This window comes from Pseudomonas sp. JL27(2026) (assembly GCF_056933555.1).
This window is the reverse complement of the sequence record NZ_CM167794.1, coordinates 4,411,656-4,469,326: the sequence shown is the minus strand read 5'-3', so window position 1 is coordinate 4,469,326 and position 57,671 is coordinate 4,411,656. Positions and strand designations below refer to the sequence as shown.

At 59.6% G+C, this 57,671-nt stretch carries 50 protein-coding genes and 1 pseudogene (2 of these 51 cut by a window edge); 31 read left to right on the top strand and 20 right to left on the bottom strand.

The genetic code is table 11. The annotated features are described in order from the left end of the window. From AC1Z1G_RS20335 to gap, 6 genes are all read right to left on the bottom strand, one after another. Positions 1-67: the beginning of a YbaN family protein gene (locus tag AC1Z1G_RS20335; protein ID WP_483622124.1), read on the bottom strand. The gene continues 329 nt to the left of window position 1, outside the view; 67 of the gene's 396 nt are visible here — the first part of the coding sequence; its start codon is at positions 65-67; its stop codon lies off the left edge, out of view. Positions 68-209: 142 nt separating this feature from the next. After that, a complete protein-coding gene (locus AC1Z1G_RS20330) occupies positions 210-818 on the bottom strand; it encodes a biliverdin-producing heme oxygenase (protein WP_483622122.1) in 609 nt (202 codons plus the stop codon). 112 nt (positions 819-930) lie between these two features. Beyond that, positions 931-3,537, bottom strand: a complete 2,607-nt coding sequence (locus AC1Z1G_RS20325; protein WP_483622121.1) for a TonB-dependent receptor — start codon at positions 3,535-3,537, stop codon at positions 931-933. A gap of 120 nt (positions 3,538-3,657) precedes the next feature. Continuing rightward, the gene (locus AC1Z1G_RS20320; protein WP_483622119.1) at positions 3,658-4,623 is read right to left on the bottom strand and encodes a FecR family protein; all 966 of its coding nucleotides are present in this window, start codon (positions 4,621-4,623) and stop codon (positions 3,658-3,660) included. A gap of 88 nt (positions 4,624-4,711) precedes the next feature. Continuing rightward, positions 4,712-5,239 (bottom strand): RNA polymerase sigma factor, encoded by a 528-nt coding sequence (locus AC1Z1G_RS20315; protein ID WP_483622117.1) that lies wholly within the window; start codon positions 5,237-5,239, stop codon positions 4,712-4,714. Positions 5,240-5,469: 230 nt separating this feature from the next. Then, on the bottom strand, positions 5,470-6,471 hold the full coding sequence (gene gap, locus AC1Z1G_RS20310; protein ID WP_483622116.1) for a type I glyceraldehyde-3-phosphate dehydrogenase: 1,002 nt from the start codon (positions 6,469-6,471) through the stop codon (positions 5,470-5,472). 220 nt (positions 6,472-6,691) lie between these two features. On the opposite strand from gap, the gene edd reads away from it, so the two are divergent. The 11 genes from edd to AC1Z1G_RS20255 all read left to right on the top strand — a co-directional run bounded on the left by edd (position 6,692) and on the right by AC1Z1G_RS20255 (position 20,414). Continuing rightward, positions 6,692-8,518, top strand: a complete 1,827-nt coding sequence (edd, locus tag AC1Z1G_RS20305) for a phosphogluconate dehydratase (RefSeq protein WP_483622114.1) — start codon at positions 6,692-6,694, stop codon at positions 8,516-8,518. Next, a complete protein-coding gene (locus AC1Z1G_RS20300; protein ID WP_483622112.1) occupies positions 8,515-9,474 on the top strand; it encodes a glucokinase in 960 nt (319 codons plus the stop codon). Before edd ends, AC1Z1G_RS20300 begins: the two co-directional genes overlap by 4 nt. 175 nt (positions 9,475-9,649) lie before the next feature. Beyond that, on the top strand, positions 9,650-10,381 hold the full coding sequence (locus AC1Z1G_RS20295; protein WP_483622110.1) for a response regulator: 732 nt from the start codon (positions 9,650-9,652) through the stop codon (positions 10,379-10,381). A gap of 31 nt (positions 10,382-10,412) precedes the next feature. Then, positions 10,413-11,840, top strand: a complete 1,428-nt coding sequence (locus AC1Z1G_RS20290; RefSeq protein ID WP_483627933.1) for an ATP-binding protein — start codon at positions 10,413-10,415, stop codon at positions 11,838-11,840. Between the two features lie 244 nt (positions 11,841-12,084). After that, positions 12,085-13,344, top strand: coding sequence for a D-mannose isomerase (locus tag AC1Z1G_RS20285; RefSeq protein WP_483622108.1), 1,260 nt, complete (start codon positions 12,085-12,087; stop codon positions 13,342-13,344). Positions 13,345-13,460: 116 nt separating this feature from the next. Next, the gene (locus tag AC1Z1G_RS20280; protein ID WP_483622106.1) at positions 13,461-14,768 is read left to right on the top strand and encodes an ABC transporter substrate-binding protein; all 1,308 of its coding nucleotides are present in this window, start codon (positions 13,461-13,463) and stop codon (positions 14,766-14,768) included. A 155-nt stretch (positions 14,769-14,923) separates the two neighbouring features. Continuing rightward, the gene (locus AC1Z1G_RS20275; protein ID WP_347901616.1) at positions 14,924-15,832 is read left to right on the top strand and encodes a carbohydrate ABC transporter permease; all 909 of its coding nucleotides are present in this window, start codon (positions 14,924-14,926) and stop codon (positions 15,830-15,832) included. Continuing rightward, entirely contained in the window at positions 15,825-16,661 is an 837-nt protein-coding gene (locus AC1Z1G_RS20270; protein ID WP_483622103.1) for a carbohydrate ABC transporter permease, read from the top strand. The genes AC1Z1G_RS20275 and AC1Z1G_RS20270 overlap by 8 nt, the downstream gene beginning before the upstream one ends. A 3-nt stretch (positions 16,662-16,664) precedes the next feature. Then, a complete protein-coding gene (locus AC1Z1G_RS20265) occupies positions 16,665-17,825 on the top strand; it encodes an ABC transporter ATP-binding protein (protein ID WP_483622101.1) in 1,161 nt (386 codons plus the stop codon). A gap of 193 nt (positions 17,826-18,018) precedes the next feature. Further along, entirely contained in the window at positions 18,019-19,368 is a 1,350-nt protein-coding gene (locus AC1Z1G_RS20260) for a carbohydrate porin (RefSeq protein WP_483622099.1), read from the top strand. Positions 19,369-19,559: 191 nt separating this feature from the next. After that, positions 19,560-20,414 (top strand): D-hexose-6-phosphate mutarotase, encoded by an 855-nt coding sequence (locus AC1Z1G_RS20255; protein WP_483622097.1) that lies wholly within the window; start codon positions 19,560-19,562, stop codon positions 20,412-20,414. Positions 20,415-20,542: 128 nt separating this feature from the next. Here AC1Z1G_RS20255 and AC1Z1G_RS20250 read toward each other — a convergent pair whose 3' ends face one another. After that, on the bottom strand, positions 20,543-21,403 hold the full coding sequence (locus AC1Z1G_RS20250; protein ID WP_177318273.1) for a MurR/RpiR family transcriptional regulator: 861 nt from the start codon (positions 21,401-21,403) through the stop codon (positions 20,543-20,545). A gap of 206 nt (positions 21,404-21,609) precedes the next feature. Between AC1Z1G_RS20250 and zwf the strand changes: the two genes are divergently transcribed. The 4 genes from zwf to AC1Z1G_RS20230 all read left to right on the top strand — a co-directional run bounded on the left by zwf (position 21,610) and on the right by AC1Z1G_RS20230 (position 25,416). After that, on the top strand, positions 21,610-23,079 hold the full coding sequence (gene zwf, locus AC1Z1G_RS20245; RefSeq protein WP_483622095.1) for a glucose-6-phosphate dehydrogenase: 1,470 nt from the start codon (positions 21,610-21,612) through the stop codon (positions 23,077-23,079). Beyond that, positions 23,066-23,779, top strand: coding sequence for a 6-phosphogluconolactonase (gene pgl, locus AC1Z1G_RS20240; protein ID WP_483622093.1), 714 nt, complete (start codon positions 23,066-23,068; stop codon positions 23,777-23,779). Before zwf ends, pgl begins: the two co-directional genes overlap by 14 nt. Before the next feature lie 17 nt (positions 23,780-23,796). Beyond that, positions 23,797-24,462 carry a bifunctional 4-hydroxy-2-oxoglutarate aldolase/2-dehydro-3-deoxy-phosphogluconate aldolase gene (locus AC1Z1G_RS20235; RefSeq protein ID WP_347901609.1) on the top strand — a complete coding sequence of 222 codons (666 nt, stop codon included), beginning with the start codon at positions 23,797-23,799 and terminating at the stop codon, positions 24,460-24,462. A gap of 228 nt (positions 24,463-24,690) precedes the next feature. Then, positions 24,691-25,416 carry an intradiol ring-cleavage dioxygenase gene (locus AC1Z1G_RS20230; RefSeq protein ID WP_483622091.1) on the top strand — a complete coding sequence of 242 codons (726 nt, stop codon included), beginning with the start codon at positions 24,691-24,693 and terminating at the stop codon, positions 25,414-25,416. Between the two features lie 38 nt (positions 25,417-25,454). Here the strand turns inward: AC1Z1G_RS20230 and AC1Z1G_RS20225 are convergent, their stop codons facing one another. Both AC1Z1G_RS20225 and AC1Z1G_RS20220 read right to left on the bottom strand, forming a co-directional pair. After that, positions 25,455-26,636 carry an aminotransferase class V-fold PLP-dependent enzyme gene (locus AC1Z1G_RS20225; protein ID WP_483622089.1) on the bottom strand — a complete coding sequence of 394 codons (1,182 nt, stop codon included), beginning with the start codon at positions 26,634-26,636 and terminating at the stop codon, positions 25,455-25,457. A 15-nt stretch (positions 26,637-26,651) separates the two neighbouring features. Continuing rightward, positions 26,652-26,888 (bottom strand): DUF3820 family protein, encoded by a 237-nt coding sequence (locus AC1Z1G_RS20220; protein WP_274108324.1) that lies wholly within the window; start codon positions 26,886-26,888, stop codon positions 26,652-26,654. A 201-nt stretch (positions 26,889-27,089) separates the two neighbouring features. On the opposite strand from AC1Z1G_RS20220, the gene AC1Z1G_RS20215 reads away from it, so the two are divergent. The 4 genes from AC1Z1G_RS20215 to AC1Z1G_RS20200 all read left to right on the top strand — a co-directional run bounded on the left by AC1Z1G_RS20215 (position 27,090) and on the right by AC1Z1G_RS20200 (position 30,764). Beyond that, positions 27,090-27,557 (top strand): ferritin-like domain-containing protein, encoded by a 468-nt coding sequence (locus tag AC1Z1G_RS20215; protein ID WP_483622088.1) that lies wholly within the window; start codon positions 27,090-27,092, stop codon positions 27,555-27,557. 157 nt (positions 27,558-27,714) lie between these two features. Beyond that, a complete protein-coding gene (locus AC1Z1G_RS20210; RefSeq protein ID WP_483622086.1) occupies positions 27,715-29,703 on the top strand; it encodes an FUSC family protein in 1,989 nt (662 codons plus the stop codon). Next, positions 29,690-29,896, top strand: coding sequence for a DUF1656 domain-containing protein (locus AC1Z1G_RS20205; protein ID WP_483622084.1), 207 nt, complete (start codon positions 29,690-29,692; stop codon positions 29,894-29,896). The genes AC1Z1G_RS20210 and AC1Z1G_RS20205 overlap by 14 nt, the downstream gene beginning before the upstream one ends. 10 nt (positions 29,897-29,906) lie before the next feature. Continuing rightward, a complete protein-coding gene (locus AC1Z1G_RS20200) occupies positions 29,907-30,764 on the top strand; it encodes an efflux RND transporter periplasmic adaptor subunit (protein ID WP_483622082.1) in 858 nt (285 codons plus the stop codon). Between the two features lie 49 nt (positions 30,765-30,813). Here AC1Z1G_RS20200 and AC1Z1G_RS20195 read toward each other — a convergent pair whose 3' ends face one another. Both AC1Z1G_RS20195 and AC1Z1G_RS20190 read right to left on the bottom strand, forming a co-directional pair. Then, positions 30,814-31,284 (bottom strand): MaoC family dehydratase, encoded by a 471-nt coding sequence (locus AC1Z1G_RS20195; protein WP_071553717.1) that lies wholly within the window; start codon positions 31,282-31,284, stop codon positions 30,814-30,816. A gap of 26 nt (positions 31,285-31,310) precedes the next feature. Then, entirely contained in the window at positions 31,311-32,258 is a 948-nt protein-coding gene (locus tag AC1Z1G_RS20190) for a lysophospholipase (protein ID WP_483622080.1), read from the bottom strand. A 214-nt stretch (positions 32,259-32,472) separates the two neighbouring features. Between AC1Z1G_RS20190 and fadD2 the strand changes: the two genes are divergently transcribed. The 3 genes from fadD2 to AC1Z1G_RS20175 all read left to right on the top strand — a co-directional run bounded on the left by fadD2 (position 32,473) and on the right by AC1Z1G_RS20175 (position 37,653). Further along, positions 32,473-34,161, top strand: coding sequence for a long-chain-fatty-acid--CoA ligase FadD2 (gene fadD2, locus AC1Z1G_RS20185; protein WP_483622078.1), 1,689 nt, complete (start codon positions 32,473-32,475; stop codon positions 34,159-34,161). 353 nt (positions 34,162-34,514) lie between these two features. After that, positions 34,515-36,206 carry a long-chain-fatty-acid--CoA ligase FadD1 gene (gene fadD1 / locus AC1Z1G_RS20180; protein ID WP_483622077.1) on the top strand — a complete coding sequence of 564 codons (1,692 nt, stop codon included), beginning with the start codon at positions 34,515-34,517 and terminating at the stop codon, positions 36,204-36,206. 115 nt (positions 36,207-36,321) lie between these two features. Further along, positions 36,322-37,653 carry an IS4 family transposase gene (locus tag AC1Z1G_RS20175; protein ID WP_483622075.1) on the top strand — a complete coding sequence of 444 codons (1,332 nt, stop codon included), beginning with the start codon at positions 36,322-36,324 and terminating at the stop codon, positions 37,651-37,653. A gap of 206 nt (positions 37,654-37,859) precedes the next feature. On the opposite strand, the gene AC1Z1G_RS20170 is transcribed toward AC1Z1G_RS20175, so the two are convergent. After that, on the bottom strand, positions 37,860-38,237 hold the full coding sequence (locus tag AC1Z1G_RS20170; protein ID WP_483622073.1) for a hypothetical protein: 378 nt from the start codon (positions 38,235-38,237) through the stop codon (positions 37,860-37,862). Between the two features lie 200 nt (positions 38,238-38,437). On the opposite strand from AC1Z1G_RS20170, the gene AC1Z1G_RS20165 reads away from it, so the two are divergent. The 3 genes from AC1Z1G_RS20165 (at position 38,438) to def (ending at position 40,293) form a co-directional block, all read left to right on the top strand. After that, positions 38,438-38,629 (top strand): CsbD family protein, encoded by a 192-nt coding sequence (locus AC1Z1G_RS20165; RefSeq protein ID WP_483622072.1) that lies wholly within the window; start codon positions 38,438-38,440, stop codon positions 38,627-38,629. A 177-nt stretch (positions 38,630-38,806) separates the two neighbouring features. Further along, on the top strand, positions 38,807-39,751 hold the full coding sequence (locus tag AC1Z1G_RS20160; RefSeq protein WP_483622070.1) for a YihY/virulence factor BrkB family protein: 945 nt from the start codon (positions 38,807-38,809) through the stop codon (positions 39,749-39,751). A 2-nt stretch (positions 39,752-39,753) separates the two neighbouring features. Beyond that, positions 39,754-40,293: a peptide deformylase gene (def, locus tag AC1Z1G_RS20155; RefSeq protein WP_483622068.1), complete on the top strand. Its 540-nt coding sequence runs from the start codon at positions 39,754-39,756 to the stop codon at positions 40,291-40,293. A gap of 14 nt (positions 40,294-40,307) precedes the next feature. Here def and AC1Z1G_RS20150 read toward each other — a convergent pair whose 3' ends face one another. Together AC1Z1G_RS20150 and gstA are read right to left on the bottom strand one after the other, a co-directional pair. Further along, positions 40,308-40,742: a GNAT family N-acetyltransferase gene (locus tag AC1Z1G_RS20150; RefSeq protein WP_483622066.1), complete on the bottom strand. Its 435-nt coding sequence runs from the start codon at positions 40,740-40,742 to the stop codon at positions 40,308-40,310. Between the two features lie 318 nt (positions 40,743-41,060). Beyond that, positions 41,061-41,663 (bottom strand): glutathione transferase GstA, encoded by a 603-nt coding sequence (gene gstA, locus AC1Z1G_RS20145; protein WP_483622064.1) that lies wholly within the window; start codon positions 41,661-41,663, stop codon positions 41,061-41,063. Positions 41,664-41,760: 97 nt separating this feature from the next. Between gstA and AC1Z1G_RS20140 the strand changes: the two genes are divergently transcribed. The 3 genes and pseudogenes from AC1Z1G_RS20140 to AC1Z1G_RS20130 all read left to right on the top strand — a co-directional run bounded on the left by AC1Z1G_RS20140 (position 41,761) and on the right by AC1Z1G_RS20130 (position 44,385). Then, positions 41,761-42,666, top strand: coding sequence for a LysR family transcriptional regulator (locus tag AC1Z1G_RS20140; protein WP_483622062.1), 906 nt, complete (start codon positions 41,761-41,763; stop codon positions 42,664-42,666). 399 nt (positions 42,667-43,065) lie between these two features. Further along, positions 43,066-43,848 (top strand): annotated as a pseudogene (locus AC1Z1G_RS20135) (PAS domain-containing protein); the annotation flags it as partial. Positions 43,849-43,890: 42 nt separating this feature from the next. Next, positions 43,891-44,385, top strand: coding sequence for a methyl-accepting chemotaxis protein (locus tag AC1Z1G_RS20130; protein WP_483627931.1), 495 nt, complete (start codon positions 43,891-43,893; stop codon positions 44,383-44,385). Positions 44,386-44,531: 146 nt separating this feature from the next. On the opposite strand, the gene AC1Z1G_RS20125 is transcribed toward AC1Z1G_RS20130, so the two are convergent. From AC1Z1G_RS20125 to AC1Z1G_RS20110, 4 genes are all read right to left on the bottom strand, one after another. Next, positions 44,532-45,041: a hypothetical protein gene (locus tag AC1Z1G_RS20125; RefSeq protein ID WP_483622060.1), complete on the bottom strand. Its 510-nt coding sequence runs from the start codon at positions 45,039-45,041 to the stop codon at positions 44,532-44,534. Positions 45,042-45,216: 175 nt separating this feature from the next. Continuing rightward, the gene (locus tag AC1Z1G_RS20120) at positions 45,217-49,461 is read right to left on the bottom strand and encodes a dermonecrotic toxin domain-containing protein (RefSeq protein ID WP_483622058.1); all 4,245 of its coding nucleotides are present in this window, start codon (positions 49,459-49,461) and stop codon (positions 45,217-45,219) included. 347 nt (positions 49,462-49,808) lie between these two features. Continuing rightward, positions 49,809-51,713, bottom strand: a complete 1,905-nt coding sequence (locus AC1Z1G_RS20115; RefSeq protein WP_483622057.1) for an IucA/IucC family protein — start codon at positions 51,711-51,713, stop codon at positions 49,809-49,811. Between the two features lie 217 nt (positions 51,714-51,930). Then, the gene (locus AC1Z1G_RS20110) at positions 51,931-52,362 is read right to left on the bottom strand and encodes a PACE efflux transporter (protein WP_483622055.1); all 432 of its coding nucleotides are present in this window, start codon (positions 52,360-52,362) and stop codon (positions 51,931-51,933) included. Between the two features lie 130 nt (positions 52,363-52,492). On the opposite strand from AC1Z1G_RS20110, the gene AC1Z1G_RS20105 reads away from it, so the two are divergent. After that, positions 52,493-53,377: a LysR family transcriptional regulator gene (locus AC1Z1G_RS20105; protein ID WP_483622053.1), complete on the top strand. Its 885-nt coding sequence runs from the start codon at positions 52,493-52,495 to the stop codon at positions 53,375-53,377. 39 nt (positions 53,378-53,416) lie between these two features. Here AC1Z1G_RS20105 and gntR read toward each other — a convergent pair whose 3' ends face one another. Then, positions 53,417-54,448, bottom strand: coding sequence for an HTH-type transcriptional regulator GntR (gene gntR / locus AC1Z1G_RS20100; RefSeq protein WP_483622051.1), 1,032 nt, complete (start codon positions 54,446-54,448; stop codon positions 53,417-53,419). Between the two features lie 215 nt (positions 54,449-54,663). Between gntR and AC1Z1G_RS20095 the strand changes: the two genes are divergently transcribed. Together AC1Z1G_RS20095 and AC1Z1G_RS20090 are read left to right on the top strand one after the other, a co-directional pair. Further along, the gene (locus tag AC1Z1G_RS20095; protein WP_483622049.1) at positions 54,664-55,188 is read left to right on the top strand and encodes a gluconokinase; all 525 of its coding nucleotides are present in this window, start codon (positions 54,664-54,666) and stop codon (positions 55,186-55,188) included. Between the two features lie 92 nt (positions 55,189-55,280). After that, positions 55,281-56,633, top strand: a complete 1,353-nt coding sequence (locus AC1Z1G_RS20090; protein WP_483622047.1) for a GntP family permease — start codon at positions 55,281-55,283, stop codon at positions 56,631-56,633. 148 nt (positions 56,634-56,781) lie between these two features. Here AC1Z1G_RS20090 and alaC read toward each other — a convergent pair whose 3' ends face one another. Continuing rightward, a protein-coding gene (gene alaC, locus AC1Z1G_RS20085; protein WP_483622045.1) for an alanine transaminase crosses the window boundary here: on the bottom strand, positions 56,782-57,671 show its 3' portion. The gene runs 328 nt beyond the window's last position; only the last 890 of its 1,218 coding nucleotides appear in the window; its start codon lies off the right edge, out of view; the stop codon is at positions 56,782-56,784.

The window sequence follows — 57,671 nt, the reverse complement described above, 5'->3', positions numbered from 1 at the left end:
CCAGGCTGGCGTAGGCGAGCAGGCCGAAGAGAATGCGGGCTACTTTCGATGAGGTTGGGACGGGCATGGGTTGGGAAATGACTGCGCGGCTTGATCGGGAGATTACAGGCTTGCCCGGTCCCTGTGGGAGCGGGCTTGCTCGCGAAGGCGGTGTGTGAGGCAACATCTTTGTTGGATGTTACATCGCCTTCGCGAGCAGATCGTGTGAATCAGGCGAGTTCAGGCGCGGTGGCGTAAGCCTGTTCCAGCAGCACGGTGAAGCGGTTGAACGCGTCAATCGCGCCTTTTTCTACAGCCGCTTCTTCTTCGGCGCTGAATGCCAGGCCGTCGAGGGTTTTGACAAAGCTTTTCCAGCCTTCAGCGCGACCACCGGCAGGCTCGCCGAGGTGGCGGGCACCGAATGTTTCGCTCAGGCCCAGGCCCACTGCGCGCTTGATCAGGAACGCCGCGCCCAGTTTCGAGCCCTCGGATACGAAGATCCAGCCCAGTGCTTCAGCCTTGCTCGGATTGCTCACCGCGCCTGCAACGGGGGCCGGGACGTCGGTCTCAAGGTCCGCCAGGTCAGCCTTGGCAGCCTCGGCGCGGCAGCGTTCCGGCAGGTCCGGGACGATGGCGGTCAGCTCGGCGTCGGTGTACAGCGAGACCAGTTCCGACTGGAACAGGTACTGGGCCACGACGAAACGGGCGAAGTTGGCCTGGGTTTCGAACGGTGCATGGGCCTTGACCAGCGTGTCGAGCTTGGCGTGCGGTTCGTGGGTGATCTGGTTCAGGCGTTGGGAACGCAGGGTCGGGCGCTGGGCGGTGTCGGCGGTGGTCATGACGATGTCCTTGAGAATGAGATGCACTTTGTAACTAGACGAACTAGAAGACGCGGCACAGTAAAAAATCCTCACTGCGCTCTGAATAAAAGAACGCAGTGAGGCATCGGTCTTAGATGTCCCAGACCAGGTTGATGGCGAAGTTACGACCTGGCTCGGTCAGGCGGTCCAGGTTCGCCGGGCTCAGCACAGCGGCTTCGCCGACGCTGTCGTAGCCACGCACGTTGTCCCACTGCCAGTATTTTTTGTCGGTCAGGTTGTACACGCCCGCGCTGACGGTGACGTCATCGGTGACCTTGTAGAACCCGCTCAGGTCGAGAATGCCGTAGCCCGGCGTCTTGAACTGGCTGCTGGCGCCATCCGGCGACTTGAAGGTGCTGCTGTCGACGCGGTCTTTTTTCTTGACCAGTGTCCAGCTGAGCATGGCCCCGTAGTTGTCCTGGTCGTAACCCAGGCCCAGCACGCCGGTCAGCGGGTTGACGGCATTGAGCGGTTCGCCGGTGTCGTTGTTGCGACCGTAGGCATAGGCCAGCGAACCCTGGGTGTAGAGACCTTGCGGCGCGCCAAAGGTGTCGAGGTTCAGGCGCCCCTTGAACTCGACGCCCTTGATGGTGGCGTGCTTGATGTTGTTGCTCTGGAATGTCAGCTCGTTGTAACCGGGCGACACGGCGTCTTCGTTGATGAAGTCGCGGTACTTGTTATAGAACACCGCCACATCGAAGTTGCCGGACTCGAAATTGCCGCGCAGGCCGGTCTCGTAGCTCTTGCTTTTTTCCGGTTCCAGGTTCGGGTTCGGCTCCACGCGATAACCGGTGGTGCTGTTCTCGAAGCGGCCGTACAGCGCCTTGGCGCTCGGGGTGCGGAAGCCTTCGGCGTACTGGCCGTACCAGGTGTAGTTTTCGCTCAGGGCGTAGGTCAGGCCGAACTTGGGCGAGACGCGGTGCCAGGTCTTGTTCTCGTCCCTGACCGCGCCTTTGCCGTCGGGGGCCACGGTGTTGAGGAATTCCTGGGTGATGTGCGGCTTGAGCTGGGTGTAGTCGTAGCGCAGGCCCGGCAGGAAGGTCCAGTTGTTCCAGCTGATCTGGTCCTGGGCGAACAGGCTGTAGGTATTGAGGGTCGGGTCCGGGAAGTCGCTGGATTTTTTCAGTACGTCGGCGGGGCTGATGGCGCCGATTTGTCGGCAACTGCCGAACACGGTCAGGCATGTTCCGCTGCCGCTGCGCGAGCCGGTGACTTTCTCTTGCTTGATGGTGGTGCCGTACGTCAGCAGGTGGTCGGTTTCACCGAGGCTGAAGGCCTTGTCCAGCTGTGCGTCGAATACCCACTGCCGCTCTTCATAGAGCGTATCGCGTGAGCGCATCACATTGCGGCCTGGAGAGCGGGGACTGCGTGGAACGTAGTAGTTTTCCAGGGTGCTCTGATCGGTCTTGGCGATTTGGTAGTTCAGGCTCCATTTGAGGTGATCGACCAGCAAGCTATCGAGGGCGAAATGGTTTTGCAGGCCGAAACGCTCGCGGGTGACGGTGTCATTACCGGTGCGCGAACGGTACATGCCCATCGGCTGGCCGTTGTTGAACGGGCCACCGACGGCGCTTCGCTGGTTGGTGTCGCGGTCGTCCTTGTACTTCTCGTAGGTCAGGCCCAGGCGCGCGTCGTCGGCGTAGTTCCAGCCCAGTTTGGCCAGCACGTTGGTGGTGCGCACGTCTTCCGGGTTGGCGGCGGTACGGTCCAGGCCGGTACCGTGGTTGTTGCCGTACGAGTCGGTTTCATGGCCGTCGCGCTGGCTCAGGTGCAGCAAACCGTCGAACTGCTCGACGCGGCCCGCGACGGTGGCGGATTTGAGCCAGCTGTTGTCGGCGGAGCTGTAGCCGGTTTTCAGGCGGGCGCCGACGTCCTGACCAGGCTTGATGATGTCGTCCGGGTCGAGGGTGAAGTAGCTGACCGCGCCACCGATGGCGTTGCTGCCGTACAGCACCGAGGCCGGGCCGCGAAGGATCTCCACGCGTTTGACGATTTCCGGGTCGACGTAATTGCGCTGGGTCTTGGCGTAAGGCCCGTTGAAGAACCCGTTGGGAATTTCGACGCCGTCGACCTGGGTCAGGATCCGGTCACCGTCGATGCCGCGAATGTTGTAGCCGCTGATGCCGCCACGGGTACCGGTGCCGCCGACCGAAACACCCGGTTCGTAGCGCACCAGTTCCTTGATGTTGTTGACGTTGCTGCGGTCCAGTTCCTGCCGGTCGTGCACGGTGACGGTGCTCGGCACGCTGTTCACGTCCTGCTCCTGGCGGGTGGCGCTGATGGTCACCTGTTGCAGGGCGAGGGTGCCGCCGACGGTGCGTTTTTCCAGGACGATATTGTTGGTGCCCAGTTTGCGGTAGCTCAGGTTGGTCCCCACCAACAGACGGTCCAGGGCTTTCTCCGGGCTCAACGCGCCGTGCACGCCTGGCGAGGCAACGCCTTGGCCCAGTTCCGCCGGCAGGCCGACTTGCCAGCCTGTGACACGGGTGAAGTCATTCAGGGCGGACACCAGCGGTTGCTGGGTGATGGCGAAAGTGTAGTCACCCATGTTGCGGGTCGTTTGCTGGGCTGGGGTGGCGGCCATGACCGGTGCGGCATGTGTACCCGCCAGCACGATGGCGGCGGTCAGCAAGGACAGGGTGCAGTTTTGCACGCGGGCCGAAGGTGAGAAGGACCGGCTGTTGAGGCGAGAGGACATCGATAGTGCTCCGTGTCGCGCGAATCTTATAGGTGCAGATTGGCATCAGAGATGCGAATCAGTTGCATTGGCTGTAACGAGACGTACGGCGAATGACTATCGAGTAAAAATAGTTCTCATTTAGTTCAGGATCACCAGCGCCGGGAATTCCTGGAGGCGCGCCGAGGTGATGTGGGCCAGTGAGCGCACGACGTCCAGTGGCTGATCGAGACGGTAATTGCCAGTGACGGCAACGTCGGCCAGGCGCTCGTTGTTGTTGATGATCCAGCCTGGGTAGTAACGCCCCAGTTCAGCCAGTACCTGGCTCAACGGGCAGTTCTCGAACACCAGTCGACCCTGGACCCAGGCCAGGTCGGTGTTGGCATCGAGCCTGGCCGGCTGGTCGAAACCGTTGGGGCCGATGCGGATGCTTTCCCCGGCGGACAACCGCACGCGGGCGTCGTCGTGGGTGGCGCGCAAGTCGACATCGCCACGCTGCACCCGCACCTGCGCCACGCCGTCGAGGTAGCGCACGGCAAACGCGGTGTCGCGCACGCTGGCCTTGACCGGGCCAGCATCGATTTCCAGCGGCAGGCCACGATTGCCCGGCACTTCGAAAAACGCCTCGCCCTGAAAGAGTCGGGCAACGCGCTGCTGGTCATTGATGGTGCTGGAAAACGCCGAGTTGGTGTTGAGCAGGACCTTGGAGCCGTCCTCCAGTTGCAGGCGCTGGCGCTCACCCACCACGGTCAGGTGATCGGCCTGGATGCGCATCGGCAGGTTGCTGAAGCTCAACAATCCGATCACCAGTACCGCGGCCGTGGCCAGGGGTTTCCAGTGAGGACGCAGGCGTGCGAGGGCGGGTTTGCTGGAGGTTTTTACGCTCAGTTGTTGGGCGCATTGTGCAAGCTGCGGGCTGTCCCAGATCGCCTGGGCCTTGGCGAAGGCGTCGGCGTGCAGCGGGTCGGCGGCGAGCCAGTCAAGGAACTGCCGGGTGTGATCTTCGCTCGGATCTTCCAGCACGATCAGCCAGTCCAGTGCCTGATCCATGGCGCTGGCGGGGTCCCGCGCCGGGGTGGGCGGTTGGGAGTGGTGGATGTCCGTCACGGTTGTACCTCGGCTGTGTCTGCTGGAAAGCAGTTTCCGGTTTCAAGCTTTAAGCTGCAAGTTTGGTGGCCCACTTGTAGCTTGCCGCTTACAGCCTGGCGCTGCTGTTATTCCGTTCGACGACGCCGACGCAGATCGCCATGATCAGCTTCAGGTCTTTTTGCACGGTGCTCAGGGAAACGCCGAGTTTTTCGGCGATCTCCAGATAGCTATGACCGTGCAGGCGGCTGAGGATGAAGATCTGCTGTTGGCGCGGGCTGAGTTGGTTGAGGCTTATGTTCAAGCGTTCGAGCAACTGTTCGGCATGGGCGGCGTCCTCGGCACTGCTGAGCGGCGCGGCGATACCCTGCACGACGTCCAGGGGAACGTCTTCAAGCATCGTTCGGGACTGAATGCGCCGGGCGCGCAGGTGGTCCAGCGCCAGGTTGCGGGCGGTTTGGAAAACGAAAGGTTCCAGGTGATCGATCGCCCGTTCACTCAACGCACGGGTAACCCGCAGGTAGGTTTCCTGCAACAGGTCTTCGGCGGTGCTGTGGTTGTTGACCATGCGCTCCAGAGTGCGCAGCAGCGACACCCGTTGAGCGAGGAAGACGTGATTGAACTGCGACTGACTCACAATAGGACCTGATCCATTTCAAGCGAATGATAATGCTTATCATCTGCCGGAAAGGTCAAGCGCTTCGTGCAAGAATTACTTTCGCCCTTGCAGGTACGTCGGGTAATCGGGGGCCGGTAAGCGTGCGATTGAGGCATCAAGGGGCTGCCAGCAAGCTCTCCACCGGCACGCCGAGGCGCTGCGAGAGCAGCATCCCTGAAGTGCCAGTGGCGATCCGCTCATGCCGGGCCTTACTCGGCGTTGCACAGGGCCAGGCAGTTATCGAGCATGCGGTTGGAAAAGCCCCATTCGTTGTCGTACCAGGCCAGCACCTTGAGCAGCTTGCCGCTGACTTTGGTGTGGTTGGCGTCGAAGATCGACGACAGCGGGTTGTGGTTGAAGTCACTGGAAACCAGCGGCAGGGTGTTGTAGCCCAGGACCTTGGAGTGCTGGCTCGCGTGCTTGAGCAGCGCGTTGACTTCTTCGGCGGTGGTTTCGCGTTTGAGCTGCACGGTCAGGTCCACCAGCGACACGTTGATCACCGGTACGCGAACGGCCATGCCGGTCAGTTTGCCCGCCAGTTCCGGCAGCACCAGGCCGACCGCTTCAGCCGCGCCGGTCTTGCTCGGGATCATGTTCTGGGTAGCCGAACGGGCGCGGTACGGATCGCTGTGATAAACGTCGGTCAGGTTCTGATCGTTGGTGTAGGCGTGGATGGTGGTCATCAGGCCGCTTTCGATGCCCAGTTCGCGATGCAGTACCTGAGCCACCGGGGCCAGGCAGTTGGTGGTGCACGACGCGTTGGAAATGATCTGGTGCGATGAGCGCAGGATGTCGTGGTTGACCCCGTACACGATGGTGGCATCGGCGCCTTTGGCCGGTGCCGAGATAATCACTTTGCGTGCGCCGGCCGTAATATGGGCGGCGGCTTTGGTGCGGTCGGTGAACAGGCCGGTGCATTCGAACACCACGTCGATCTTCTCGGCGGCCCATGGCAACTCTGCGGGGTTGCGAATGGAGCTGACCGAAATACGGTCGCCGTTGACGGTCAGGCTTTCCCGATCATGCTGCACGTCGGCATCGAACGTGCCGTGCACGGTATCGTACTTGAGCAGGTGGGCGTTCATCGAACTGTCGCCCAGATCGTTGATGGCGACGATCTGCAAATCCTGACGATAGCCTTGGGTATACAGTGCGCGCAGGACGTTACGGCCAATACGGCCAAAACCATTGATTGCGATACGAAGAGTCATTTAACAGCGCCGCCGTCGTTTTGTTGTTGGAATTACAAGATTATTCGCATAAAAATAGAAAACAAGCCTTTTTAGTGGCAGTATTTTGTTTTATCTACAACGAGTGACCTGAATCAACTGGTCCGAGTGGTCAAGAAAACCGTCTGTCATTCCAACAACAACGGCTTTTGATCAGCATAGACAATCAGGTCGCCACATCCGTTAGCCTGGAGTTCTACACATGCATCCCCGCGTTCTTGAGGTCACCGAACGGCTTATCACTCGTAGTCGCGCTACGCGTGAGGCCTACCTTGCATTGATTCGCGGCGCCGCCAGTGACGGCCCGATGCGCGGCAAGCTGCAATGTGCCAACTTCGCCCATGGCGTGGCCGGATGTGGCAGTGAGGACAAGAACAGCCTGCGGATGATGAACGCGGCCAACGTGGCGATTGTTTCGTCCTATAACGACATGCTCTCGGCGCACCAGCCCTACGAAGTGTTCCCGCAACAGATCAAGGAAGCCCTGCGCGAAATCGGTTCGGTCGGTCAGTTCGCCGGTGGCACTCCCGCCATGTGCGATGGCGTGACCCAGGGCGAGCCGGGCATGGAACTGAGCCTGCCGAGCCGCGAAGTGATTGCGCTGTCGACGGCAGTGGCGTTGTCCCACAATATGTTCGACGGCGCGCTGATGCTGGGCATCTGCGACAAGATCGTGCCGGGCCTGATGATGGGCGCGCTACGCTTCGGTCACCTGCCGACGATTTTCGTGCCGGGCGGGCCGATGGTCTCGGGCATTTCCAACAAACAGAAAGCCGACGTGCGCCAGCGTTACGCCGAAGGCAAGGCCACCCGTGAAGAGCTGCTGGAATCGGAGATGAAGTCCTATCACAGCCCCGGCACCTGCACGTTCTACGGCACCGCCAACACCAACCAGTTGCTGATGGAAGTCATGGGCCTGCACTTGCCCGGCGCCTCGTTCGTCAACCCGAACACCCCGTTGCGCGATGCACTGACCCGCGAAGCGGCGCACCAGGTCACCCGCCTGACCAAGCAGAGCGGCAGCTTCATGCCCATCGGCGAAATCGTCGACGAGCGTTCGCTGGTCAACTCGATTGTTGCGTTGCACGCCACGGGCGGTTCGACCAACCACACCCTGCACATGCCGGCCATCGCCATGGCGGCGGGCATTCAATTGACCTGGCAGGACATGGCCGACCTCTCCGAGGTGGTGCCGACCCTGAGCCACGTCTACCCGAACGGTAAAGCCGACATCAACCACTTCCAGGCAGCGGGCGGCATGTCGTTCCTGATCCGCGAATTGCTGGAAGCCGGTTTGCTCCATGAAAACGTCAACACGGTTCTCGGTCACGGCCTGAGCCGTTACACCCAGGAACCGTTCCTCGATAACGGCAAACTGGTGTGGCGCGAAGGCCCGATCGAAAGCCTCGATGAAAACATCCTGCGTCCTGTCGCACGGGCGTTCTCGCCGGAAGGTGGCCTGCGAGTGATGGAAGGCAACCTGGGGCGTGGCGTGATGAAAGTCTCGGCTGTGGCACCGGAACATCAAGTGGTCGAAGCGCCAGCGATGGTGTTCCAGGATCAGCAAGACCTGGCGGACGCCTTCAAGGCCGGGCTGCTGGAAAAAGACTTTGTCGCGGTAATGCGCTTCCAGGGGCCGCGCTCCAACGGCATGCCGGAACTGCACAAGATGACCCCGTTCCTGGGCGTGTTGCAGGATCGCGGCTTCAAGGTTGCGCTGGTCACCGACGGGCGCATGTCCGGCGCGTCGGGGAAAATCCCGGCGGCGATTCACGTCAGCCCCGAAGCCTTTGTCGGCGGTGCTTTGGCACGGGTGCAAGAGGGCGATATCATCCGCGTCGATGGCGCCAAGGGCACCTTGCAACTGATGGTCGATGACGATGAGTTTGCTGCCCGCGAACCCGCCAAGGGGTTGCTGGGCAACAACGTTGGCAGCGGTCGCGAACTGTTTGGTTTCATGCGCATGGCGTTCAGCTCGGCAGAGCAGGGCGCCAGCGCCTTTACCTCTGCCCTGGAGACGCTTAAGTGAAACTGGCCCTGGTCGGTGATATTGGCGGGACCAACGCGCGGTTTGCGTTGTGGAAGGACCAGCAACTGGCGTCGATCCAGGTGCTGGCGACGGCGGACCACGCCAGCCCGGAAGAGGCGATTGGCGTCTACCTGGCGGAGCTTGGGCTCAAGCCCGGCTCGATTGGCGCGGTGTGCCTGTCGGTGGCCGGCCCCGTCAGTGGCGATGAATTCAAATTCACCAACAACCACTGGCGGCTGAGTCGCAAGGAGTTCTGCCAGACCTTGCAGGTCGATCAGTTGTTGTTGGTCAACGACTTCTCGGCCATGGCCCTGGGCATGACCCGTTTGCAACCGGACGAGTTTCGGGTGGTGTGCGAAGGCACACCGGAACCGATGCGCCCGGCAGTGGTGATCGGCCCTGGCACAGGCTTGGGCGTGGGCACCTTGCTGGACCTTGGCGAAGGCCGTTGGGCCGCGTTGCCGGGCGAGGGCGGGCATGTCGACCTGCCGCTGAGCAGCCCGCGTGAAACCCGGCTCTGGCAGCACATCTACAACGAAATCGGCCACGTCAGCGCTGAAACCGCACTCAGCGGCAGTGGTTTGCTGCGGGTCTACCGGGCGATCTGCGCGGTGGACGGGCACACACCTGTGCTCGACACCCCGGAGGCGATTACTGCCGCTGGCCTTGCCGGTGATCCGATTGCCCTGCAAGTGCTGGAGCAGTTCTGCTGCTGGCTCGGTCGCGTGGCCGGCAACAACGTATTGACCACCGGTGGGCGTGGCGGGGTGTACATCGTCGGTGGGGTGATTCCGCGTTTTGCCGATTTCTTCCTGCAAAGCGGTTTCGCCCGATGCTTCGCCGACAAGGGTTGCATGAGCGAGTACTTCAATGGCATTCCGGTGTGGCTGGTCACTGCGCCGTATTCCGGTTTGACCGGCGCGGGTGTGGCGCTCGACCAGTCCATTCCAGCCTGAAGTGCTTACCTGTGGGAGAGGGCTTGCTCGCGAAGGCGGACTGTCAGTCAACGACGATGTCGGACGTGATGGCCTCTTCGCGAGCAAGCCCGCTCCCACAGTGTTTCTGCGGTGTTTGCAGATTCGGTACTTAAGGCATAATCCGCCCCATCCATAACAACAAGGACGCCGCCCTGTGAGCTCAGTCAACAAGTCGATTTTGTTGGTCGATGACGATCAAGAGATACGCGAGTTGCTGGACACCTACCTCAGCCGCGCCGGCTTCCAGGTGCGCACTACGCCCGATGGCGCAGGGTTTCGTCAGGCGCTGAACGAGGCGCCCAGCGACCTGGTGATCCTCGACGTGATGCTGCCGGACGAAGACGGCTTCAGCCTGTGCCGCTGGGTTCGCCAGCACCCGCGTCAGGCCCAGGTGCCGATCATCATGCTCACCGCCAGCTCCGACGAGGCCGACCGGGTCATTGGCCTGGAACTGGGCGCCGACGACTACCTTGGCAAACCCTTCAGCCCGCGCGAATTGCAGGCACGGATCAAGGCTTTGCTGCGCCGTGCACAGTTCGGTCAGGAGCGCTCCGGCGGCGAAGTGCTGGCGTTCGATGAGTGGCGCCTGGACATGGTCAGCCACCGCTTGTTTCACACCGACGGTGAGGAAGTGATTCTCTCCGGTGCCGATTTCGCCCTGCTCAAACTGTTCCTCGATCACCCGCAGGAAATCCTCGACCGCGACACCATCGGCAACGCCACCCGTGGCCGCGACCTGATGCCGCTCGATCGCATCGTCGACATGGCCGTCAGCCGTTTGCGCCAGCGTCTGCGCGATACCGAAAAACCCCCACGCCTGATCCGCACGGTGCGCGGCAGTGGCTATCAACTGGCCGCCAACGTGGTTGCCAGCAATGGTCACTGAGGCCTTCGCCCGGTTGATTCGGCGAGTGCCAGTGCCGCGTTCGCTGCTCGGGCGGATGTTGCTGCTGACCCTGCTGGTGGTGCTGTTTGCCCAGGCGCTGTCGAGTGTGATCTGGGTCTCGCAATTGCGTGCCACCCAGTTGGAAGGGCTGGTGACTGCCGCCCGCAGCCTGGCCCATTCGATGACGGCCAGCGTCAGTTACTTTCGCTCCTTGCCGGTGGCTTATCGACCGCTGGTGCTCGACCAATTGCGCAGCATGGGCGGCACCCGTTTCGTCGTGACCCTCAACGACAAACCGTTGGGCATGGAGGTGCTGCCCGCGACGCCGCGCAAACAAGCGGTGCTGGAGGCGGTGGAGGACGTGTTGCGTACGTCCCTGGGCAACGATGTCGATATCTCGGTGACCTTCGTCAGCCCCCAGGACCTGCGCATCTTCAACGGTGGCCTGAAGCTCGACGAGTTGCCGCGCTCCTGGGCGCATTACGCCCTGACCCTGGAACCGGTCAACCCACCGGTGCTGGTCACTCAGATCAAACTGGCCAAGGGTGAATGGCTGTACATCGCCTCGCTCCTGCCTGAGCCCTACACCAGCCTCGAAGAACAAGGCCTGCCGGCGCAGCAGGTCTGGTTCATTGTGCTTACCAGCGGTTTTTTGCTGCTGTTCATCGGCTTGCTGGTGCACTGGCAGAGTCGCCCGCTCAAGCGTCTGGCGCGGGCCGCACGGGACCTGTCGCTGGGCGCCGAGGTCGAACCGGTGGCCGAGGGGGGCGGCAGTGAAGTGGTCGAAGTCGGGCGTGCGTTCAACGCGATGCGCGAACGCATCAGCCGTTACCTGACCGAGCGCAGCCAGTTGTTCAGTGCGATTTCCCATGATCTGCGCACGCCGATCACCCGCCTGCGGTTGCGGGTCGAACTGCTCGAGGACGAGCAACTGCAAGCCAAGTTTGGCCGTGATCTGGACGAATTGGAGTTGCTGGTCAAAGGCGCGTTGCAGTGCGTCAAGGACACCGACATTCATGAAAATATCGAGCCGGTGGACCTCAACCATGTGCTCGATTGTCTGGTCGAACCTTATCTGGCGCCCCACGGCAATGGCCGCGTGACCCAGCAGGGGCGGGCGCTGGCGCCGTACCCTGGCAAGCCCTTGGCGCTCAAGCGCTGCATCGGCAACCTGATCGACAACGCCCTGAAGTACGGACAGAACGCCCATTTGCACATCGACGATGATCACAGCGCCTTCATTCTGCACGTCGACGACGAAGGCCCAGGGGTTCCGCAGCAGCGCCTGGAGCAAGTGTTCGAACCGCACTTTCGTCTGGCCGGTCAGCAGCAGGGTTATGGGCTGGGGCTGGGCATTGCGCGCAACATTGCCCATAGCCATGGTGGGGAAGTGAGTTTGCAGAATTTGCGCGAGGGCGGGCTGCGGGTGACGTTGCAGTTGCCCCGCAGTGTTGATTAGGGATACCGCGTTATCGTTCTTCGCGAGCAAGCCCGCTCCCACATTAGATTCTCGGCGTACACAAAATCTGTGTTCGACACGGTCAAGTGTGGGAGCGGGCTTGCTCGCGAAAGCATCGGAGCATTCAACACATTTTTTTAAACAAACGTCACAAGTCAGTGACACAGCCAGCCCCCTTCGTTACCTGCGCCTTCCCCTACGTTGTTTAGACTCCCAGCAGTCATAACAACAAAAAAGGTCCCTCATGAACACCTTCCAACCTGCATTCAGCAGTTGGCTGAACGCGCCTGCCCATCAGCAATGGCTGGCCGATGAAGGCCTGCGCCTGCTGGCATTTGCCAAAGCGTCGAAGCTGCCCGAGGGCTTCGGCCATATGGACGAACACGGTCAACTGCCGGCCGATGCCCAGGCTCACACCCTGAACACCGCCCGCATGACCCACAGCTTCGCCATGGCACACATTCAGGGCCTGCCAGGGTTTGGCGAGCGGGTGGATCACGGCATCAAAGCCCTCTGCGGTCCGCTACGTGACGCCGAATTCGGCGGTTGGTTCGCAACACCTGAGCACCGCGACGGCAATACCGGCAAAGCTGCGTACCTGCATGCGTTCGTGGCGCTGGCGGCCAGCTCGGCGGTGGTTGCCCGACGGCCCGGTGCACAGGCCTTGCTCAACGACGCAATCGCGATCATCGAGCAGCATTTCTGGAGCGAAGAGGAGGGCGCGATGCGCGAGTCCTTCAATCGTGACTGGAGCCGCGATGAAGCCTATCGCGGCGCCAACAGCAACATGCACGCCACCGAAGCGTTTCTCGCGCTGGCCGATGTCACCCAGGACAACCGTTGGCTGAGCCGCGCACTGCGGATTGTCGAACGGGTGATTCACGGTCACGCGGCCACCAACGACTACCAGGTCGTTGAGCATTTCGATCAAGGCTGGCAGCCATTGCCTGAGTACAACCACGACAACCCCACCGACGGTTTTCGCCCTTACGGCACCACGCCGGGTCATGGTTTTGAGTGGGCACGGCTGCTGCTGCACCTGGAAGCGGCGCGGGTGCAAGTGGGCATGCTCACTCCGGGCTGGCTGGCGGTCGATGCGCAAAAACTCTTCGAGAGCAACTGCCGGCACGGCTGGGAAGTCGATGGCGCGCCGGGCATCGTCTACACCCTCGACTGGAGCCATCGCCCGGTGGTACGCCAGCGTTTGCACTGGGTTCACTGCGAAGCGAGTGCGGCCGCGAGTGCCTTGCTCAAGCGCACGGGTGAGGCGCAGTACGAAACCTGGTATCGGCGTTTTTGGGAATACAGCGAAACCTGCCTGATCGACCGGGCTCACGGCAGTTGGCACCACGAACTCGACCCGCAAAACCGCCCGAGCGCCGAGATCTGGGGCGGTAAACCAGACCTCTATCACGCCTGGCAAGCCGTGCTGATTCCGCGCTTGCCATTGGCGCCTAGCATGGCCTCGGCATTGGCCCAGGTGTCTAGCCCGGCACTTATGTAACCATGCGGTGACATTTCACCGTCGCTTCGTTACCTGCGAGGTGGACTACGCTGTTTAAACTCGTTTGCAGCGCAAGCACCAGACTTGCATGCATAACAACAAGAAAGGTACTTCAGATGAATGCGATTTCTCGCCTCGCCACTGTCATTTCTCTCGCCTCATTGTTTCCCCTGACTGCATTTCCCCTCAGTGCCCTTGCCGCCGATTCCAAAGGCTCCGTGGAAGTCGTGCACTGGTGGACATCGGGTGGCGAAAAAGCAGCGGTCGATGTCCTCAAGGCTCAAGTCGAAAAAGACGGCTTCATCTGGAAGGACGGTGCGGTCGCCGGCGGCGGTGGCTCTACGGCCATGACCGTACTCAAGAGCCGCGCTGTTGCGGGTAACCCGCCAGGTGTCGCACAAATCAAAGGCCCGGACATCCAGGAGTGGGGTAGCACCGGCCTGCTCAGCACCGATGCCTTGAAAGACGTTTCCAAAGCGGAAAACTGGGACAGCCTGTTGTCGAAGAAAGTCGCCGACACCGTCAAGTACGAGGGTGACTATGTCGCGGTGCCGGTGAACATTCACCGGGTCAACTGGCTGTGGATCAACCCGGAAGTCTTCAAGAAAGCCGGTATCGAAAAAGCCCCGACCACTCTCGAAGAATTCTATGCCGCTGGCGACAAGCTGAAGGCTGCCGGCTTCATTGCCCTGGCCCACGGCGGTCAGCCATGGCAGGACAGCACGGTGTTTGAAGACGTGGTGCTCTCGGTCATGGGCGCGGATGGCTACAAAAAAGCCCTGGTCGACCTGGATCAGAAAGCCCTCTCGGGCCCCGAGATGGTCAAGTCTTTCACCGAGCTTAAAAAACTCACCGGTTACATGGACCCCAACCGCGCGGGTCGTGACTGGAACATCGCCGCTGCCGACGTGATCAATGGCAAGGCCGGCATGCAGATGATGGGCGACTGGGCCAAGAGCGAGTGGACTGCCGCGCACAAAGTGGCCGGCAAGGACTACCAGTGCGTACCGTTCCCAGGCACCGAAAAAGCCTTCACCTACAACATCGATTCCCTCGCCGTGTTCAAGCTCAAGGCTGATCGCAAGGGCGACATCGCCGCTCAACAGGACCTGGCCAAGGTCGCGTTGGGTAAAGACTTCCAGAAGGTCTTCAGCATCAACAAAGGTTCTATCCCGGTGCGTACCGACATGCTCAACGACATGAGCGCGTCGGGCTTCGACTCGTGCGCCCAGGCATCGGCCAAGGACTTCCTGGCGGATGAGAAGACCGGGGGCCTGCAACCGAGCATGGCGCACAACATGGCCACGTCCCTGGCCGTGCAGGGCGCGATCTTCGATGTGGTGACCAACTTCATGAACGACAAGGACGCAGACCCGGCCAAGGCCAGCGCCCAACTGGCATCGGCCGTCAAAGCCGCCCAGTAATCCCGAATACAGCCTGATCCTGTGGGAGCGGGCTTGCTCGCGAAGACGGTAAGTCAGTCGACATCTGTGTTGGATGTCAGTCCGCTTTCGCGAGCAAGCCCGCTCCCACAAGGGATCACTGTGTCGATTCATTTCTCCCCACCTGGATTATCCCGATGAGCTCTGTGGCGGTTTTCAGCAAAGCCTCACCGTTCGACGCACTGCAACGCTGGCTCCCCAAACTGGTTTTGGCACCGAGCATGTTGATCGTGTTGGTCGGTTTTTATGGCTACATCATCTGGACGTTCATTCTGTCCTTCACCAACTCAAGCTTCATGCCGAGCTACAAGTGGGTCGGCCTGCAGCAATACATACGCTTGATGGACAACGATCGCTGGTGGGTCGCGAGCAAGAACCTCGCGCTCTTCGGCGGCATGTTCATCGGCATCAGCCTGCTGCTGGGTGTGTTCCTGGCGGTGCTGCTGGACCAGCGCATTCGCAAGGAAGGTTTCATCCGCACCATTTATCTGTACCCGATGGCGCTGTCGATGATCGTCACCGGTACTGCGTGGAAATGGCTGCTCAACCCAGGCCTGGGCCTGGACAAGATGCTGCGTGACTGGGGTTGGGAGGGCTTTCGCCTGGATTGGCTGGTGGATCAGGATCGCGTGGTGTACTGCCTGGTGATTGCCGCTGTCTGGCAAGCCTCGGGGTTTGTGATGGCGATGTTCCTGGCCGGCCTGCGGGGTGTTGATCAATCGATCATCCGCGCCGCTCAGGTCGACGGCGCGAGCCTGCCGACCATCTATCTGAAGATCGTCCTGCCGAGCCTGCGGCCGGTGTTTTTCAGCGCCTTCATGATCCTTGCGCACATTGCGATCAAGAGCTTTGACCTGGTGGCGGCAATGACGGCGGGCGGTCCGGGTTACTCGTCCGACTTGCCGGCGATGTTCATGTATTCCTTCACCTTCAGCCGTGGCCAGATGGGCATCGGTTCGGCCAGTGCGATGATGATGCTGGGCGCGATCCTGGCGATTCTGGTGCCGTACCTGTACTCCGAGCTGCGAGGCAAACGCCATGATTAATCAACCGCGCTTGAGCTTCAGCCGCGTCGCCATCTACGCCACGTTGCTGCTGGCGGCGGCGGTCTACCTGATCCCGTTGGTGGTGATGCTGCTGACCAGCTTCAAGTCGCCTGAAGACATCCGCACCGGCAACCTGCTGAGCTGGCCGCAAGTGATCGACGGCATCGGCTGGTTCAAGGCCTGGGATGCCGTGGGCGGTTACTTCTGGAACTCGGTGAAAATCACCGTGCCGGCGGTACTCATTTCCACGTTCATCGGTGCCCTGAACGGCTACGTGCTGTCGATGTGGCGCTTTCGCGGTTCGCAGCTGTTTTTCGGTCTGCTGTTGTTCGGCTGCTTCCTGCCGTTCCAGACCGTGTTGCTGCCGGCCTCGTTCACCGTGGGCAAGCTCGGCCTGGCCAACACCACCACCGGTCTGGTGCTGGTGCACATTGTCTACGGCCTGGCGTTTACCACGCTGTTCTTTCGCAACTACTACGTGAGCATTCCGGATGCGCTGGTCAAGGCGGCGCGGCTGGATGGCGCGGGCTTCTTCACGATCTTCTGGAAGATCCTGCTGCCGATGTCGATCCCGATTGTGATGGTCTGCCTGATCTGGCAGTTCACTCAGATCTGGAATGACTTTCTGTTCGGCGTGGTCTTCGCCAGTGGCGATGCCCAGCCAATCACCGTGGCCCTGAACAACCTGGTCAACACCAGTACCGGGGCCAAGGAATACAACGTTGACATGGCGGCGGCGATGATCGCCGGGCTGCCGACACTGCTGGTCTACATATTCGCTGGCAAGTATTTCCTGCGTGGGCTGACGTCCGGCGCGGTCAAGGGGTAGAACATGGCAACTCTCGAATTACGCAACGTCAACAAGACCTACGGCAGCGGCTTGCCAGACACCCTGAAAAACATCGAACTGAAGATTGATGATGGTGAGTTCCTGATCCTTGTCGGCCCGTCCGGTTGCGGCAAGTCCACCTTGATGAACTGCATCGCGGGGCTTGAAAACATCAGCGGCGGGGCGATTCTGGTGGATGACGCGGACATCAGCGGCATGAGCCCGAAAGATCGCGACATCGCCATGGTGTTCCAGTCTTACGCGCTGTACCCGACCATGAGCGTGCGCGACAACATCGCGTTCGGCCTGAAGATTCGCAAAATGCCCGCCGCTGAAATCGAGGAAGAAGTTGCGCGGGTGGCCAAGCTGCTGCAAATCGAACACCTGCTTGGCCGCAAACCCGGCCAGCTTTCCGGTGGTCAGCAGCAACGCGTGGCCATGGGCCGGGCGCTGGCGCGGCGGCCGAAGATTTACCTGTTCGACGAACCGCTGTCCAACCTCGACGCCAAGCTGCGGGTCGAGATGCGCACCGAAATGAAACTGATGCATCAGCGCCTGAAAACCACCACGGTCTACGTGACCCACGACCAGATCGAAGCGATGACCCTGGGCGACAAAGTGGCGGTGATGAAGGACGGCATCATCCAGCAGTTCGGTACGCCGAAGCAGATCTACAACGACCCGGCCAACCTGTTCGTGGCGAGCTTCATTGGCTCGCCACCGATGAACTTCATTCCGCTGCGCTTGCAGCGCAAGGAAGGTCGCCTGCTGGCGCTGCTCGACAGTGGCCAGGCGCGCTGTGAGTTGCCGCTGGGCATGCAGGACGCCGGTCTTGAGGACCGCGAAGTGATCCTCGGCATGCGCCCGGAACAGATCGTTCTGGCGAACGGCGAGGCCAATGGCTTGCCGACCATTCGCGCCGAAGTGCAGGTCACCGAGCCGACTGGCCCGGACACCCTGGTGTTCGTCAATCTCAATGAAACCAAAGTCTGCTGCCGCCTCGCGCCGGACGTGGCGCCGGCCGTGGGCGAGACCCTGACCCTGCAATTCGACCCATCGAAAGTGCTGCTGTTCGATGCCAAGACAGGCGAGCGCCTGGGGACGGCCGGCCAAGCGAAAACCGAAACTCACAGCGCAAACGTCACCCAGTTCAAAGGCCGCTGAAGATCAGAAATGTGGGAGCGGGCTTGCTCGCGAAAGCGGTCGGACATACAGCATTGATGTCGACTGATACACCGCCTTCGCGAGCAAGCCCGCTCCCACAGGGGATTCGTGGCGGATGGGGACATTCGTCGCAACGGTTGTAAACCGCGTTAGATAAAAACAGTTAATAACAATAAAGAACGAGGATGTAGGGATGAAGAAGAACAACACCCGTACCCGGTTTATCTGCCAGCTGTCCGCGATTGCGGCGATGAGCCTGGCTGGTAGCGTGCACGCCGCCGAGGCGTTCAGTGCCGATTCGAAGTGGATGACCGGTGATTGGGGCGGTGAGCGAACCAAGCTGATCGAGCAAGGCGTCGACATCAAAATGGACTACGTCGGTGAAGTGGGTGGCAACCTGCATGGGGGCTACAACGACGACAAGACCGCGCGCTACAGCGACCAGTTTGGCCTGGGCGTGGCGCTGGACCTGCAAAAACTGCTGGGTTGGGATAACACCCAGGCGAAGGTCCAGTTCACCAACCGTAACGGTCAGAACATCTCCAATGACCGTGTCGGCGACCCGCGTGCCGGCACCTTGAGTTCCTCGCAGGAAGTCTACGGGCGGGGCCATATGGTCCGATTGACCCAATTGTGGATCCAGCATCAGTTCTTCGACAATAAACTGGACGTCAAGGCCGGTTACTTCGGTGAAGGCGAAGACTTCAACACCTTCCCGTGCGAGTTCCAGAACCTGGCGTTCTGCGGTTCCCAAGTGGGTAACTGGGCCACCAACATCTGGTACAACTGGCCGGTCAGCCAGGCGGCGATCCGCGTGAAGTACAACATCACGCCTGAGTTCTTTGCGCAGATTGGCGCGTACAACCAGAACCCGTCACAACTGGAGCACGGTAACGGCTTCAAGCTCAGTGGCAGCGGTACGGCGGGCACGGTCCTGCCGGTCGAGCTGGTCTGGTCGCCGAAGGTCAACAATCTGCCGGGCGAATACCGTGTCGGTTACTACAAAAGTACCGCCGATGCCGCCGATGTTCGCGAGGACGTCAATGGCCAGGATGCGGCAACAACAGGCAAAGCTTATCGCTCCCACGATAGCAAGCACGGCTACTGGTTCGTGGTGCAGCAGCAACTCACCAGCCACAATGGCGACGCTTCTCGCGGGCTGAACATCGCGGCCAACGCGACCTTCCACGATAAGGACACCAACGTTGTCGACAACTATCAGTCGTTGATGTTTGTGTACAAAGGCCCGTTTGATGCACGTCCAAAAGATGACGTCGGCATCGGTTTCTCCCGTATCCACGTCAACAATGATGTGAAGAAAAATGCCGAGTTGCTCAACGTCGCCAACGGAGCCACCCGTTACGACGATCCGATGTTCTCGCCGCTGCGTAGCACTGAGTACAACTACGAGATCAACTACGGTTTCCACGTTACCAACTGGCTGACCGTACGCCCTAACCTGCAGTACATCACTCATCCTGGGGGCGTGGACGAAGTCGACAACGCGATCGTCGCCGGTTTGAAAATTCAGTCGGTGTTCTAACTTAAGCTGCGATAAGCTCCTTTCTATAATGCGCATTTTGCGGATGGCCAAGGCTGTCCGCTTTTTTTTGGGTGAGCCAACGCGGACTTTTCGCGTACGCTTTTGTGGCGAGGGAGCAAGCTCCCTCGCCACAGTCAGTTAGCCGACACAAAAGTGTATGAATACACCCATGATTTTCAGGACCGCGGCACATGCATGAGCATCCGCTACAACGCTTCTTCAAGTCCTTGCGCGAACGTCCGGTGTTTGCGTGGGAACGCTATCGGCAGCGCGAAGTGCTGGTGATCGACCATCCGCTGTGCCAGGCGGTGTTCAGCCGGCAGGGTGCACAATTGCTGCATTTCCAGCCCAGGGGCCAGAAACCGTGGCTCTGGTGTGCGGCGAAGTGGCCGCAAGTCGGGGCCATTCGTGGCGGCGTGCCAGTGTGCTGGCCGTGGTATGGCCGTCACCCCAGCGAAAACGCCTGGCCGTCCCATGGCTGGGCGCGGCTGATCGACTGGAAGCTGATCGACAGCAGCAGCGATGACGACGGCGTGCGCCTGCATTGGCAATTGCAGCTGTGCGACTGGCAGGTGGACCTGCACGCGCATCTGGGTGAGCGTATGGATTTGCGTCTGAGCACCGAACATCAGGACAGCCTGCCATGCCAGCTGAGCCATGCTTTGCACGCTTACTGGCGTATTGGTGATATCGGTGAGGTAGCGCTGTCTGGGCTCGACGGCGTGCAAGGCTATGACCAGCTCAAACGTGAAACCTGCCAGCAGGAAGGCGAGTTGCGGGTCGACGGCGGGTGCCAGCGGGTGTTCCAGCACGAGGGTGAATTGCAGCTCAAGGACCACGCCTGGCAGCGTCAATTGTGCATCGACACCGGCGACAGCGCCGACACGGTGGTCTGGCACCCGGGGTCACGGCCACTGTTGGGGGTGAGCTGGGATGAAGTCTCGGAGTTTGTCTGCGTCGAGGCCGCGAGCGGTGGCACCGACAGCCTGAGCCTGGCGCCGGGGGAGCGGGCGCATTTGAGTTTGCAGGCTCGGGTGGGGATTTAACTCAATTTCTGTGGTGTGGCGCCCATCGCCTTCGCGAGCAAGCCCGCTCCCACAGGTACGGCGCGATCCTGTGGGAGCGGGCTTGCTCGCGAAGACAGTTTATCGGGCGACGCAGGTCACAGAAGGGGTTAGTTGAACTCATCGCCAATCGGATACCGGCTGGCGTTGAGGCTTTCCTTGATCTTGCGCAGGTGTGGCTGGAAGTCGACGCCACGGCGCAGGGTCATGCCGGTGGCGAGTACGTCGAGTACCGTCAACTGGATGATCCGCGAGGTCATCGGCATGTAGATGTCGGTATCTTCAGGCAGCGGAATGTTCAGGCTCAGGGTGCTGGCCTTGGCCAGTGGCGAACCTTCTGCGGTCAGGCCGAGTACCGAGGCACCGTTCTCGCGGGCAATGCGCGCCACTTCCACCAGTTCGCGGGTGCGGCCGGTGTAGGAAATGATCACGAACAACTCACCGGTGTGAGCCACCGAGGCAATCATCCGTTGCATCAGCACATCGGCATGGGCGGTGACGGCCAGGTTGAAGCGGAAGAACTTGTGCTGCGCATCCAGGGCCACCGGGGCTGATGCGCCGAGGCCGAAGAAGTGGATCTGCCGGGCCTGGATCAGCAAATCCACGGCGCGGCTGATCAGGTTCGGGTCCAGCGCTTGGCAGGCGCTGTCCAGCGACGCAATCGCGCTGCCAAAGATTTTCTGGGTGTAGGCTTCGGGGTTGTCGTCGGCTTCCACCGCGCGGCTGACATACGCCGCACCGCTGGCCAGGCTTTGGGCCAGTTGCAACTTGAGTTCCGGGTAGCCGCTGACGCCAAACGAACGGCAGAAACGGTTGACCGTCGGCTCGCTGACCGAGGCGGCCTGGGCGAGGGCGGCGATGCTGAAGCGGGTCGCCTGCTGAGGATTGAGCAGGATCACTTCGGCGACTTTACGTTCTGCCTTGTTCAGGTCTTCAAGGCGATTCTGGATCTGTTCCAGTAAATTTCGCACGCGGTCCATACATGTTCCTTAGGTCGGCTATGCAAACGGGGCCTTTGAAGCAGCCCATAACGGTGGCCTATCCTACTGATGGCTCCGACCGACCACCACTCGGATTCTATATTTTGGAAAAATGTTATGGTTATTACTACATTTTTCCTTGAGCGATGCCTTGAAAAAAGGTATTTGTAGCTTAACTTGATAAAAGAACAAACATCATGCCTTCGATTACGGTTGAACCGTGCACCTTTGCCTTGTTCGGCGCCCTGGGCGATCTGGCCCTGCGCAAGCTGTTTCCTGCCTTGTACCAACTCGATGGTGCCGGCCTGTTGCACGAGGACACGCGAATCTTTGCGCTGGCTCGTGAGCCGGGCAGCGAGCACGAGCACCTGGCGAACATCGCCGCTCAACTGCGCCAGTACGTCGAGGCCAAGGACATCGATGAAACGGTGGTCGAACGCTTCCTGGGCCGCCTGACTTACCTGCATGTCGACTTCCTCAAGGCGGACGATTACGTTGCCTTGGCCGAGCTGGCGGGCAAGTCTCAGCGGATGATCGCGTATTTCGCCACACCGGCAGCGGTGTACGGGGCGATTTGCGAGAACCTGTCCAAAGTCGGCCTCAACGAAAACACCCGTGTGGTGCTGGAAAAACCCATCGGTTCGGACCTGGAGTCGTCGCGCAAGGTCAACGATGCCGTGGCACAGTTCTTCCCGGAGAACCGCACCTATCGCATCGACCATTACCTGGGCAAGGAAACGGTTCAAAACCTGATCGCCCTGCGTTTCGCCAACAGCCTGTTCGAAACCCAGTGGAACCAGAATTACATCTCCCACGTGGAAATCACCGTGGCCGAGAAGGTTGGTATCGAAGGCCGCTGGGGCTACTTCGACAAGGCCGGCCAGCTGCGCGACATGATCCAGAATCACCTGTTGCAGTTGCTGTGCCTGATCGCCATGGACCCGCCTGCGGACCTTTCGGCCGACAGTATCCGCGACGAAAAAGTCAAAGTGCTCAAGGCCCTGGCGCCGATCAGCCCGGAAGGCCTGACCACTCAAGTGGTGCGCGGCCAGTACATTGCGGGCTACAGCGAAGGCAAATCGGTGCCCGGTTACCTGGAGGAAGAAAACTCCAACACCCAGAGCGACACCGAAACCTTCGTCGCCCTGCGTGCCGACATCCGCAACTGGCGCTGGGCCGGCGTGCCGTTTTACCTGCGTACCGGCAAGCGCATGCCGCAAAAACTGTCGCAGATCGTCATTCACTTCAAGGAACCGTCGCACTACATCTTCGCCCCTGAGCAGCGCTTGCAGATCAGCAACAAACTGATCATCCGCCTGCAACCGGACGAAGGTATTTCCTTGCGCGTGATGACCAAGGAACAGGGCCTGGACAAGGGCATGCAACTGCGTAGCGGCCCGTTGCAGCTGAATTTTTCCGACACCTATCGCAGCGCGCGCATCCCCGATGCCTACGAGCGGTTGTTGCTGGAGGTGATGCGCGGCAATCAGAACCTGTTTGTCCGCAAAGATGAAATCGAAGCCGCGTGGAAATGGTGTGATCAGCTGATCGCCGGGTGGAAGAAGTCCGGCGATGCACCCAAGCCGTACGCGGCCGGGTCCTGGGGGCCGATGAGCTCGATTGCACTGATTACGCGTGATGGGAGGTCGTGGTATGGCGATATCTGAATTCAAACTGCCGCAAGGCGTCAGCGCCCATGAGTTCAAAAGCCCGGTGCTGTTGGCCGAAGGCCTCGCCTTGAAGGTGGCCAGGCAATTGAGCGACGCCATCGATACGAAGGGCGGCGCCACGTTGGTGGTCTCCGGTGGGCGCAGCCCGGTCGCGTTTTTCCAGCACCTGGCCAAGCAAGCGCTGGAGTGGTCCAAGGTTGTGGTCACCCTCGCCGATGAGCGCTGGGTGCCGGTGGAACACGCCGACAGCAACGCCGGCCTGATCAAGCGTTACCTGTTGCAGGGCCCGGCCGCGAAAGCCAAGTTCCTGAGCCTCTACAGCGTCTCGGCCAATCTGGAGGAGGCGGCGCAGCAGGCCGATCGTTTGCTCGGCGAGCTGTCGTCGATCGACGTGCTGGTGCTGGGCATGGGCGATGACGGGCATACCGCGTCGCTGTTTCCAGGCAGCCCGAACCTGGCCGAAGCGTTGCAGGCCGACGGTACGCGCCGTTGCTGGCCGATGCTCGCGCCGACCGTGCCACATCAGCGCCTGAGCATGAGCCGGGCGCTGCTGGCGTCGGCGCAGTACACCGTGTTGTCGATTTCCGGTCAGTCCAAGTTGACCACCCTGAGTGCCGCACTGGCCGGTGACGATGTCGCCGCGATGCCGATTCGCGCGTTTCTGCAACCTACGTTAGAGATTTACTGGTGCCCATGAACCAAGGATCAGCCGCTATGACAACCTCCCAACCGACCGTTTCCATGGCGGACAAAGTTGCCCTGATCGACAGCCTCTGCGCCACGGCGCGGATCCTGCCGGTGATCACTATTGCCCGCGAGCAAGACATTCTGCCGTTGGCGGATGCGCTGGCGGCCGGTGGCCTGACGGCCCTGGAAGTGACCCTGCGCTCGCAGTTCGGCCTCAAGGCCATCCAGGTGTTGCGCGAGCAACGCCCGGAGCTGGTGACCGGCGCGGGCACCGTGCTTGATCGCAACATGCTGGCCGCCGCCGAAGCGGCCGGCTCGCAGTTCATTGTCACGCCGGGCATCACCCGTGACCTGCTGGAAGCCAGTGTCGACAGCCCGATTCCGCTGTTGCCCGGCATCAGCAATGCCTCCGGGATCATGGAGGGGTACAGCCTGGGGTATCGTCGTTTCAAGCTGTTCCCGGCGGAAGTCAGTGGCGGCGTCGCAGCCATCAAGGCTCTGGGCGGCCCGTTCGGCGAAGTGCGCTTCTGCCCGACTGGCGGCGTGGGGCCTGCGAACATCAAGAGCTACATGGCGTTGAAAAACGTGATGTGCGTGGGCGGTAGCTGGATGCTTGACCCTGAGTGGATCAAGAACGGCGACTGGGCGCGGATCCAGGAGTGCACCGCCGAGGCGCTGGCCCTGCTGGACTGACCGGCTGCTTTTTGACGAAGAATCGTTGTTGTGTTCTACGGCTTTACGGTGCACTTGGTCGGTGCGCCGTTTTTTTTTGCGCGTCTTTCAGCGGTGGATGCATCTGTTGACGGTCCGTAGACGGCTTGTAGATATAGTTACCGCAGATGGCCACAGGTTCTCCTTCACGCTGGGCGAAAGGCTGATGCTCTATCAGCCGTCCAAGACCACAGCAGAGGAGTTCAGATCATGGATGATCGCCCAACCACCCCGTCCCCCCAAGCGCACGTTTGCGTGCTGGCACCGGAGCAGATTGCCGGGCCCTATTTCCGAAACCCGAAACTGATTCGCAGGAACATCAGTGAAGGCAGCAGCGGTGTTCCGTTACTGCTCAAACTGCGGATCGTCGACGCGGCGACGTGCCTGCCGGTCAGAGATGCACTGGTCGATATCTGGCACTGCAATGCGCGGGGTGCTTACTCCGGCTGGAGCAAAGTGGATCCGGATCAGGAGGTCAGCGTCGGCAGCATCGGCGCCATTCCCCGCACCGACGACGACACGTACCTGCGCGGTGGCCAGTTCAGCGACAGGAACGGGTGTGTCAGGTTTACCAGCATTTATCCGGGGTTCTATGCCGGACGCGCGCTGCACATTCATGTGGCAGTGCGAATCATGGGCAGCAACTACCTCGATGATCGACACGTGGCTTGGGTCGGGCAGCTGTATCTACCCGAGGTGGCGTCGCGGCCGGTGCTTAACGCCAGGGAATACGCCGGTCGCGCCGTGTCGGTATTGAATAATGATCAGGACGACTTCTACACCCGCATGGGCGGAGAGCGATCGACCTTGAACATTTATCCCATTGGCCGCGATTCCTGGGAGGACGGTTATTTCGGGCACATGACTATTGGCATCGACACTCAAGCGGTATCGGAACACATCAAACGCGAGGACTTCGACACGTACACCGTATGAATCCGGCACCCGAGAACAGGCTCGGGCGCCAGCAGGGCTCAACTCAGTTCGACCAACGCTTGTGCCAGGCGCTGCATCTGCGCCGCCGTGCTGGTAAACCCCGGCGTGATGCGGATGCACGGCCCCGTCGCGGAGCCGTTGCGGGTGACGGTGAACAGGTTGTGCTCGTTGAGCAGCCGTTCAACCATCTGTTGCTGGTCGGCATGCCGGGTGAAGCGCATCGAGGTGATGCCGCAGTACAGTCGCGGATCGTCGGGGGTCATGACTTCGATACCCGGCACACCGCGCACGGCACCCACCCAGAGGTTGCGCAGGTAGTTGAGCCGCGCGCCCTTGGCCGCCGAACCACCAATGGCACGGTGTTCTTCGAGCACCAGCGGCAAGGTCAGCAGCGCCGGAATGTTCGAAGTGCTGTAGGGTGTGCGCGAGCGGATATCGTTGCTCGCGAAGTGGCTTTCGCCCATGTCCGGATCGATGTCGGCCAGACGCGACGGGGCGATGTAGGCGAAGCCGAGGGTCAGCGGTGCGCCGATCCATTTGTGCAGGTTGAAGCCGGCAAAGGCAATACCCAGCTCATCGAGGTTGAACTCGATTTGCCCCAGGGCGTGGGCACCGTCGAGGATCACGTCCACGCCGTGCTGTCTGGCCGCCGCGGCAATCGCCTGCACCGGCATGACCAGGCCCGTGCGGTGGGTGACGTGGGTGAGGGCCATCAGTTTGAGCCGTGGGTAACGCACGAATGCTTCGCGGTAAGTGGCCAGCAAACTGTCGAAACTGGCCGGGTGCGAGTGGTTGATCTCGATCACTTCGACGCCGCGATAACGCGCGAGCCAGCGCATCGCGCCCTTGACCGTGTCGTAATCCAGGTCGCAGATCAGCACCTGGTCGCCAGGCTCCAGGCGATTGTAGTTGCGGATCAGCGATTGCAACGCATCGGAGGCGTTGCGGGTGAGGGCGACGGCTTCAGGCTCGGCGCCGATCAACTCGGCCACCTGCTGGCGTATCTCCAGGCTTTCGATCTGTTCGAAGCGCTGGCGTACATGCACCGAGTTGCTGCGGTTGATGAAGTCGATGTGGCGCTGATACTCCTCGATCACGGTACGGGACATGCGCCCGAAGTAGCCGTTTTCCAGGTTGATGGGCTCGGGTACGACATCGTAACGGTCAGCGAATGTCTGCCAGAAGGCTTCATCGTGGGCGCGGTGCGTGTTGTCGGGCATGGGCGGCTCTGTCAGTCAGTGGCGAGGTTTGGGTTTGCCGTGTTTGGCGCGCAACGGGTCGAGCAGATCGGACAGGCCGTTGTGATCGATTTCCTGCATCAGGGCCAGCAAGCCGCCCAGTTCACCGTGGGGGAAACCTTCGCGGGCAAACCAGTTCAGGTATTGGCCTGGCAGGTCGGCCAGGATGCGGCCCTTGTACTTGCCGAAGGGCATTTCGCGGGTCACCAGCAGTTCGAGTTTTTCAGGGTTCATCGATCGTTCGTCTTGATTAAAGCAGTCTGGAAAATACAGGCATTCTGCATGCAGGCCAATTGACAGATCATGCAAAAAACGCGGATACAGATGCAGGTTAAAAAGTTAACTTATTGAAATATAAAAGAAAAAAATTCAATTCAAGGCTGGCATGCCAGGTGCAACACCTATGGCAACTCTCAACCCGCAAGGAATTGAAAAATGACCGACATTAATAAAGAAGCGATTTCAGTCCTGAACGACCTGATCGAGACCAGCAAGGACGGTCAGGAAGGTTTCAAGACCTGCGCTGAAGATATCAAGCATCCTGAACTCAAGGCGCTGTTTGTCAAACGTTCAGCCGATTGCGCCACGGCCGCCGCTGAACTGCAAGGCACGGTGCGCTCGATGGGGGGTGATCCTGAAACGAGTACCAGCGTCAGCGGTGACTTGCACCGTCGTTGGGTCGACCTCAAGTCGCTGGTCACCGGCAAGGACGAGGAGGCTGTGCTCAACGAAGCCGAGCGGGGCGAAGACCATGCTCTGAAGGCCTACAAGCACGCTATCGAAAAAATCAACAAACACAACCTGGTGGGTATTCGTGATCTGGTGGAGCGTCAGTACCACGGCGTTCAACGCAATCACGACCAGGTCAAAGCCCTGCGCAACCAGGCTCGCGCACGTTCTTAAACGCGTGTGAACTGTCAAAAACGCCAGCCAGCCTGGCGTTTTTTTGTGCCTGGTTTTTTTTGCTGGACGGCTCATAGTTAGCTTGCTAATAATTTGTCCGTCGGTCCTTCTGGCCGATCCAGACTATCGTTATTTCGTCCGCTCAAGAGTCGTCCCCGTGCCTATCACCTTGCAGGCCTTGCTGGCACCCGACCGCCGCGCCTTCCAGTTCGCGATCAAGACCCTGCTCGGTGCCGGCCTGGCGCTGTGGCTGGCGTTGCGCTGGGGCCTGGAGCAACCGGCGTGGGCCTTGATGACGGCGATCATCGTTGCCCAGCCGCTGTCGGGCATGGTGCTGCAAAAAGGCTTGGCCCGGCTGGTGGGAACACTGGTCGGGACGTTTATGTCGGTGGTGTTCATGGGTCTGTTCGCCCAGACACCGTGGTTGTTTCTGTTCGCCCTCGCGCTGTGGCTCGGGCTGTGTACCGCCAGTTCGACTTTGCTGCGCAGCGCCTGGTCCTATTCGTTTGTGCTGGCCGGCTACACCGTGGCGATCATCGCCTTGCCTGCGCTGAGCCATCCGCTGACGGTGTTCGATCAAGCGGTGGCACGGTGCACCGAAATCTCCCTGGGGATCATCTGTGCGACCGCCAGCAGTGCGCTGATCTGGCCGCTGCGAGTCGAGCGGCAACTGGCGGCCCAGGCTCGCTCGGCTTGGCAAAGTGGCATGCAGGCCGCGCGTGCGACCCTGGCCGGTGATCGTCTGGCGCGCAAAGGGTTGCTGGAAATTCTCGGGCGCATCGTGGCCGTCGATGCCCAGCGTGAGCATGCCTGGTTCGAGGGGGGCCAGGGCCGGCAACGGGCGCGGGCGATCAGTGGCTTGAGCCAGAAACTGCTGATGCTGTTGCGCATCTCCCGCTCGGTCCGGCGCCAGTGGCGGCAACTCGATGACGCTGAAGCCGCGCAACTGCAACCGTGGCTGGAGGAGGTTCAGCAGGCGCTGGAAGACGCCGGGGTGGGCACGCTGAGTGCGTTGCGCCCCAGGTTGCTTGATGCCGCCCACGACCCTCGAATCAGCAGTGCACAAAGTTATTGCCTGGCGCGGTTCACCCTGTTACTCGACACCGCGCTGGCCGCCGGTGTGGCGCTGCAGGCGGTGGAGGAGGGCAAGGAGCCGGTCGAGCAACCGGCGACCCTGACGCCCCACCGGGACCTGTCGCTGGCGCTGGTCTTCGGCGCGCGCAGCGCATTGGCGTTCCTGGCAGTGGCGACCTTCTGGATGGCCACTGCCTGGCCGGCCGCCGCTGGGGCAATGTTGTTGACCTGCGTGGTGTGCAGCCTGTTTGCCAGCCGTGAGAACGGTGCGCAGATCGGCATGAGTTTTTTGCGCGGCATTCTGCTGGCGATCCCCGTGGCCTTCGTGGTGGGTGAAATCCTCTTGCCGCAATGGAGCGGTTTTCCCCTGCTGTGCATGGCTTTGGGCGTGCCGCTGTTCCTGGGGGCGTTGGGTATGGCCAAACCGCAGATCGGCGCGACGGCCACTTCGTTTTGCCTGCATTTCATCGTGCTGGTGGCACCGCTCAATCAGATGCAGTTCGACGTCGGGACCTTCTTCAACAGCGCTCAGGCGATGCTCATTGGCGTGGGGGCGGCGGTGCTGGCGTTCCACTTGTTGATCCTGCGCGATCCGGCCTGGCACGGCCGCCGTTTGCTGGCGGCGACCCTCGACGATCTGGTACGCCTGACCCGGCGCAACCTGCGGGGGGCCGAGAGCTGGTTCGGTGGGCGCATGGCCGACCGCCTGCTGCAATTGGCCCGGCATTACCCGGAGCTGCCGCAGCAGGCGCGCAGCCGTTGGGACGACGGTGTGCTGGGCCTGGACATCGGTGACGAGCTGCTGCATTTGCGCTTGAGCCTGGCGGTGGCCCAACTGCCGACCCATGTGCCACAGCGCGAGTACTTCGAACACCTTGAACAGGTCCTCAAGCAAGGGCCGGCCGGCAGTCGCGCCGATGCACTGGAGCAGCCGAGCGCCGCGTTGCTCGAGAGTCTTCAAGACCAGCCGCCCAGCGATGCGCTGAAACTGGCTCAGGGTGCGGTCCTGCAATTGCAACGCAGCTGGCGCGCCTGGTGTCGCCAACAGGAGGAAAACCATGGGGTTGCGTGAGTGGTCGCTGGGCGGGGTGTTGCTCAGCCCCTTTCTGGTTTATGTGCTGCTGGCATTGCTGGTGACCGGTGGGGTGAGGCTGTTGCTGCGCCTGACACCTGCGGGGCGCTGGATCTGGCACGAAGCATTGTTCGATTGCGCGTTGTACGTCTGTGTATTGACCGTGATCACCGTGGTCCTCGGACCTTTATAAGGAGTTGAAAATGCGCACACCTGTACGTGTCGCAGTCACCCTCTGCCTGGTGGCGGTGGCGATCTTTGCCGGGTTTCATTTATGGCAGTACTACATGCTCACCCCATGGACCCGCGATGCGCGGATCCGCGCGGACGTGGTGATCGTCGCCCCCGATGTGTCGGGTTGGGTGCGCGAGCTCAAGGCCTACGATAATCAACAGGTGAAGGCCGGCGACAGGTTGCTGAGCATTGACCGTGACCGTTTCGAAGCCGCGCTGGAGAAAGCGCAGGCCGTGGTGCAAACCCGTCAGCAGCAGTTGAGTTTGCGTGAGCATGAAGCGTCCCGCAGGGCCAGTCTCGGGCCGCAGGCGATCAGCGCCGAACTGCGTGAGAATGCGCAGATCAATGCCGGCATCGCCCGTGGCGAACTGCGCCAGGCTCAGGCCGAGGCCAAGGTCGCGGAACTCAACCTGGCGCGCAGTCAGGTGCATGCGCCCCGCAGCGGGCACATCACGAACTTGCGCCTGGCCGAGGGCAATTACGTGAATGCCGGGCAACCGGTGATGGCGCTGATCGATGACTCGACGTTTTATGTGCAGGCCTATTTCGAGGAGACCAAGCTGCCGAGGATTCAAGTGGGCGACCCGGTGAAGGTCTGGTTGATGAGTGCAGGCGATGCGCTGCAAGGTCACGTCGAGAGCATCAGCCGTGGCATCACCGACCGCAACACCACGCCTGACGGGCAATTACTGGCGCAAGTGGAGCCGACCTTCAACTGGGTACGGCTGGCGCAGCGGATTCCGGTACGGATCAAACTCGACGTGGTACCGGAAGGGATCAACCTGAGTGCCGGGATGACGGCGAGTGTGCAGGTTCAGGAGCGGTAGAAGTTCCTGTGGCGAGGGAGCCAGTTCCCTCGCCACAGGGAACACGGTGTCAGCCGATGCTGATCGCCGGCAGCGTCGGCAAGGTCACGGTCTGCTGTTTGCGCGGCGCCAGGATCTCGGCTTCGCCGTCCACCACCAACTCATCGCGCTGGTTGAACACGCGGGTTGCGATGCGTACGCGGAACTTCGGCAGTTTTTCGAGGATTTCCAGGCGCACGGTCAGGGTATCGCCAATCTTCACCGGCTTCTGGAAGCTCATTTGCTGGCCGATATAAATAGTGCCAGGCCCAGGCAGTTCGCAAGCGACCGCTGCACTGATCAACGCACCGCTGAACATGCCGTGGGCGATGCGCTCCTTGAACATGCTGGCAGCGGCGAATTCGGCGTCCAGGTGCACCGGGTTGTGGTCGCCGGACATCGCGGCGAACAACTGGATATCACGTTCTTCGACGGTCTTGCTGTAGCTGGCGGTCTGGCCGACTTCAAGGGCTTCGTAAGGGGTGTTGGTAACCTGAGTCATCTGTTTAAAGTCCTGTTGACGAACAATTATTCGGTTTTTGGCGGCCGGCGATGCTCCAGCGCCTGAGCAATCCAGCCAAGCACATCCGCGGTCACTTCGTCGCGGTTTGTTTCATTGAACACCTCGTGCCGCGCCTGCGGGTAGATGTTCAGTTGCAGGCACTGGCTGCCAGCCTTGCGCAGGGCGTCGGCCAGACCCTTGAGACGTGTGCCATTGCTCACGGGATCACATTCGCCGCCCATCACCAGCAACGGCAGGCCCGGATCGATCTGGGCGAGATTGGACGCTTTGCTGATTTGCTGCAACCCGCCGAGCATGTCGATCCACAATTGATTGGTACAACGAAAGCCGCAGAACGGGTCGTGCACGTACAGGTCGACTTCGGCCGGATCGCGGCTGAGCCAGTCGAACGGGGTGCGATTGGGTTTGAAGGCTTTGTTGAACGAGCCGAACGACAACCACTCGATCAAGGCACTGCGCCCGGTGGCGCCCTGGCGCAGGCGTTCGAACCGGGCAATCAACTGCGCCACGCGGTACAGCGCCGCCGGCTGGCAATTGGAACCACTGAGAATCGCCCCGTGCAGGCTGGCGCTGTGGTGCAGCAGGTACGCCTGGGCAACGTAGCTGCCCATGCTGTGGCCGAGCAGCACGACGGGCGTGCCGGGGTGCTGCTGGCCGATGTGCTGTTGAAGGCTGGCCAGGTCGCCGACCACTTTGCGCCAGCCGTCCTTGTCCGCGTAGTGCCCCAGCAGGCCGCCCTGTTCGGCAGTTTTGCCATGCCCGCGCTGGTCCGGCGCATACACGCCATACCCCTGGGCGCACAACGCCTGGGCCAGGCGTGCGTAACGGGCGCTGTGCTCGGCCATGCCGTGAGACAGCAGAATCACCGCCCTGAGCGGTACGTCGGGCAACCACTGGTTGACGAAAAGCCGACTGCGGTCACTGGTGGTCAGCCAGAAAGTGTCGTGGATCATGGCGATTCCTTTGCACGGGGTCGTTGCATTGTATAGCTCATCAACCGCCCGCCGTCCGGTCAGGGCATGCCTCGGCAGCAAGATTCATGCGGTCAATGACGCTCATGCGTATATTTGCCGGATTCGCCATAACTGCTAGTGTCCGAAGAGCCCCGCCTTTCAGAAATGACAGAGAAGCGGCCCGGACACGTTCAGGTAAAAGAGGACAAGAACAATGCAACCTGATTTCTGGAATGACAAGCGCCCGGCCGGCGTCCCCCTCGATATTGACCTTGGGGCCTACAAATCGGTGATCGAGGTGTTTGAGCGTTCCTGCAAGAAATTCGCCGACCGCCCGGCGTTCACCAACATGGGCATGACCCTGACCTACGCCGACCTTGAGCGCTACAGCGCGGCCTTCGCCGGTTATCTGCAAGCCCACACCGACCTGGTGGCTGGCGATCGGATCGCCGTGCAGATGCCCAACGTTCTGCATTACCCGATTGCGGTGTTCGGCGCCCTGCGTGCCGGGCTGATCGTGGTCAACACCAACCCGTTGTACACCGCACGGGAAATGCGTCACCAGTTCAAGGACTCCGGTGCCCGGGCGCTGGTCTACCTGAATATGTTCGGCCAGAAGGTTCAGGAGGTGCTGCCCGACACCCAGATCCAGTACCTGATCGAAGCGAAGATGGGCGACCTGATGCCCGCCGCCAAAGGCTGGCTGATCAACACTGTGGTCGACAAAGTCAAGAAGATGGTCCCAGCCTACCAACTGCCCCAGGCCATTTCCTTCAAGCGTGCATTGCGTCTGGGCCGTGGCCAGGGCATCAAGCCGTTGAACGCCACCCTGGATGATGTCGCGGTTTTGCAATACACCGGCGGCACCACCGGGTTGGCCAAGGGCGCAATGCTGACCCACGGCAACCTGGTGGCCAACATGCAACAGGCCCGGGCGTGCCTGGGGCAGCACGGTGCCGACGGCCAGCCGCTGCTCAAGGAAGGTCAGGAGGTAATGATCGCGCCGCTGCCGCTGTACCACATCTATGCCTTCACGGCGAACTGCATGTGCATGATGGTCACCGGCAATCACAACGTACTCATCACCAATCCACGGGACATCAAAGGCTTCATCAAGGAGCTGAAAAACTGGCGCTTCTCGGCGTTGCTGGGGCTCAACACGTTGTTCGTGGCGTTGATGGACCACCCGGACTTCAAGACCCTGGATTTCTCCGGTCTCAAACTCACCAATTCCGGTGGCACCGCGTTGGTCAAGGCCACCGCCGAACGCTGGGAACAGATGACCGGTTGCCGCATCACCGAAGGCTACGGCCTGACCGAAACTTCGCCGGTGGCCTGCACCAACCCATATGGCGACAAGTCTCGGCTCAGCACCGTCGGGCTGCCCGTACCGGGCACTACCCTGAAGGTCATCGACGATAACGGTGTCGAGCAGCCATTGGGCGAGCGGGGCGAGTTGTGCATCAAGGGCCCGCAGATCATGAAAGGCTACTGGCAGCAACCTGAGGCCACCACAGAAGTGCTGGATGCCGAGGGCTGGTTCAAGACTGGCGACATTGCGGTGATCGACCCGGATGGTTTTGTACGCATTGTCGACCGCAAGAAAGACATGATTATCGTGTCGGGTTTCAACGTGTACCCGAACGAAATCGAAGACGTGGTCATGGCCCATCCGAAAGTCGCCAACTGCGCGGTGATCGGCGTGCCGGACGAGCGTTCCGGCGAGGCGGTGAAGCTGTTTGTGGTCGCGCGTGAGTCGGGGGTCAGTCTTGAAGAGCTGAAGGCGTACTGCAAGGAAAACTTCACGGCCTACAAAGTGCCCAAGCACATTGTGCTGCGTGACTCGCTGCCGATGACGCCGGTGGGCAAAATCCTGCGGCGGGAGTTGCGTGATATCGCCTGACCCCTTAAACGCTGCACTGCGCGCTATCGCGAGCAGGCTCGCTCCCACAAGGTCATCAGTGATCCTGTGGGAGCGAGCCTGCTCGCGATTTTTTCTGTAAGGCCTGAATTCATGGGGCTTTCAGGCGTTATAGAATTTTTGCTCTAAAACTGACCACTGAACTGTCTTGAGTCGAGAATGTGACTGTAGGGGCTCTCTTTGGCTCTAGTCGACCCTTGGCAAAGCTGCTACTCTCGGCGCGCTTTGTGACTTCTCGGCCTGAGTTAAAGCCAGATTCACCTATAAAAATCACACACCAATAATAATCGCATCAAATGCGGTGATGAATTCGCGTTGCTGAGGAGTGGGCTTCCATGATCGAAGACTTTTGGAAGGATAAGTACCCTGCCGGGATTGCTGCCGAGATCAATCCGGACGAGTATCCGAATATTCAGGCAGTGTTGAAGCAATCCTGCCAGCGCTTTGCCAACAAACCGGCCTTTAGCAACCTCGGCAAGACGCTCACTTACGGTGAGCTGTATGAATTGTCGGGCGCTTTTGCCGCTTACCTGCAACAGCATACCGATTTGCAGCCCGGTGATCGAATCGCCGTGCAACTGCCCAACGTCCTGCAGTACCCGGTTGCCGTATTTGGCGCGATCCGCGCCGGGCTGATCGTGGTCAACACCAACCCGCTGTACACCGCGCGGGAAATGGAACACCAGTTCAACGATTCCGGCGCCAAGGCCCTGGTGTGCCTGGCCAACATGGCGCACCTGGCAGAAACGGTCGTGCCCAAGACCAGCGTCAAGCATGTGATCGTCACCGAAGTGGCCGACCTGTTGCCGCCGCTCAAGCGTCTGCTGATCAACAGCGTCATCAAGTACGTGAAGAAGATGGTCCCGGCGTACCACTTGCCCAAGGCCATCAAGTTCAACGACGTCCTGAGCAAAGGCCACGGCCAGCCAGTGACCGAAGCGAACCCGGCCAGCAGTGATGTGGCGGTGTTGCAATACACCGGCGGCACCACCGGCGTGGCCAAAGGCGCGATGCTGACCCACCGCAACCTGGTGGCGAACATGCTTCAGTGCAAGGCGCTGATGGGCTCCAACCTCAACGAAGGTTGCGAGATCCTCATTACACCGCTGCCGCTGTACCACATCTATGCCTTCACTTTTCATTGCATGGCGATGATGCTGATCGGCAACCACAACATTCTGATCAGCAACCCGCGTGACTTGCCGGCGATGGTCAAGGAACTGTCGAAGTGGAAGTTCAGCGGTTTTGTCGGCCTGAACACCCTGTTCGTGGCACTGTGCAACAACGAAGCCTTCCGCAAGCTGGATTTTTCCGGGCTCAAGGTCACCTTGTCCGGTGGCATGGCCTTGCAACTGGCGGCTGCCGAGCGCTGGAAAGCCGTGACCGGTTGCGCCATCTGCGAAGGTTACGGCATGACCGAAACCAGCCCTGTTGCCACCGTCAACCCGGCCCAGAACAACCAGATTGGCACCATCGGGATTCCGGTGCCGTCGACGCAGTGCAAAGTCATCGACGACGCCGGCGTTGAGCAACCACTGGGTGAAATCGGTGAGTTGTGCGTCAAGGGGCCACAAGTCATGAAGGGCTACTGGCAGCGCCCGGACGCCACCGACGAGATCCTCGACAGCGAAGGCTGGTTGAAGACCGGTGACATCGCGCTGATCCAGCCGGACGGCTACATGCGTATTGTCGATCGCAAGAAAGACATGATTCTGGTCTCCGGTTTCAACGTCTACCCGAACGAACTCGAAGACGTGCTGGCCGCTTTGCCTGGCGTGCTGCAATGTGCGGCCATCGGTGTGCCGGACGAGAAGTCCGGTGAGACGATCAAGGTCTTTATCGTCGCCAAACCGGGCGTGACCCTGACCAAGGAGCAGGTGATGGAGCACATGCGCGCCAACGTCACGGGCTACAAAGTGCCGAAAGCGATCGAGTTCCGCGACGCGTTGCCGACCACCAACGTCGGCAAGATCCTGCGCCGTGAACTGCGCGATGAAGAGCTGAAAAAGCTTGGCTTGAAGAAATAAGCCCCGCGTAAAACACAAAAGCCCCGCAGATGCGTAATGCTGTTCACTTAAGCATTTGAGTCAAAGCGGGGCTTCATCGAAAATCCGATGCCAGACCTCTGGCATCGGATTTTTTATGTCTGTTCAACAGGACCTGCTCGACCTCGGCGACCTTTTCAACTTCTGCGACCTGAGCACCTTCACCCAAAACATCCCCATCGAGTGGGTAGCATCTGCACTGAATTTATCCAGTCAGGCCACCATTCGTCGACGTCGCCTGCCCGCTGATCAAGTGCTTTGGCTGGTGCTCGGCATGGCGCTATTTCGTGACGAGCCAGTTCACGAAGTGGCCAGGCGTTTGAATATTTGCGCCCAAGGCCTGGCCTCTGACCACCTATTGGCTCGTAGCGGAGTAACCGAGGCTCGTAAACAGCTCGGCGCCGATCCCGTTGAGTGGCTGTTCCGCAAGACCGGCACTCAATGGGGGGCGGAGCGTTATGACGGTGATGCCTGGCACGACCTGCAGGTATTCGCGGTAGATGGAGCACTCTTGCGCACCCCGGATACGCCCGAGCTACGAGAACACTTCGGGTCGGGAAACACTCCGAGCGACCGCCAGACTCCGTTTCCCATGCTGCGACTGGTCGCGCTGATGAATGTGCGCTCGCACGTAATTCTGGATGCTCAATTGAGTCCTTACCGACGCAGTGAAATGCGCTTGGCCGACGAGTTCCTACAGCAGATCCCCAACCACTCGGTGACGCTGTTCGACAAAGGGTTCTGGGGCGCCGAACTGCTGTCGAGCCTGAACAGAGCCGGTACCCACCGCCATTGGTTGATCCCGGCAAAAAAGGGACTGGTCTATGAGGAAGTGGCCCGTTACAGCGAGCATGATCGCCTGCTGCGCATGAAGGTCTCGCCGCAGGCCAGGAAGCGAACCCCAACTCTTCCAACACACTGGGAGGCGCGCGAAGTCAGCTATGAAATTCAAGGCAAGCTAAAGACCGTCATGACGTCGTTGCCGGCCGATACCTACACCACCAAGGCCGTTGCCAATCTTTATCAGGAACGCTGGGAGATCGAGCTGGGCTTCAGGGACATCAAGAGTTCGATGCAACAGAACGCAATGACTCTGCGCAGCAAAAAAGTCGACCTGGTCTATCAGGAAGTTTGGGGGCTTTTGCTGGCTTACAACGTGATTCGTCGGGAGGCCAGTCAAGCAGCAGTGGCGTTTGGCCGAACACCTTCCGACATCCGTTTCAAGCCGGCCTGCCAGTACATCGCCGTTCAACTGATCGTGATGGCAGCGGCCAATCCGGTTTCAGCCACAGGGAGGCGATTGGCAGAGCTAAGGGCAGGTATTGGGGGATTGTTTCTGGATCACCGCCCAAGGCCTACGAGGCCAAGGACGGTAAAAATTTCAAAAACCCGATTTCCAGTCGACCGTAAGGCTGCTCCGCTTAAGTGAACAGCATTACCGCAGATGCGGGGCTTTTTGTTTAAAGCGATAGAGGAGTGCTTCTGTGGCGAGGGAGCTTGCTCCCGTTCAACTGCGAAGCAGTTGCCATCCAGTCGATGGAGATATTCCGGATTTATTGCAGTGCTTGATTTGGGGCTGCTTCGCAGCCCAGCGGGAGCAAGCTCCCTCGCCACAGTGGTCCTCCGCCTGGGATCTTACAGGCGGAACTGCGCGAAATTGACGTTGGTGCCGGCCGGGCGCATGTCCTGCAGGAACGAGTCCTTGTCGGCGCTCAGTTCCAGGCTCAGGGCTGCTTTACGCTTGCCCTCGTTGCGCACCACCAGGCCTTCCATTTTTTCCCGCAGGAACACGGTTGGCACTTTCAGGTGCAGCAACTGGTCGGTGTCCGGGGTATACATCAGCAGGTGAATCCATTCGTACTGACCAATGGCCAGGCGTGCGACCGGCAGGTCGAACCACCAGATGTTGCGGTTGCGGTTCAATTCGGTGAAATGGCAGTTGTTGACGCCAAGCACAGCACCGCCGAGTTCCTGGTTTCTGCGGGCAATGGCCTGCTTTTTATCGAGTTTCATATCATTCCTACGGGGTTGGATCTTCAGTGCCATGGCCTGAATACATTGCGCATTCTCGGGGCAAAGGCTGCAAACATAAAGCCCAACCTGCCACCGACGATGAAATGACCCTGCAAAAATAAATGAAACTCTGCGCAACGGCCACCGGTCAACCCTTACGCAATGACTATGACCCTTGAATGTTCTGGAGGAGAAACACCATGAGCAGCACTGGCGATAAAGTTAAAGGTTTGGCTAACGAAGCAGTCGGCAACGTCAAGCAAGGCGTTGGCAAGGCAACGGACAACCCCAAGTTGCGAGCTGAAGGCAAGCTTCAGGAAAAGAAAGGCGAGGCCCAGCAAGCGCTCGGTAAAGCCAAGGACGCGGTCAAGAAAACCATCGATAAAGCCTGACCGGGCAGTGGGCTTCAGCGTCGTACAGCGGCCATCCTCCGGGTGGCCGTTTTTATGTTGGCTATGGTTAACCGGTACCGGTAATTTGTTTCGAGGTCGCCAAACAGGCTACCTTGATGTAGAAAACGCCCCCTGAGTCGCCACCGACTTCAACCTTTTGCGGCGAAAGGAGACGCTATGATTTTTCCGGAACTCAAAGGTTTGCCCTTGCATCGGGTCATGCTGCGCACCGTCACCGAATTCATCGCCGATGAAATGTCGACGTATGCGTCGGCGCTGGCCTACCAGATGCTGTTCTCGCTGTTTCCTTTCATTCTGTTTCTGATTGCCCTGATCGGTTTTCTGCACCTGCCGGACTTTTTCTCCTGGCTGCGCCTGCAATCGGAACTGGTGCTGCCGCCCCAGGCCCTGGAGCAAGTGAACCCGGTGATCGATCAGCTCCAGCAATCCAAGGGTGGCTTGCTTTCGGTGGGTATCGTGATTGCCTTGTGGACCGCATCGGCCGGTGTGCGCTTGATGATGAGCGCGATGAATGCAGCGTACGACGTGGTTGAAGGCCGGCCGATCTGGAAGCGCTTCCCGCTGTCGGTTTTCTACACGGTGGGCATCGCTGGCATGTTGCTGGCCGCTGCAGCGTTGATGGTGCTCGGCCCGCAGGTGATGGAGTGGATTGCGTCCCAGGTCGGCATGGAAGAGTTCATCGTCACACTCTGGACGATATTGCGCTGGCCGGTGATTGTGATCCTGCTGATGGTCGCCGTGGCCCTGATCTACTACGTCATGCCTGACGTGAAACAGCCGTTTCGCTTCATCACCCCAGGTTCGGTGCTGGCGGTGGTGGTATGGATCATCGCTTCGCTGGGCTTCGGGTTCTATGTGAAAACCTTCGCCAACTACAACGCCATGTATGGCAGTATCGGCGCGATCATCGTGTTGTTGCTGTACTTCTATATTTCCGCTGCGGTGCTGTTACTTGGTGCGGAGATGAATGCGGTAATCGACCACATGTCGACCGAAGGCAAGCATCCTGGTGAAAAGGACTTCGGCGAACACGACCACAAACAACACGTATCGGGATTGGGACGGGATCACTCGCTCAAACCGACCACTGACGAAGCCTGACCATGATCCGTGAAATCCTCAAAATGGGCGACGAGCGCCTGCTGCGCATTGCCCCGCCAGTCCCTGCCGAGATGTTCGACAGCCCCGCGCTGTGGCAATTGATCGACGACATGTTCCAGACCATGGAAAGCGTCGGAGGTGTCGGCCTGGCCGCGCCGCAGATCGGTGTCGACCTGCAACTGGTGATCTTTGGTTTCGAGCACAGCGAACGCTACCCGGACGCTGAAGCGGTGCCGCAGACGATTCTGATCAATCCGTTGATTACACCGCTGGAACCGACGCTGGAAGAAGGTTTCGAAGGTTGCCTGTCAGTGCCCGGCCTGCGGGGTGCGGTGCAGCGTTACCAGCGCATTCGATATGAAGGGGTGGACCCCAAGGGGGAGCCGATTGTACGTATCGCTTGCGGGTTTCACGCGCGGGTGGTGCAGCACGAATGCGATCACTTGATCGGGCGGCTGTACCCGTCACGCATCAACGACTTCAGCAAATTCGGCTACATCGACGTGATGTTCCCCGACCTGGACCCCGGCGCAGACGATTGAGCCGCTGACCGACCTCAGCTGGCGTCCACGGCAGGCGACTGACGTTCCATCGCCATGGCAATCATCGGTTTGGCCCGTGTATAGCGGGCCAGGCGTTCGGCCAAGGCATATGGCAAGAGTGGCCCGGCGCTAAAGCCATTGCGCTCGTAGAACCCGCGCAATTCGGGGTGGCAGAACAGCCACACCGACCCTTCAACCTGCTGGAGCGCGTGGGCCATCAAACCGGCCGCCACGCCTTGCGCCCGGCAGGCCGGGTCGACAAACAAGCCCGTCAGCCAGAACCCTCCCGCCATGGGCCGCAAACAGAGCCCGGCGATGATCTCGTCGCGTTTACCGACCCATAGTTGAGCCTCGCGGACGGCTTTCATCGGGGATTGATGGGCGCGGTAAAACTTGTTCAGCAATGGCCACAGAGGCTCGGCGAGCCGTGTGTAGTGGGTGTTGGGCATGAGCGGGGCCGTCGGAATGCAAAGTCGACGATTATAAAAGAACACCCGCGTCTGGATAGGTGTATACCTGATCTCACATCCCGTATGAGTGGAGTACGTATCATGGCCAAAGGCATGGATTCAAAGAAAGCAGCGAAGAAAAAACCGGCGAAAACTGCCGATGAAAAACGTGCTGACAAGAAGGCCAAGAAGGTCGATGTGTTCGGGCACTGAGTCACCCAGGCGGAACCCTGCTACCGGGTTCCGCTTTTATTTCAGCGCGTGTAACCCATTTTTTTGCAAAACTCCCCTGAGTGAGCCGCCTCAGGTCAGTCAGGGTTAAGCCTGTTCCGCCACCAACGCAGCGCTAACGGTTGGCCGCGCATCGATCCGCGCCTGAAAGCGTTCAAGCGCGGGCCATTGCCCCAGGTCGATGGCAAATACCCGGGTCCAGCGCAGGGTCGTAAACAGGTAGGCATCGGCCACGCTGAACGACTCGCCCAACAAATAGTCCTGCTGCTCCAGGGTCTGCACCAGGAACGCAAAGCGTTTGAACAGTTTCTCCTTCAAGAGCGTTTTGACAGCCTCGGGAAGTGCCCCGTTGAACAACAAACCCAACCCGCCATGAATCTCGCTGCTGATGAAGTTCAGCCATTCCTGCAAGCGTACCCGTTGCCAGCTTCCATTGGCTGGCGCCAGGCCTGCTGACGGGTGCAGGTCCGCGAGGTATTGCAGGATCGCCGGGCCTTCGGTCAGCACTTCGCTGTTGTCCAGTTGCAACGCTGCTACGTAACCCTTTGGATTGATGGCCAGGAAGTCTTCGCCGTGTTGGGTGGTCTTGTTGCTGTTGTCGACGCGCACCAGTTCGAAAGGCACACCCAGTTCACGCAGGATAATGTGCGGGGCGAGGGAGCAGGCGTTGGGTGAGTAATACAGCTTCATGGTCAGGGTTCCGGTTGGGTTTTTACCAGTGTCATCGTCGGGGATGCCCTGCGTACAATTAATCTTTCAGACCTCTGCCATAAGGACAGCTACTGCCATGATGAACCTGATGCACTGGCGCATGCTGGTGGCCGTGGCGGACACCGGCAACATCACTCGCGCCGCCGAGCGCGTCGGCATGACCCAGTCCGGCGCCAGCCAGGCGTTGGCGCTGCTGGAGGACATGCTGAATGTGCAACTGTTTACCCGGGAAAATCGCCAGACCCTGCCAACCGCGATTGGCCGGCAGGTAATCGAGCAGGCGCGGGTGATGCTCGATGCCCTCCAGAACATTCGAAATACCGTGGATGGGGCCAGGAGCGTTCAGCGAGGCTCGATCAGGCTGGCTGTTTTTCCCATCGTGCTGGAGAAAGTTCTGCCGCCGTTGTTGCGTCGATTCAATCGGCTTTACCCCGGTATTGAGGTGGTCACATTGGAGGTGAGCGATCACGAGGTCGAAGCCCTGCTGGAAGCCGGGCTGATTGATCTGGGCGTGGTGTTGAATCCACGTCCCGAGCGTACCGTCGCATTACTGGGGCGTGACAGTTGGGTGGGGGTGACGCCGCAGGGCCATCCACTGGCCAGGCAAGCTCGCGATGGCACGGTGTCGCTGGCCGAGCTGGTCGAGCAGCCGTTCGTGCTGGCCACCGGTGGTTGCACGGTGAATGCTCGCAGTCTGGCGGCAGAGTCCGGGCTGGCGTTACGCGATGTACGTGTTGAGGTCCGGGAGTGGAGCAGTGCTTTTGCGCTGGTCCAGGAAAATGTCGGCGTTACGCTGGTGCCGGAGATGACGTTGCCCGCCAACCGCAGGGGGTTGAGTGTTTTTCCTCTGGCCACACCTCTACATCGCGAGTTCGGTTTGGTGGCATCCAGCCGCGAAACACCGTCACCTGCTGTGCATGCGTTGCTTGGAATGTTCAGCAAGGAAATGGGGCTGACAACCGTTGAGCGTATGGCTGAATGATGGCCTTGCATCCGTGCTTTTGCTGTCTATGCTCACTCCTGACTCGTTATGTCAGTTGCAATATGAAACTTTTTATTGGCTTTGGTGAGGTTTCTGCTTAAGTGGAGATGTGTTCAATAGCATTAAGAGTGTGCAATCAAGGCACCGACGCTATAGGGAGTTAGTTATTAAAAGGAGTTACGTATGAACGTTAGGTCAGGCCCGTTACCGGGTCATCAAGAAAAGGATGGCTTGATAAGAGCGTTACTTCATGGACGCTTCGATTAAACATCATTTATCACCTGACACTTATCCTCGTGCTGGGGGTATGTTTGCCTGTTCTGTGAAACGTTGTGGTAAGTCCCGTGAAAAACCACGCACTTGCGTCAAACAAAAAACAGCGCTGAAGGTGATACCACCATGTTTAATCTACATCACAAGTCTGACCTGCTTGAAATCGAGCGTTTCACCTGTGCGCTGAGTGAGGCCAATGCCAAGTTGGCGGCAGTCAGCCGCTCCATGGCAATGATCGAGTTTGATCCCTCGGGGGTGATCCTCGATGCCAATGAAAACTTTTGCCTGGCCGTTGGTTACTCCATCGATGAGATCCGCGGCAAACATCACCGGATTTTTTGCGAGGAAGATTACGCCAAGAGTGACAATTACCAGCGCTTCTGGCGTGAGTTGGGGCGTGGAGAGCCGATCAGTGGCACGTTTCTGCGTCTGAACAAGGCAGGCAAGGAAGTCTGGCTCGAAGCCAGTTACATGCCCGTGTTCAACGGGCAGCGTCAGGTCAGCAGTGTGATCAAGGTTGCTTCGGACATTACCGAACGCATCAACAAGGAACATGAAAACCAGAGTCTGATCAACGCACTGAGCCGCTCAATGGCCGTGATCGAGTTCTCGCCGGACGGCAGAGTCATGAATGCCAACGAGAACTTCTTGCAGACCATGCACTACTCACTTAACGAGGTGGTGGGCCAGCATCACAGCATGTTCTGTCATCGTAGCGAGAGTGAGTCAGCGGCGTACAAGGCGTTTTGGGCATCCCTCAATCGGGGCGAATTCCACTCCCGCCGTTTTGAGCGGGTCGACAAGCACGGGCGGATGGTATTTCTCGAAGCCTCTTACAATCCGATCTTCGACGCCAAGGGTCGTTTGTACAAAGTGGTCAAGTTTGCCAGTGACATCACCCAACAAGTCACGACCTTGCAGGCGGCCGCTGAATCCGCTCATTCAACGTCGGTGCAAAACGACGCGTGTGCCCAGAAAGGTTCACAAGTCGTGCAGCAAACCGTGCAAATCATCGAAGAAATTTCCAAGGACCTCAACGAAGCGGCCCGCAGCATTGATGCCGTGAGCAAGCAGTCGGACATTATCGGCACCATCGTGCAGACCATCCGCGCAATTGCCGATCAAACCAACTTGCTGGCGCTCAACGCGGCGATTGAGGCAGCGCGGGCCGGGGAGCATGGACGCGGATTTGCGGTGGTGGCCGACGAGGTTCGCAGCCTGGCGGCTCGCACCAGCCTGGCGACGCTTGAAATCGTCGAAGTGGTGCGCAAGAACCACGATTTATCCCTGAGTGCGGTGTCGAGCATGCAATTGAGTTTGAGCCGCACAGGCCTGGGCGTGGAGTTGGCCAATGAGGCGGGCGAGGTGATCCTGGAAATTCAGCAGGGTTCGCGGCATGTGGTCGATGCCGTCAGCCAGTTCAATTCGACGCTGCAACTCAATTAAACGGCGTATATGAAAAGGGCTCCCCTGAGTGGGTAATACCGTGTTGGAGGCTGGCTTGCCGACGATGGCGTTCTTAAGGCCGCTATCGCCGGCAAGTCTGGCTCCTGCACCTGCGAGGCGGTAGCCTTTTGCCGGTTGACCCTGTCTTAAATAGCGGCCAGGGTCTTCTCGGCGGCCAGTGTGCTGGCGGGCATTTGCGCTTTCTCGGCCTCGGCCATTTTCATCTTGTCCTCTATTCGCTGGGCGATTTCCTTGCCGATGGCCAGTTGTTTCTCGGGTGACATGTTGGCCAGGTCTTGCTCGGTAATCCCCAGTTCCTTGAGAATGCTGTCGCGCATCCGTTGTTCAGGGGACTTGCTCATGTAGTCCTTGAACTCGGTCATGGCTGCGCTGTCGGTGGCCGTGGTGGCTTGTGGTGTACCGCTGACCGGGTCAGTGGCTTGCAGCAACACACGGGTTTTGGCAAAGGCAGCGTCGACATTGTCGGCCACGGTCGTGCCGCTTTGTTGAGCAGCGGCCGTCGCCTGAACGTTCGCGGCGTTCTGGACGTTCTGCATTTGACCACTGTACAGCGCGCTGGCGGCCGACATGGCGGGGTCCATATCGGGGCGCTGGATTTGCTGCACGATCGAGGACTTTTGTGCGTTGACCAACATGTTGAGATACCTGTAGGCAATTGCTATCCCCGTGCATTGAGCAAGTTGTGTGCCGCTATGTGTTCACCCCGTTTACAGGGGGCTTTCAGGCAAAATCGTAGGGCGGTGTTGCCGGAAAGCGGAAAGGGTTTGCCGCCGGGCTGGCGGCAAACCTTGTATGGGGGAAGGCGGGTGACTATAGGTCAACCTTTGGAGTGAGGGCCCGGTTGTAAGCCATCAAGGCCTCGATTCGCGACTCGATAGCTCCAGCTGGATGTCGTTCGAAAGACACCGCGTGGCCACCCGGTTCCTTGTAGCGGGTGCCGAGTTCATTCTGTGAGGTCCACTGGGCATAGGCGCCTTTGACGTGCAGCTTGGCAACTTTGATTGTCCGCAGGGTCGAATCATCACTGCCTCTGGCGGATAGGATGGCGGGGCCTTCGGGGGCACTCTCGATAAAGGCGTATTCCGGCAGCGCCGGGCCGGGTTCCAGGGTCAGTACGGCCTCTGGTCCGAAACCGAAGTAGCCCTTGCTGGCCAGGTGCGCACCCGGAAACTCCGGCCATGAGTCTGCGACCACCAGTTCTTCGGGCTTGCTCAAATCGTTGCCGATCAGGACGTACTGATGGTCAAAGTCGTCCGCCCCGACAATGTGGATTTTGGAGGTTCGGGGCTGGCTGGCCAGAATGGAGAACGTCACCTTGGAGTTTTCAGAACAGTTGCCGCCTCTGATCTTGATGGCTGCCTGCGCTGCTTCGGCTTCGGTCAATTGCGCGGTAGGAAGTCCCGTGGCGAGGTCGACTTTTCTGAGGTTTTTTAATGCAGCGATGGCTGATCCACCTTTTTCCCAGATGCTGGGCAGTTGGTTACCGGACATGGGCAACAGCTCTTTGGCCCGGGTGACGGCGCGTTGGGCCATCTCCAGGTTGGCCATGATGTCGGCACTGACCTCAATCGGTTCGGAGGCTGTGGCAACAGGCCAGTTGAACTCGCTGGCGTAGCTGCGCAGGTCGGCCAGTGGCACGGCGATTGCGACCTCTTCACCCGCTGCTGAACGGCGTAGAAGCTCATATTCTTCGGTGCGCCCCGCTTTTTTCAGGTAGCGGGCGGTCATGCCCAAGTCGCGCTCTGAAGACGACAAAGGCGTCAGCACTTCATCGGAAAATACAGTGTTGAGCAGTTCGTCGAAGCGTTCCGCCGGTAATAGGATTTTCAGGTCAGGCAAAAGCTCAACGGTCTGGATCGTATTGATCCTGGCCAGCGAGTTATCGGCCGTATTGGCCTCCTGGAGTGCATGCCACACCGCGTTCAAATGCTGCTCGGGCATCTCGTTTGCGATGAATTTCAGGCCAATCAGGTAGTCATTTTTCAGGTACTGCGCGGTTTCAGAATGAAACGCCCCGTCGACCCAGCTCTGGTATTGCGTCTGAAAATCGAGCAGTTCCGCCAACGCAATCCCGCCTTCTGTGACCTCTCCCGGGACATACCCTGGCGCGCCACCACGTAAACGCATGAACGAGGGGTCGTAGTGCGGTTTCTTGGGGCCGCTATGAAACAGTACCTCCCACAACTGAGGGCGTGAAAGGGCATGCTCCCGGACCTTGAGCTTCAACTGCGGGCCCTGGTTGGGTGATGGCAGGCCCAGCCGCAGGCGTTCGGTATCGGGCAGGGCGTGCTGGATCGAGTTGAAGAGGTCGTCGGTGCCGTGCAAGTCGTTGCCTTGGGCGTCATGGGTGGTGTATCGATTGCCCCGTTTGACCAGCCGTTTCTGTATGCCGGCGTGCTCATCGCCAATGCTGTTAAGCAGTTCGCCGTCGAAGGAGCCGGCACGGATTTCGAGGCGCAGGTCGTTGGACCAGCCGGGGAGCTTTTCCAGGGTACGCAAGGTCAATAACTCGTAATCCTGGTTGGTAATGGCGTCCAGATAGAGCCCTTCATAGGCTCGGCAGACCCGGGTCTGTCGCAAATTCCATTGGACTGCTTCATCCAGTCGCATGGATAGCCGACCGCTCTCACGCCAGGTGTTCAATTCTTCGGTACTCGCCCTGCTCAGCAATTCCTGAGCGGCACTGTTGGGGAGCCCCGGGTATTGGCGTTGCAGTTGTTGAACCTGCGGATGGCCGGCGATTTCGCTCTCGCGATAGAGGCTTTCGAAAATATCCGGTTTTCTTTCCGAGGCGTAATCGGCAAGTTGATCACGAAGTGTCTGTAGCCTGACCTCTTTGCTGGTCGAGATGCTCTCGCCCAGTAGTTGATGGACCTGATTCTCGCTGAGTTGGTCCAGCATACGGTCGGGGAGCGCTCCGTTACTGATCTCGGTACGGGTCAGTTCTATCCCTCGGGCACCGGGAGTGCGTCCGGCACCGTATTCGGTAAAGGTTCCCCTGAGTGCCGGGCCCTCGTAGACCTTGAGATAAAGCGAGGTTGGCCAACGAGGCTGTTCTGTGATCAATGACACCGGGTAGGTCCCGTACTCAAGCGGCTTGCCGACGCGCATTTTCAGGATCAGATCTTCAAGGGTGCCATACAGGTTAAAGCGTTTGATGGTGTCGGCCAGCGATGCGGCTGGGTGCAAGCTATCAACGTGCATGGTGCGCAAGAGGTTTTCGTCGAGGGTGCTGACGCGATGAATCTGTTCCAGTTCGGCATCGCTGAAAGCGTCGACCGAGTGGCCAATACGCCGCATCAGTTTGGGGTTTTGCCACTCCAGAGGTTTCTCCAGTTCGTGAACCCAGCTACCTGCGCCATTGTGTTTGAGCGAGGGCGAAAAGGTGTTGGAGCGCGTCGGGTGGGTAATCGCTCCTGTGTTGCGCCCTGGATCAAGCCGAACCTCATAGTGTTTGTTGTCCAGCGGCAGGTACGTTTTGTCCTGCTGCCAATGGAGGCCCAAGGTGTCGGGTTTCGAGCCTTCAGGCAGTGTCAGCGTTCGTTCATAGGGCTTGAGGTCGGGTTTCCACAGTTTCGTCGAACCATCGGGTATTTTCACCGGTCGCAAACCCTCGACGAAAGATGAAGGTTTGAGCGTGCCAACGAAGGTTCCCGCACCTGCACCGATCATTCCCATGACAGCCAGGTTATCGACGACCCCGATCAAATGCCCCCATGCTTGCGCGGTATCACCGTCCTCCCATTCTTCAATGGCTTCGAATACTTCGGTCATCAACTGCGCCGCCGTGACGCTCAGCATAATTTCTCCCAGTACAGGTACAAACATGCTGACGACGTTGAGCAGGTCCAGGCCCAGGGTCATGTAATGGGTCCATCGTTCCCAGCGGGCAGTTGCATCTGCCTGCGCAGTGGAAATGACATGGAAGGAAGCATCGTTGTAAATTTTTTGAATCTGACGCCGGTACAGGGCGTAGCCGATGTTTTCTGGAATATGAACTTCCACCAGGTCCAGGTGCGGGTTTCCAGTACTGGGCAAGCGACGTTTCAGGCTGGAGAAGAATGTCACTTCATCCCGCTGGGCAACAAAGTGACGAAAAAACATTTGAAAGTCTTGCGAGCGTAATCTTTTTGAAAGATCAACTTCGAACGCCCTGGCGTTACTGTATTCCTTCAGCGGGTGTACGGGATCGTCGGGCAGATAAACCACGACCGTGGCCGATTTACTCGGGTGGTTGGGGTACGGATAAATCAGCAGCGTATTGATCAGGTCGCAATCGAGCATGCTCAAGTGTCGATAACGCAGCGGTGAGGCCGATGTACCGTCTGAGGACCAGGCACTGTGCAGGGTGTTGTAGGTATACGAGCCAATATCGTTTTTTAAATGAGCGACCTGGAGGGCGAGTTTCAGTGCGTTCTGATACTGCCACTCGACTTGCGTTCTTACTTTAAGGTGTGCGGTCGGGTCATCCGGGGTCAGGATGCCCCGCAGGTAAGCCTGGTAGCGACCGCCGATGTCCAGTGTTCTGCACAGCGTAACGAGTTCGGTAATGGGTATTTGCAGCTGTGTGATTCCTTCTTCTGTCGCCAGGTACAAGCCCGAGTAACGCTGGAATGCATCTGCCTCAGCTTCGGATTTGTCGAAGTTATGCTTGGCCGCATCCAATAGGCTGCATACCCGGCTTTTTGATCCGGCGATCAGGGAGCTAACCTCTATATACAGTCGTACGGTCAGTTTGTTTTCGTGTTTGAGTTGCTCGGGCGTAACCGTCAAGTTGAAGGTGCTGGCCAGCGCATCGATGAGCAAGGGTATTGCGAAAGTGTCGACGTCCTGGGCAAGTGCTTCTATTGCGTTTCTTGAGTTCTGACTGTTGGCGTGAGCCGTCTTTAATGTATTCAGTTGTTCGTCTGTCGCATTCTTGTGCCAGAGAGGGTAGCTGAAGTTGTAAGAGGCTAGCCGAGTGCGCTCTGTGGAGGTCAATCCTTTGCTCCAGTGAGGCAAGTTGTTCTGGATGTGTAAGGTGTTACCTTTTAAGGGGGGTAGAGAGTTTTGCATCCTGCAATAACCTGATGTGTGTTGAAGTGGATGACCAGCCTATGGGGTGGTGAGTGAATATTGAAACTGCAATTGAGTTTTAGTGTTTCGAACAAGGCGATATCTTTTGTGGATGGTGATCGGTTATTGACGAGGGTCTGTACGAAAAGTCGCCGAGTGGCGATCAGGCAAGGCAAAAACAGGCGAGGAAGCGGAGTTTACGGATTGTAAATGAGCATTCCGAGCCTGTTTTTAACGCTGCATGTTCGACACGCAGGCAGTTTTCGTACGACCCTGGTCGCCGTTGTTAAACGGGCGTGCCAGGATCGACACACCCGTGTGGACATACTTATCCCAGGCCTCTGCAGTCAGCCATGCAATGGGTTGTTCACGCGGCCAACACTATCGACGGAGCTGTCGAGTAAACGCATGCGCATGAATGATTTGGCCGGCCAGTGCTCTTCCAGCAACGCTGCACGTTCGGTGAGCCAGCGTTGTGGGTCCACCCGATCGCGCAAGGTGTCGAAGCAGGCGCGGACCTGGGTGGCCAGCAAATCCCACAATGGACCTTCGGGCTGATCCCAGTGACGGCTGCACAGCAAAACCAGCTCGCCCAGATGACACATGAATGTGGTGTGCAAGAGCTTGTCGCGCACAAAACCGGCGTCGTCATAGAGGGTCATCAGCGGGTCATGCAACTGTAGGTCCAGGCCTTGCTGGTGCAAGGTCTGGCGTTGGATCCGGATATCGCCGAAGTCGCGGATCAGCAAACGATCCAGGTGCCCGGACGCGTCCATGACCATGAAGCTGTTCTGCTGATGGGCCTCCAATGCCACGCCATACAACAGGTACAGGCCGAGCAGGCTTGGAACGGCAATCGATAGATAGTCCTGCAAAAATCGCAGCATGGAGGATGGGTCATCGGTGCCTTCGGCCAGCGCCACCCACTGACGCAACAATGGCTGCCCGTACTCGTCGAGAGAAAACAGGCTGCTCACGGGCACTGCCATTTCGGCGGATTGCAACAGGCTCAGCGGGTTGTCTCGAAACAGCACGGCCAGGTGCCGGGCGCGCGGGTCATCCGAAGGCTGCGGTGAATAATGCAGGCCGATGCACTCGGGCACGATGTTCAGGCGTTTGCGGATATCGGGTTCTTGCTCGAGTATTTTCAGTAGCAAGGCACTGACCCTTGGCCCCATGCGCGCCGAGCGGGGTGACAGGGTGCGTTGCACGCTGGTCAGGCGAAGCGCCACGGGGAGTTTGACCAGCGGAGAGCCCGCATCGCCATTCGGTACCAAGGTCCGAAAGGACAGGGTGGGGTGACCGTTGAAGGCCACAATCCCGGTCATCACCAGCAGGTTGTCGGCGATTTCTTGAGCGAATTCGCCAGGCAACAGTTCATCGGCCTGCCAGGGATGGACGGGAATGGGCAGGTAGTCCGCAGGGCTCAGGCCACGTTCACACAAGTGCTTCATCAATTGCCCGGTCGCCAACGGGAAAAACGCTTGCCACTGACTTACGTAGTCCTGGATGTTTTCCAGCATTTCGACGTGGGCGACTTGCCGATGCAGGGCACACAGGCGCACAGGAACGTGAGCCTTGAACTCAGGTGAGAGGGCGATAACCTGGGCGGTGCTCAGGCCCAGCTTGGTTTTGAAGTCGGGATGCCAGGGATGCCCTTGCGCACCCCACTGTTCGAGTAGCGCGGTGGGGTTTTCGATTGAACGGGTGCTCCTGAGCCAGGCCAGTAGCGAGGTGGAGCCCTCACGCTTGGCGTGTTCGCGAAGGTGTCGGCTCCAGCCAAGGTGAAAGGCCTGGCAGAGGGAGGCATTAGCGAGGCTGTCATCGAGTTCAAGTATCAGACGCTGCTCGACTTCAGGAGGTGGTGGGGGCTCAAGCAACGGGCAGAGCAACGTCAGCAGCCGGGAGGGGAACAGCAGCTTGTGCGGGGCATGCCCCAGACGATGCAGTGTGATGCTGCCCTGGAAGTCCCAACTGCCCATTCTTGCGGGGATGAGGTGTGAGAAACACAGGCGGGCGCCATCGGGCAATATCAGCCAATGATGCGAGCCATCAGGTTCCAGCCTGTTGAGGTCCAGCAGCCCTTCACGAAGCAGTGCCTGCAACAACCGCTGGAAGCTCTGTTGAATGGCCTGTTCGAAGGTTTCGATCAAATGAGCGAGGGTAATCGTGTGTGAGGTAAAGGCCTCGGTAGCGAGGGCTTCGCTCCAGGATGAGAGCAGTCGTTGCTGTTTTGGCAGGTCCGTGTGCATCGCTTTCGACTCCTTGGGCTTAAAAAAACCAGCTCCAAAAAAGCTACGGCAAATGCACAGGAATTGATGGCAAGCGTTTCTTTCAGCTGTGTGGGAAGTGTCTTGTGATAAGCGGGGGCAGGTCCGTAGGCGAGTTCAGCGCTTAAACGCTCCGGGTCAGTTCAGGGGCATTCGATTGTGAGATCAAACTTGCGGATGACGCTAATCAATAGGCTGCTCAGGCCGGGTCCGGCAGTGCTGAGGCCGGCAGGCCGAAGGTGCGGTCGAACAGCCAGTTGAAGGCAAAGGTGTAGCAAGGAATGAAGACGATCAGCGCCAGATCCAGCAGAAACGCCTGCACCAGGCTGATGTTCATCCACCAGGCGATCAGCGGGATCAGGAACACGATCAGCGTCAATTGGAAACCGACCGCGTGAGCAATGCGGCGCTTGACGGTACGGGTACGCGACACTTGATGACTTTCCCAGCGCTCGAACAGCGAGGTGTAAATAAAGTTCCAGGTCACGGCGATGGTGGTGATGATCACAGCCAAAGGGCCGGTGCTGCTGGGCGCGGTGCCTGACAGCAAGGCCAGGCCAAGGGCAGAGAAGGTCATGCCAAAGATTTCGTACAGCGAGACATAGACCAGTTTGCGTTTAACGCCTTGCATGGTGGGACCTCTTTCGGAATGCATTGGGCGCCAGCAATGTGTCGAGGGCGCTGGCGGAGGCGACGAAAGATAGCTTCAATAGGCTTGATAGAAAAAGTCAGTAGATGTCAGTTTTGTTGATAGGTGGTGCATGAGTTTTTCCAGCGACAACATCCAGTTGTTCCTCGCCGTGATCGAGCGCGGTTCGTTTTCGGCGGCCGCCCGGTCACTGGGCAAGGTGCCTTCGGCCATTAGCATGGGGATTGCCAACCTTGAGGCTGAACTGGGTTACCCGCTGTTCGACCGCAGCCATCGCGAGCCGGTGCCGACGGCGATGGCCAGCGCATTGGTGCCGCATGCGCGGTTGATCGCCGAGCAACTCAAGCAACTGCGCGTGCATGCCGTGGAGTTGTCACTCGGGCTGGAGAGCAAACTGTCGATCGGTGTGGTGGCTGACCTCGACAAGGCGCCATTGCTGGCGGCAATCAAGCACCTCGCCGAGCGTTACCCCTTACTCGATATCGAAGTGCTCAGTGCGCCGCAGGACGATGTATTGCAGTTACTGCACCGTGGCCGCGTCAGCGTTTGCCTGGCGTTCGCCGGGTTGAGCGTGAACGTGCTGGAGCGTTTTCAGTTTGTGGGCACCGAGCGGATGATCGCCACCATTTCACCGGACAACGCCGCGTTTCAAGCGCTGGGTGAGGCGCCGTATCTGGAAGACCTGGTGCAAGTGCGGCAGATCATCGTCGCCAGCCGTGATTTGCCGATCAGCGAAACCCGGCCGCTGCTCGGCGAGTCTCATTGGCGTACCGATACCCTGGCGATGGCCCTGGAAATGGTCGAGGCCGGTATCGGCTGGGGCAACTTTCCGTTGTCGGTGGTGGGCTCGCTGCTGGCGGCCGGGCGGCTCAAGCGCTTGAGTTTCAAGAACATCGAGAACGGCCTGGTGCTGCCCGTGCACGCGGCGTGGCTCAAGAACCAGCCGTTACAGAAAGCCGCCCTCGCGTTTGTCGAGTTGATGACCAATCAACCTTGAGCCGCGGGGACATTGCCCCGCGCACCTGAGGGAATAACGCTAGGTACTTTCGCGAACCTTCAGCTCGAAACCCATGTCCTGCACCGGTTGAGCGACCTGATTGCCGGCCAGCAAGGTCAGCATCTGCTCGGCAGCGCGGCGGCCGATGGCTTCTCGCGGGGTACTGATGCTGCTCAGGCGCGGCACCATGTGAGCCGAGGCGGGCAGGTCATTGAAACCGAGGATAGCCACTTGTTCAGGGATCTTGATGCCACAGCGCATTGCTTCAAGCAGCGCGCCCTGGGCGAGGTCGTCGTTGCCGAAGAAAATCGCGTCAACCTGCGGATGGCTGGCCATCATCTGCAGAAACAACTCGCCCCCCAGGCCGACGGAAGAAGGGCGCGGGGTCAGCAACTCAAGGTCGGGGTCGTACAGGTTGGCCTGTTGCAGCGCCCGGCGATAGCCTTCGCCGCGCAGCAACGTGCGTTGGTCCAGTTGTGCGCCGATATAGGCCAGGTGCCGCCGCCCACGTGAAATCAGATGCCGGGCGGCCGTTTCACCGGCGCTCAGTTGGGAGAAACCGACGCAGTTCACCCCGGCACCAGCGTCCAGCTCCATCATGTACACACAGGGAATGTTGCTGGCCTCGATCATGCGTCGAGCGCTTTCGGTGCGATCAAAACCGGTCAGCAGCAGGCCACGAGGCTGGTAGGCCATGTAGTTGCGCAGCAGGTTTTCTTCTTCATCGCGCGAATAGTGGAAGTTGCCGATCAGCACTTCGAAGCCTTTTGGCCGCAGCACCTGATGAATGGCTTCCAGGGTTTCGATGAACAACAGGTTGGACAGCGACGGCACCAGCACGACCACCGAGTGGCTCTGGGCCGAGGCCAGGGCGCGGGCGGCCGGGTTGACCACATAGTTCAATTCCAGCGCGGCTTTCTGGACTTTCTCCACCAGTTCGGTGGCGACCGTGCTGATACCGCGCAACGCTCGGGAGGCGGTGATCGGACTGACACCGGCCAGGCGTGCCACTTCATTGAGGGTAGGGCGGCCAGTGGTACGGGTATTTTTATCGTTTTTAGAGGCGGTCATCGGGCGGCTTGCCAAACAAAAATCAAGGCACTAAGGTAGCGCTGTCTCGGCGCAGCTGCAAATGCGTGAGCAGGGCGTGCCTGATTCCTGCTTTTTGGTGTTGAGAAAGAACCCGTTCCAACCCATAAAAATGACAAGAAGGCGTCGGCAATTTCTGCTTTTGCACTAGAGTTTCAAAGAGCAAAGGTAGCGCTGTCTGCGTGCTGAGGTGTTTCATGAGTCAACCCATCACCGCCCTGGTCATCATGGGCGTGGCCGGATGCGGCAAGTCCAGCGTCAGTGAGGCCCTGTGCCTGCTCAGCGGCGCGACGGCCATTGAAGGCGACACGTTTCACCCCGCCGCCAATATCGAAAAAATGAGTGCCGGCATTCCCCTGGATGACAACGACCGCGCCGGCTGGCTCGACAGCCTGTGCGATGAATTGCGTCGTGTCGATGCGACGGGCCAGCGCCCGGTGCTGACGTGTTCTGCACTTAAACGCAGCTACCGCGAACGCCTGCGCAGTGCATTGCCTGGCCTGGGCTTCGTGTTTCTGGAACTGACCCCGGCCGTGGCCGCCGAGCGTGTGGCTCATCGTCCGGGGCATTTTATGCCCTCGACACTGATCGACAGCCAGTTCGCCACCCTCGAATCTCCCGTCGGTGAACCGCTGACCCTGGCGCTCGATGCGACCACCCAAAGCGTTAAACACCTCGCTGAGTTGGCCAATGCCTGGTGGCAGGAGCATGGTTTGAAATGACCGGCTCAATGTGTGCATCAATTGGTAGCGCTGTCTTGTCAGTCGTCGAATTCAACTCGCCTTTATAAGAACAACAAACAGGAGACACCCCCATGTTTGGTTTGGCCCACGATACGTTCCTGCTGCTCGATGCAGTGGTCACCATCATCGGTTTGATCGTGTTGATCACCCGGTTCAAGTTCCACCCCTTCATTGCCCTGATTATCGCGGCCGGTTTCCTCGGGCTGACCTCGGGCATGCCGGTCGGGCAGATCATCAAGGCGTTCCAGGACGGCTTTGGCGGTGTACTCGGGTTTGTCGGGATCATCCTGGCGCTGGGCACCATGCTCGGCAAAATGATGGCCGAGTCAGGCGGGGCGGATCAGATCGCCCAGACCCTGATCCGTGCTTTCGGCAAAGAACGCGTGCAGTGGGCGATGATGTTCGCGGCGTTCCTGGTAGGGATTCCGCTGTTCTTTGAAATCGGCTTTGTGCTGCTGATTCCGTTGGTGTTCATCGTGGCGCGCCGCACCGGTGTGTCGCTGATCAAGATCGGCATCCCGCTGCTGGCCGGTCTGTCCGCCGTGCATGGCCTGGTTCCGCCTCATCCGGGGCCGTTGCTGGCCATTGGCGTGTTTGGTGCCGACATCGGTAAAACCATTCTTTACGGCCTGATTGTTGCGCTGCCGACCGCCATTATTGCCGGCCCGCTCTACGGCACGTTCATCGCCAAGTACATCCCGGGCCATCCGAACCAGGAACTGGTGGATCAGTTGGCTCGCGAGCCGCAGTCCAGCACGTTGCCGAGTTTCAGTATCACGTTGATCACCGTGCTGCTGCCGGTGTTCCTGATGTTGCTCAAGACGTTTGCCGATGTGGCGTTGCCGGAAGGGCATTTCTTCCGCATCTGGATGGACATGATCGGTCACCCGATCACCGCGCTGCTACTGGCGTTGCTGCTGTCGCTCTACACCTTCGGGCACCGGCAGGGCATTGGCTCCAAACAGATCCTCAAATTGCTCGACGCCAGCCTGGCGCCGACGGCGGCGATCATCCTGATCATCGGTGCCGGCGGTGGCTTCAAGCAGATGCTGGTGACCAGCGGTGTGGGTGATGTGATCGGCCACATGGCGGTGAACGCGCAGATCTCGCCGATCCTGCTGGCCTGGCTGGTGGCGGCGGTGATTCGTATTGCAACCGGTTCGGCAACGGTAGCCACCATCACCGGCGCAGGTATCGTGGTGCCGGTGGTCGGGATGATTCCGGGCGTCAACCGTGAGCTATTGGTACTGGCGACGGGCGCGGGTTCGTTGATTCTGTCTCACGTCAACGATGCCGGGTTCTGGCTGGTGAAGCAGTATTTCAACATGACCGTGGCCGAAACCTTCAAGACCTGGACGGCCATGGAAACCATCCTGTCCATTGTCGCGCTGGGGTTCATCCTGCTGCTGTCGCTGTTCGTTTAAGCAAAAACACAGGTGGTGACACGGTTCTTGTGATCACCACCAAACAAATGTGGGAGCGAGCCTGCTCGCGAAAGCGGACTTACAGTCAACATCTACGTTGAATGTGATGTCCCCTTCGCGAGCAGGCTCGCTCCCACAGTGTTTTGTGTCAGGTGTTAGATTTAGCGACTAGCCCATCCGCCCGGAGCATCCCGCGAATCCCGCGTACGGCCTGACGAATCCGGTCCTGGTTTTCGATCAGTGCGAAGCGCACGTGGTCGTCACCGTATTCACCAAAACCCACGCCCGGCGAGACACACACCTTGGCGTCGGCCAGCAGTTTCTTGGCGAACTCCAGCGAGCCCATGTGCGCGTAAGCCTCGGGGATCTTGGCCCAGACATACATCGAGGCTTTCGGGTTCTCGACCATCCAGCCCAGTTCATGCAGGCCCTTGACCAGCACGTTGCGGCGTTGCCGGTATTGCTCGGCGATGTCCTTGACGCACTGCTGATCACCTTCCAGCGCTGCGATGGCCGCGACCTGCAACGGGGTAAACGTGCCGTAGTCGTGGTAGCTCTTGATCCGCGCCAGGGCGTTGACCAGTTCCGGGTTGCCGACCATGAAACCGATCCGCCAGCCCGCCATGTTGTAGCTCTTGGACAGGGTGAAAAACTCCACCGCGATGTCCTTGGCGCCCGGCACCTGCATGATCGAGGGGGCTTTCCAGCCGTCATAGACGATGTCGGCATAGGCCAGGTCGTGAACCACCAGCACGTCGTATTGCTTGGCGAGGGCGATCACTCGCTCGAAGAAGTCCAGTTCGACGCACTGCGCAGTCGGATTGGACGGGAAGCCGAGGATCATCATTTTCGGCTTCGGGATCGAGCCGCGAATAGCCCGCTCCAGTTCGGCGAAAAAGTCCACGCCCGGAATCAGCGGCACCGAGCGCACTTGCGCGCCGGCAATCACTGCACCGTAGATGTGGATCGGGTAGCTCGGGTTGGGCACGAGTACGGTGTCACCCTGGTCGAGGGTGGCCAACATCAAGTGCGCCAGGC

Coding starts and splice junctions, on each gene's coding strand:
- AC1Z1G_RS20330 (WP_483622122.1), bottom strand. CDS start 818: ATGACCACCGCCGACACCGCCCAGCGCCCGACCCTGCGTTCCCAACGC.
- AC1Z1G_RS20325 (WP_483622121.1), bottom strand. CDS start 3,537: ATGTCCTCTCGCCTCAACAGCCGGTCCTTCTCACCTTCGGCCCGCGTG.
- gap (WP_483622116.1), bottom strand. CDS start 6,471: ATGACTCTTCGTATCGCAATCAATGGTTTTGGCCGTATTGGCCGTAAC.
- edd (WP_483622114.1), top strand. CDS start 6,692: ATGCATCCCCGCGTTCTTGAGGTCACCGAACGGCTTATCACTCGTAGT.
- AC1Z1G_RS20285 (WP_483622108.1), top strand. CDS start 12,085: ATGAACACCTTCCAACCTGCATTCAGCAGTTGGCTGAACGCGCCTGCC.
- AC1Z1G_RS20280 (WP_483622106.1), top strand. CDS start 13,461: ATGAATGCGATTTCTCGCCTCGCCACTGTCATTTCTCTCGCCTCATTG.
- AC1Z1G_RS20275 (WP_347901616.1), top strand. CDS start 14,924: ATGAGCTCTGTGGCGGTTTTCAGCAAAGCCTCACCGTTCGACGCACTG.
- AC1Z1G_RS20270 (WP_483622103.1), top strand. CDS start 15,825: ATGATTAATCAACCGCGCTTGAGCTTCAGCCGCGTCGCCATCTACGCC.
- AC1Z1G_RS20265 (WP_483622101.1), top strand. CDS start 16,665: ATGGCAACTCTCGAATTACGCAACGTCAACAAGACCTACGGCAGCGGC.
- AC1Z1G_RS20260 (WP_483622099.1), top strand. CDS start 18,019: ATGAAGAAGAACAACACCCGTACCCGGTTTATCTGCCAGCTGTCCGCG.
- AC1Z1G_RS20255 (WP_483622097.1), top strand. CDS start 19,560: ATGCATGAGCATCCGCTACAACGCTTCTTCAAGTCCTTGCGCGAACGT.
- zwf (WP_483622095.1), top strand. CDS start 21,610: ATGCCTTCGATTACGGTTGAACCGTGCACCTTTGCCTTGTTCGGCGCC.
- pgl (WP_483622093.1), top strand. CDS start 23,066: ATGGCGATATCTGAATTCAAACTGCCGCAAGGCGTCAGCGCCCATGAG.
- AC1Z1G_RS20235 (WP_347901609.1), top strand. CDS start 23,797: ATGACAACCTCCCAACCGACCGTTTCCATGGCGGACAAAGTTGCCCTG.
- AC1Z1G_RS20230 (WP_483622091.1), top strand. CDS start 24,691: ATGGATGATCGCCCAACCACCCCGTCCCCCCAAGCGCACGTTTGCGTG.
- AC1Z1G_RS20225 (WP_483622089.1), bottom strand. CDS start 26,636: ATGCCCGACAACACGCACCGCGCCCACGATGAAGCCTTCTGGCAGACA.
- AC1Z1G_RS20220 (WP_274108324.1), bottom strand. CDS start 26,888: ATGAACCCTGAAAAACTCGAACTGCTGGTGACCCGCGAAATGCCCTTC.
- AC1Z1G_RS20215 (WP_483622088.1), top strand. CDS start 27,090: ATGACCGACATTAATAAAGAAGCGATTTCAGTCCTGAACGACCTGATC.
- AC1Z1G_RS20205 (WP_483622084.1), top strand. CDS start 29,690: ATGGGGTTGCGTGAGTGGTCGCTGGGCGGGGTGTTGCTCAGCCCCTTT.
- AC1Z1G_RS20200 (WP_483622082.1), top strand. CDS start 29,907: ATGCGCACACCTGTACGTGTCGCAGTCACCCTCTGCCTGGTGGCGGTG.
- AC1Z1G_RS20195 (WP_071553717.1), bottom strand. CDS start 31,284: ATGACTCAGGTTACCAACACCCCTTACGAAGCCCTTGAAGTCGGCCAG.
- AC1Z1G_RS20190 (WP_483622080.1), bottom strand. CDS start 32,258: ATGATCCACGACACTTTCTGGCTGACCACCAGTGACCGCAGTCGGCTT.
- fadD2 (WP_483622078.1), top strand. CDS start 32,473: ATGCAACCTGATTTCTGGAATGACAAGCGCCCGGCCGGCGTCCCCCTC.
- fadD1 (WP_483622077.1), top strand. CDS start 34,515: ATGATCGAAGACTTTTGGAAGGATAAGTACCCTGCCGGGATTGCTGCC.
- AC1Z1G_RS20175 (WP_483622075.1), top strand. CDS start 36,322: ATGTCTGTTCAACAGGACCTGCTCGACCTCGGCGACCTTTTCAACTTC.
- AC1Z1G_RS20170 (WP_483622073.1), bottom strand. CDS start 38,237: ATGAAACTCGATAAAAAGCAGGCCATTGCCCGCAGAAACCAGGAACTC.
- AC1Z1G_RS20165 (WP_483622072.1), top strand. CDS start 38,438: ATGAGCAGCACTGGCGATAAAGTTAAAGGTTTGGCTAACGAAGCAGTC.
- AC1Z1G_RS20160 (WP_483622070.1), top strand. CDS start 38,807: ATGATTTTTCCGGAACTCAAAGGTTTGCCCTTGCATCGGGTCATGCTG.
- def (WP_483622068.1), top strand. CDS start 39,754: ATGATCCGTGAAATCCTCAAAATGGGCGACGAGCGCCTGCTGCGCATT.
- AC1Z1G_RS20150 (WP_483622066.1), bottom strand. CDS start 40,742: ATGCCCAACACCCACTACACACGGCTCGCCGAGCCTCTGTGGCCATTG.
- gstA (WP_483622064.1), bottom strand. CDS start 41,663: ATGAAGCTGTATTACTCACCCAACGCCTGCTCCCTCGCCCCGCACATT.
- AC1Z1G_RS20140 (WP_483622062.1), top strand. CDS start 41,761: ATGATGAACCTGATGCACTGGCGCATGCTGGTGGCCGTGGCGGACACC.
- AC1Z1G_RS20125 (WP_483622060.1), bottom strand. CDS start 45,041: ATGTTGGTCAACGCACAAAAGTCCTCGATCGTGCAGCAAATCCAGCGC.
- AC1Z1G_RS20120 (WP_483622058.1), bottom strand. CDS start 49,461: ATGCAAAACTCTCTACCCCCCTTAAAAGGTAACACCTTACACATCCAG.
- AC1Z1G_RS20115 (WP_483622057.1), bottom strand. CDS start 51,713: ATGCACACGGACCTGCCAAAACAGCAACGACTGCTCTCATCCTGGAGC.
- AC1Z1G_RS20110 (WP_483622055.1), bottom strand. CDS start 52,362: ATGCAAGGCGTTAAACGCAAACTGGTCTATGTCTCGCTGTACGAAATC.
- AC1Z1G_RS20105 (WP_483622053.1), top strand. CDS start 52,493: ATGAGTTTTTCCAGCGACAACATCCAGTTGTTCCTCGCCGTGATCGAG.
- gntR (WP_483622051.1), bottom strand. CDS start 54,448: ATGACCGCCTCTAAAAACGATAAAAATACCCGTACCACTGGCCGCCCT.
- AC1Z1G_RS20095 (WP_483622049.1), top strand. CDS start 54,664: ATGAGTCAACCCATCACCGCCCTGGTCATCATGGGCGTGGCCGGATGC.
- AC1Z1G_RS20090 (WP_483622047.1), top strand. CDS start 55,281: ATGTTTGGTTTGGCCCACGATACGTTCCTGCTGCTCGATGCAGTGGTC.